This is a genomic window from Lysinibacillus sp. UGB7 (assembly GCF_049058285.1).
Taxonomy (GTDB): domain Bacteria; phylum Bacillota; class Bacilli; order Bacillales_A; family Planococcaceae; genus Lysinibacillus; species Lysinibacillus sphaericus_B.
In genome coordinates this window covers 1-57,671 of sequence record NZ_JBMGUV010000029.1, presented here as the reverse complement: position 1 = coordinate 57,671, position 57,671 = coordinate 1, and the positions used below count along the sequence as shown (strand labels likewise).

Sequence of the window (57,671 nt, the reverse complement as noted above, 5' to 3'; positions counted from 1 at the left end):
TAAATCATTTTCTGATTTTATTTCGATGGCATTTTGTAATAGCTTTTGAAGAACAGCAGCAAAGACTGTAATCACAATTGAAGCAAAAATCATGACCATTCCAATTAGTATGATACCTGGCGCATCGTCCATCTCCGCCATGAGATAGAAGAGTGGCATACCTAATACATACAAGATACTGATTGTGATTGCACAGTATTTTATATTTTTTAAAGCTCTTACAGATAAATCCGAGAAAGCGATATTCTTGTCAATGTAGCTTAAAAGTCTAAATGCTTGATACAGAGCAAGGTAAAAAGGAATCGCTGTTGCATACAAATTGATGAAAATGAGATATTTTATATAAGCCATATCCGGATACAATTGTGCTGCAAAACTCGCTATCTCAGGCACCAAAAATATGCACAAAGCAAGGACGGGGATTCCCATAAGTATAACAGCTAACTTTAAAAAGAGTGTTGATACTCGTTTCATAAAAAGCACCTCACTTATTTATTGTCAATTTGAATTTAACATGTAGTTTATTGTTTTACAATAAATTTTTATTAATTTTAACAACATTTTTATTGTTACAATCATTACCATTTCAAAGAACACGTAAAACTATTCAATTTAGGAAAACAGCCATTAGCCACAATCCAAATTATCCAATGCTCAAAATTTTGCCCTCAATTCATGTATGCTGCAAACTTTTGAGCAGCTTTCTCTTTTGATTTTTCAGTGACATTTTTGTGTAGGTATTCAATGTTGTTTGCTTGATTTCCGTGCCCTAAATTTCTTATGTAATCTGCAAACATTAAGAGAAGTCGAGGAGACTCGACTTTTTAAGTACATTTAATTATTTTCTTCGACAGAATTCGAGCTTTTGAAAGACGTTCATAATACCCGTCTAAGATAGTCTATGCGTAATGCGAATTCTTTATATAACCAAAGGTGTCGAAAAATGGCGAAAGATAATGGTGGAAATGTAACCCTTAATTTGGCAAAATTGTAATCGCAGTAAGCGAAATGTTAATTTATAAACTATTTGTATTATAATTGTATTTTGCTAGATCAAATAACGTATATTTTTAATGGTATGCATTCGGAGGGAATAATGTAATGAAGAAAGTTTTATTAGTATTACTAGCCATAATGCTAGTTGGGTGTTCTGGTGAGGGAACAGAAAAGAACAAAGAGGAAAATGTAAAAAAAGAAGAGATCGTAAAGGAAGAGAAAGTTGTTCCTGTAAAATATGAAGAGGTTGATCCTGAATCAAAAGCTACAGTAGAAAAGTTTGTTAAAAAATACAATGTCAGAGTTGATGTATATAAACAGGATACAGAAGAACCAATAGAATTAGAGAAGATTCCAGAACCAATAACTAGTGAACTAAATAAAGAGGAAAATATTTTGTCGCAAATCCTATTGGAAACAGATTTTAAAAAATATAAGGGTCATTATAAAATAGTCGCTAAATATAATGAGGATAAAAAATTAGTTGGCTATAATATCTCTGTAGAAGGAAGCCCAATAAACGAAGTAAGTGAAGAGGGAGATGAGTGGGAAGAAGGATTATTAGCTGCTATGTCAATTATTGATGCAATAGGATTGAATTTAGATAAAAATGAAGTGGAATTTGATAAAGCTATAGATGAAGAGAAAGACACTCATACATATACTGATTCTAATTATAATGTAACTTTTCTTCTTGCTGATTTAGATTTAGGAACATATGAAATTAATTATGATTTAACGAACTAGAACAAAAAAGCATCTCTAAACGGATGCTTTTTTTGTATTTCAACGAATAATTACAGTTTTAAAAACTCGCAGTGTGAAGAAAAGAGGGAATAATACTTCTGGAGATCTACAAATGAAAAAGATTGGAGCAAATAGCTTCAATCTTTAAGGATAAAACTTGCCCCAAACTATAGCATTCATTTAACTTCCGTAACTGTATCTCCATCTCACCGACTGGAGCTTAGAAATAACGAGAATCGTCAAAGTTCAGTGCTACGCTATAATTTTTGGCATTAATTAAATTGGAAAGTTTATGTGCTTCTTTATCGAGTTTAAGAGCACGTTCACGGTATTCATCGGGTTCGTACATAGCAATTTCATAAAGCATCGTGCTTTCACCATAGCCCATGCGTACACTTTCTTTTTCATGCATACTAAAGTGCTTGCAAAGCTCTGCTTCAGCTCGAAGCTGTGTCGCAAGTTCAATTGCCTCGACCAGCGCTAATTGTTGATCTTTAAAGTCTACTGTGTTTTTAATATTGGCTTCATATACAAGCCGATCTAATGTACGCACATCGAGACGTACCTGCGCTAGCTCAGATTCAATAACAGTCATGGCTCGATTGCTCGTTTTTGGAGCTTGTCCCTTTTCGACTGTTACAAAGGCACTACGGTGCAATTCGCCCATAAGTTCCTGGGTTTTTTTTGTTAAAATGCTTTTCAATTTAACAGCTTCTGCAAGATTTATCATGTGAACACGTCCTCTTTATAGTGTAGTAGATGGTGCTGCATTTGTTAATAGCGTTGTTTTATAGTCGCCACCATGAATTTGATTGAACATTTTTCCAGCAGAGGCAAGAAGCTCTTCGGATTGACTTTCACAAAGTGATGGACGGAGGTAGAAGATTTGTAAAGCATCTATCGTTGTCTCTGAGACAGCCGTTCGTCTTGAATCGACGAATGGCGAACCGAATGCACCTTCCTCGTCACAACTATAGAGGATATTATTTAGCGAATTAAAGCGGCCGTTCAAGCCTTCGTATCCTGTTTCTTCGTTGCCAAGTGCGATTTCAACATTTCCTTTAAGAAAAGCTATATCATATAGGCCGATTGGAATTTCATATTGCAAGGAGAAGAAATTATTTAAATCAATACCAGATTGGAATGGTGTTAAATAATTTTGTTTACTGATACGACGCATTAAGCTTTCTGCCGAGTGACGATAGCGGTTTGGATCAGCACCAAGCTTTTTCCATAGTTGTCGCCATTCTGCGATACCAGCTCGTTCTGTAACAGAAGTCTCCTGCATTTCTAAAAATAGATTTTCCTGATACAATTGCATTCGTCCCTTAATCATTTGGGGCGATTGTGTTACGACAATTTTGGTATAATGAATAATGCCGATTTTCAGTTCAGGATGTTGTGTATTGAGGGTTGGATTGAGTGACACTTTCATAATTCATCACCTACTTTAACTATTTCTATTATTGTAACATGTAAGGAGTTGGAAATAAAATGAACATACATGACCTACAACGTGAATTTGTGGCGTATGCAATGTCCATTGGCGTTGATAAAATTGGCTTTACAACGGCAGCTCCATTTACAGAATTAAAAAATCGACTGCGTCGTCAGCAAGAGCTTGGCTATCAGTCAGGCTTTGAAGAAAGCGATATTGAAAAACGTACTGAGCCATTTCAACTATTAGCAGGAGCAGAAAGCATAGTTGCCATAGCGGTAGCGTATCCATCACGTATGCAGGATGCACCTGTTGGAAAAAAAGGCTCAAGACGTGGTATTTTTTGTAGAGCTTCTTGGGGTGTCGATTATCATACAGCGTTAAGAGAGCGTTTGAAACTATTATCAGCATGGCTCGAAGAACGAGTAGAGGGTGTGCGTATAGAGTCAATGGTTGATACAGGCGCACTTGTAGACAGGGCGGTTGCAGAGCGTGCGGGTATTGGTTGGAGCGGGAAAAATTGCTCTATTATTACGCCGGAGTTTGGTTCATATGTGTATTTAGGAGAGATCATTACAAATCTTCCATTTGCCCCGGATACAGCGATGGAAGATGAATGTGGGGATTGCCGCTTATGCTTAGATGTTTGCCCAACAGGCGCGTTAATAGCGGGGGGACAACTTGATTCACAGCGTTGTATTGCTTTTTTAACGCAGACGAAGGGAACTTTGCCCGATGAATTTCGTAGCCATATTGGTAATCGTTTGTACGGCTGTGATACATGCCAAACAGTGTGCCCAAAAAACAAAGGGAAGATTAACTGGATTCACGAAGAGTTTAAGCCAAATCCAGAAATCGCAAAGCCGTTACTTGTACCACTTTTGACCATTTCTAACCGTGATTTTAAAGACAAATTTGGACATGTTTCAGGCTCTTGGCGTGGTAAGAAGCCTATTCAACGCAATGCCATTTTGGCTCTAGCGCATTTTAAAGAAGAAATCGCTGTGCCTGATTTAGTGTCGCTTCTTGAAAAAGATGAACGTCCTGTTATCCGAGGAACAGCGGCATGGGCATTAGGGAAAATTGGCGGGGAACAGGCAGAAAGAGCATTACTCGCTGCGAAGGGCACGGAACAAGACGATGAAGTACTCGTTGAAATTAATAAAGGTTTACAATTTTTTAGCTAAGGAAGTGTACCGTTATGCCACTGCATATCGTTTTATATCAACCAGAGATTCCAGCAAATACAGGCAATATTGCACGTACCTGTGCTGGGACGAATACCTCTCTGCATTTAATTCGTCCCCTGGGCTTTTCAACAGACGATAAAATGCTTAAACGTGCCGGATTAGATTACTGGCATAGTGTCAATGTTGTGTATCATGATTCACTTGAGGATTTTATTGAAGTATCGAAAAATGGTGATCTATATTTAATTGAAACGTATAGTGAAGAGCCGTTTACAACACATGATTTTAGTGATCAGGAACGTGACATATACTTTATGTTTGGCAAAGAAACGACAGGCTTGCCAAAGGATTTTGCATATGAACGTCGCGATATGTGTCTGCGTATTCCTCAAAGTGAACATATTCGCTCCTTGAATTTATCGAATACAGCCGCGATTGTTATTTATGAAGCTTTGAGACAGCAAGGTTACCCAGGGTTACATTAAAAAAGCAGTTCTCATGAGGAGAACTGCTTTTTTTCTTGGGGAATATGGAAGTGACGGATAGAATCCCGAAAGTGACGGATAGAACTCTAAAAGTGACGGATAGATTAAAATTTCAGTAGCACAACATTGCCAGCAGGATCTTCTGTTTGGAAGCCACCTTCAATATCAACAATAGTTGCCCCCATAGCATGTAAGTTTTCTTTCATTTTAGCTAGTTGTTTGTCGTTATCTAATCGAAGGGTGTATGTTTTTAAGCCGACCTGATTTTCACCAAGTTTTGGGGCGTCCTCAGAATACCAAGTATTTAGACCAATATGATGATGATAGCGACCTGTTGAGATAAATAATGCCTGACCACCATAGCGTGTTACGATATCAAATCCTAAGCCTTTTGTGTAAAATTCCTCTGCTGCACTTAAACTGGAAACCGATAAATGTATATGTCCCATAACTGTGCCAGCAGGAAGTCCTTGCCATTCGCCGGTACCTTCCGCCAATATGGCTGAAATATTAAGTGGTTCTGTCACCATATGAACTTGATCGAATTGCCAAGTCCAATCACTTTCAGGACGGTCTGTATATACTTCAATACCGTTTTCATCTGGATCTCGTAAATAAAGGGCTTCACTCACATCGTGGTCAGATGCACCAAAATAAACACCCGAATTACGGAAATGACTAATAATATTTGCTAAATCACGGCGTGTTGGTAACAGTAAGGCAAAATGATACAGCCCTGTTGTTAAACTCGTTTTTTCTTCAACTGTTTCTGGCTGTACAATTGTCAGCAGTGCAGTTTTGCCATCAGCAGATAAAGTCGCCTCATGTGACCCTACTTCTAGAACTTTAAAACCAATAATATCTTGATAATATTTTAATGAACGATGTAAATCACTTACTTTGATTTCGACATTTGTAACATATGTGTTTGGTTTTTCATGAAAATGCATAAGAATGTGCCTCCAACTATAAGTTATTTTTGATAATAAACTTACTTTATGTAACTAAGTTTATTTTATATAGTACTTAAAGTCAAGCATTTATGTTTTCACCTAATACCAAGTCGTTAAGGAATTATGTCACAATCTAGGCCATCCTAAGCTTTCCCCATAAAAAAAGAAGTAACCATAATGGCCACTTCTAATAAAATAAGAAATCACTAAGCAGTAGAACACACTTAGTGATTGTCTTGAGGTATTATTTGTCCGCTTTGTAGTCGCCTTCGTAACCAGCCGTGAAAATAGCAACTAAGAAAGCAGCTGTAACACCAAGAATTAATAATAAACTCATGGAAGAACCCTCCTCATGTTTATAAAGAAATCTCCCCTAAGTATAGCTTATCTACTATGAAAAGAAAACGTCAATGCACAATAAAATATGTCAGAAATGGTTCAGTCGTTAGTATTTCGGGAAAACTAAAAAATGAGGTGATGAAAATGGATAAAAAAGTTCCAAATATTGAGAATGGTACAATGGCAGGTAATTTTGATGAGGTGAAGGAGCTAGGCAAGCAAATGGAGCGTATGCGTGATGGTTTAGAGCTTGCGGAGGATGATCGGATTACAGACCCAATTCAGGTAGATGCACCTGAAGAAAAATTCAAGAAACAGTAAGGTGCCGTAATATCGGAATTTACTGTACAAGGTGAACTATCCGCGGAGCAAGGAAGAATACCCACGAAGCGAAGGTTCTCATATATCCTATATTCGAAGAAGGGAACTTCTCCATTTTCTTAAATCCAATTTTTTGTATAATGGAACTAGGAAAAGAAAGGGGCTGAAGTTCTTGAATTTACAATCAACAAAAGTATTAACAAACGGTGTAGAAATGCCGCGTCTTGGTTTAGGTGTATATAAAATGACAGAACGCGAAGAAACATTGCAAGCAATCGATCATGCGCTTAAAGTTGGTTATCGTGCGGTTGATACAGCATCATTATATGGCAATGAGGTCGAGGTAGGCGAAGCGATTCGTCACTCAGGTGTCAAGCGGGAGGATATTTTTGTCACGACGAAGGTTTGGAATAATGACCAAGGCTACGATGCGACGTTACGTGCGTTTGAAGTGTCATTGAAAAAGTTAAATATGGAGTATTTGGATTTATATTTAACACATTGGGCAGTGCCACAAACATTTGAAGAAACGTACAGAGCTATTGAACGACTTTATGATGAAAAATTAATTCGTGCAACAGGTGTCTCAAATCACCATGAGCATCATTTACAAAAACTATTAGCAAAAGCAAATATTGCGCCAATGGTCAATCAAGTAGAGGTGCACCCTTATCTTCAACAAAATACTTTGAAGACATATTGTACAAAGCATGATATTGCACTCACAGCATGGTCACCGCTTGGTCGTGGGGGTGTGCTTGATGATCCAACAATTCTTGAAATTGGTCAAGATTTAGGGAAGACTGCTGCACAGGTAGTCCTTCGTTGGCATCTACAAAATGGCACGATTATTATTCCAAAATCGGTTTCACCGAGTCGTATCGAAGAAAATGCACAGATTTTTGATTTTGAATTAACGCAAGCTCAAATGACTCAACTGGCTTCATTGAATCTCAACAAACGTTTTGGACAAGACCCAGATAACTTTAAATTTGATTTTTAAATTATCAAAATCCGTGTCAACTGATGGACGTTTTGGTTCAGCAGGATAAGGTTTTCACAGGCATATGTTACGAATGCCACTCCGCACATATTATGGTCACATAACTATTGAATAAAGATAAAAACCCGCTCTCTAGTAGGAGAAGCGGGTTTTTCGTATAGAATTATTTTGCTTCTTTTACATAAGGAATGTAGTTAGAGAGCATTTTAGCCATATGTGCACGCGTAGCATTGTTTCCAGGCATAAATTTGCCATTTGAACCGCTAGCAATTTGTAATTCTTGCATAAGTGCAATAGCGTTTTGCGTTTCTGTATTGTATTTAGAAATATCGCTGAAATCAGCTGTTAAACCAGTTTTCGCATCATGCTGCAAGTTATAAGCACGTGCAAACATTAATGCTAGTTGAGAACGAGTTACTTTGGCAGTAGGATTGAATTTGCCATTTTGACCTTGTACGATGCCAGCTTCTGCGAGTGCTGTAATCTCTTTTTGTGTAGCTACTTCTAAACTCGTAATATCAGAGAATGTAGCTTCACCTTTTGCTTCAAGTTTTAACACACGTGCGATGAATGAAGCGGCCTGTGCACGTGTTAAATTAGCGTTTGGCGAATATGTTGTGGCTGATGTACCTTGTGTTAAATCACGGTAATAAAGATCACGAACGTAGCCCTCTGTTTCAGACCCTTTTGCAATATCTGTAAATGGAATAGTTGCTACAATACGACCTTCAACTTTAGCATCAACTTTTTTAAGCGTATTTAAATGATCGATAAACATTTCATAGTCAATTGTACCTGGCTCACTTACACGGCCGTCAGCATATACTTTTGCAAGTGTTTCGAAGCCATCGCCACCTTTAGCAGTGAAAGTATTTGTAGCACCTTTGTAAGTAGTGGCATTATCAAGTTCTTTACCGTTTAATTTAATAGAAGTGACACGTTTACCAGCTGCTGCCTTACCGTCAAATTCTACTTGTAAGCCAGAGAAGTGTAAGAAACCTCCAAATTCTTTCGGGAAGTCTTTCACACTATGTTCAGCAATTTCATAGATTTCAGCACCAGTCATTTTTACAATACCTAGTGCATTACCGAATGGCATGACAGTCATGACTTCACCTACAGTAATGTCCCCAGCGTCAATGCTAGCACGGATACCGCCACCATTTTGGAAGGCAAATTGTACTTCTGGGTCAATTTTTTGTGCACCAGCAAGCATACCGTCCGTAATGATGTTACCTAGGTTTGTTTCACCAGCACGAACGCCCCATAGACCACGCTTTCCGTCAAGTACTGAAACCGCTGTATTACCTGTAGACTGTTGTTTAACTGCAGCAATCTTTTCACTATATGGTGCTAATAATGCTGCTGCGTCAGCGTCAGCTTTTACAGGATTTTCTTTATCATTTAATGCATGTAATTGGCCAAAGTATTCAACAACTGCGCCGTTATCGTTGAAAGTTAGATCAAGCTCTCCTAAATTCTCGCTATATTGACCTGTTTGTACGATAATCGTTGGGTTTTTAAATGACGTATCAGCTTTTACAGCTTTATCTAATTTTGTATGTGTATGTCCACCTACGATAACGTCGATACCTTCTACCGCAGAGGCTAGCAATTGGTCATTATCAAATTCTTTTGAATCATCGAAACCTAAGTGTGTCAGTGCAATAATTTTATTGACACCTTGCTTTTCAAACTCTGCTACTGCTTTTTTCGCAGAATCGATATAGTTAGCAAATTGAACATTGGCAACACTTGAAATGGATGGTGTTTCTTCTGTTGTTAAACCGAAAATACCTACTTTTTCACCATCTACTTCTTTAATAATACCATTATAGATTTTACCGTTTTGGAAGTCTTTTGTAATTGTTTGAGATTGTAAGCCATCAAATAAGGAATCCTTTGAGAAATCCAAGTTACTTCCTAACAATGGGAAATCAGCACCTTTTACAAACTTCGCAAGTGCAGCATGTCCTTCAGGGCTTGACCCTAAATCGAACTCATGGTTACCAAATACCATTGCATCATAGCCCATTAAGTTCATTAACTTCATATCAACTTCTCCAGTGAATTGATTGAAGTATAGAGTACCAGAGAATACGTCACCCGCATCTAATAAAAGAGAGTTTGCATTTGCAGCACGTAGCTCTTTTACCTTTGTTGCGCGTTGTGGTGCAGCTTCAACGTGTGCGTGTGTATCATTCGAGTGTAGAATTGTTAAATTGAAACCGTCTTTCGTAGCTGTTGGTGTTGCTTCTTCAGCTTTTGCAGCAAAACCTGGTGTAGCTAGTAAACTCGCAGCGAGTGTTGTTGCTGCAATACTTTTAACCCATTTCATCAATGAATTCCTCCCTCATTATATGTCAGATGACTGACAATTTACTTTATTCTATCATGAAAAAAATCCATCGTCATTACCAATAATGGAAAATCAATATTAAATTTACTGTAAAATTTAGGGAGTTAATTATTAAATCATATATTTATACTTTTTTAGAATTATAAGTGAATTGATTTGGGGGATATGTTGTTATTTAATAGTCACCAAACAAACGCTATCAGCGCTAACCAAAATTCTTCGCACAGAAATATTTGATTGTCAACTTTAAGACCACGAGTTGATTGGAGCGAAGGCGGCGACTTCTGCGGGAACAGCATGAGCGAAAAGGCCCCTCAGGAGCGGAAAGCAACGGGTTCAAATAAATAAATACTTAAGAAAATTCCAATTTGCTTACTATATGGTCTTCAGGCACCATTTGTTCAAACTGTCAGCATGTCAATGGATGTCGTTCATTATTACTATTGTTCGTCATCCTATCCTCACCGCGATCATTTATAGACGACCCGAGTTGATTGGAGCGAAGGCGGCGACTTCTGCGGGAAAAGCATGAGCGAAAAGGCCCCGCAGGAGCGTAGCGACGAGGAGACTGAAGCCGTGCCCGCGAAAAGCGTCCGCCGTAGCGGAAAGCAACGAGTTCATATAGTTACTTCTATTTGAAAAGAAAAAAGCCATCCCAATTTCATTTGAGATAGCTTCTTCATCATAAAAGTGTAACGTAGACAGATATTTTGTTGTGTAGAAGCGATCGTGACTCCCAGAAAAGCTTGAAAATATTACTGGCTCTTGTTTGAGAAAAGTGTTACTGTTTTTCATCCTTTACTACGATGCGCTTATTTAAAAATGGATGTTCGAATTCTAATTGTATGGCGTGTAGTTCATAGTCACCACTCGCTGTTTCGCGTGCATCGTACATCGTATCTCCGATAATAGGATGACCGATATGTGCCATATGCACACGAATTTGATGCGTTCGTCCTGTTTCGAGAATCAGGTGAACAACACAAGAATGTTTATAGCGTGCTACAACCTCATAGTGAGTAACCGCATGTTGTCCTGTTTTTGACACGACTCGTCTCGTTGCATGGTGTCGGTCCTTACCGATAGATTCTGCAATAGTGCCAGAAGTAGAGCGCAGATTTCCTTGGACCTCCGCAGCATACGTACGAATGATTGTTTTTTCTTCGATCATTCGGTCAAATATCGATTTTGCAAGTGGATGCTTGGCAACAAGTAATAAGCCCTGTGTACCTTGGTCAAGACGATGAACATGCTCCGCATAAACACCATCTTGCTCCTTTATGTGCGCCATAACATGGTTCATGCACGTATGTGTATCACGCGCATCATTTGGGTGTGTCGCCATGCCTTTTGGTTTAGAGACAATCAAACAGTGGTCGTCTTCGTAGACAATATCAATCGCACACACGGGTGTTGGTTTATAGCTAGAAGAAGGGATAGGAAATGTGAATTTTATCATTGTTCCTGCTTGTAATGGTTCCTTCCACTGCAGGGGCTCGCCATCCGTTGTTGTGACCGCCTTTGCCATCCGTAATTCATGGACTAGTTTTTTTCCTAGTTTCCAATGATTTCGTAGTAGTTCCTCAACCGTCAAATTATTGTCATTTATTTTGTAATGAAACATCTATCTTCCTCCGTCGAAAAGAAGGCTGTGTAAAGGCCCCTTTATCTATTTTCTACCTAAATCGTACTCATGAAATTTTGATGCAAAAAAATTCGCTCTCTTTTGGTGGGCAATCAGCAAACCACACAGGTACTAAAGCATCTGCAGGTCTCGCTTGGTTCGCTGTCACACAAGAGTATCGCGAATTTTTTTTGTAGACAACTTATCATTTACAAAAGCATAGTTCAATTTGGAGCATCTATACCCAAATGGGATAGTCTCAATTTAATTATTTTCCTTCTTTTACAGTTTTCATTAAATAAAAGCTTGCCCCTGCAATTAAAATAAATGCTGTTAGCGCTAAAAATGGAATTGTGATGAAACCAAGCCAGTTAATGTATTGGCCTGTACAAGATACTGCACCGCAAGAGGGGGCTGAATCCGCTAAAAAGCTTAGTTTTTGAATACCATAATGATATAGTGATACGCAACCGCCGATAATGGCAAATACGGCTGTTGTTACAGCAATACGAGCATTTTTTTGAATAAAAGCAATGGTTGTCATAATGACAATTGGATACATAAAAATACGTTGAATCCAACACATTTTACAAGGCTCATAGTGACGGATTTCTGAAAAGTACAATGACCCGAATGTTGCAACTACAGAAACAATCCAAATGAATAATAAGCCATTTTCTTGTTTTTTAGACATATTAAAACTCTCCTTATTAGTAACCTTATACTTGTACGATTATAGATGTTCTGAATATAGAAGTAAATTATCTAGTAAGGATAGTGCAATCTATTTCCAACAAATGAAATTCAGTCTAAAGTATGAATGGCTGAAACGGACGCCTTTGACTTGGAAATGTTATCATTAAAATTAGTAACGCCAAAAAAAAGAGGTGTTTTTGTGAGAGAGAACGAGCACTCGAATATCAGTATTTTAAAAGAAATCGCTGAACTATTAAACGAGGAAACAGAAATTGTTACGATGCTAAAAGGCGCCCTTGTAAAATTTTTAAATGGAACCAATTTTGAAACAGGTTGGATTTTTTTTATAGATGCTAAGGGGCGGTCAGAGCTTGTTGTCCATGAGAATTTACCAGAGGCATTGGAATTTAAAAATTGTCATTATTTGAAAAAAGGTGGCTGTTGGTGTGTATCTCGATACCGCAATGAAGAACTAAAAAAGGCTTCTAATATTATCGAGTGTCAACGTATAGAAAGTGCTATAGCGGCAGATGTGGGTGATCACGCAGGTATCACCCATCACGCAACGGTACCACTTCAATCGGGGCAGGAGCGCTTTGGGGTTCTTAATGTAGCATCAAAAGATACGGTACGTTTTTCAGAGGAGGAGCTAGCCTTACTTGAATCGGTTGCCTTTCAAATGGGTTCCGCTATTAAACGAATTTTACTAACCAAGCAGGAGCAGGAAATGGCACTTGTGAAGGAGCGAAATCGTTTAGCACGTGACTTACATGATTCTGTCAATCAGTTGCTGTTTTCAGTTACATTGACGGCGAGAGCTGGGATTGAAATGAGCAACGATAGTGATGTAAAGGAAACATTTAAGGAGATTCAACATTTAACGCAGGATGCTTTAACAGAAATGCGTGCACTTATTTGGCAGCTTCGCCCCAAAGGCTTAGAAAATGGTTTATTAGAGGCGATTAAAGTCTATGCGGAAATGCTAGGCTTAAAGCTGCAAATAACGGTTTCTGGTGTGTTGCAATTTCCTTCACGTATTGAAGAAACGTTATTTCGTGTAGCGCAGGAGGCCCTCAATAATGTGCGTCGACATGCTGGCGTGTTAGAGGCGGCACTTTACATTACTGTAACTGCAACAGATATTTTGCTTGTCATTCGTGACGAAGGACGAGGCTTTGTGATTGATAAAAATGCTAGGTTGCTATCAATGGGCTTGCAGTCGATTAAAGACCGAGCAAAATCAGTTGGTGGCACAGCTGACTGGGTTAGTGAACTTGGCAAAGGAACGGAGCTGTTAATCAGATTGCCATATTAAGGGAGGGAATGAAAATGATTCGTGTATTAATAGCAGACGATCACCATGTAGTCCGTCGCGGATTATTATTTTTTTTAAAAACGCAAAAAGATATTGAAGTTGTTGGAGAAGCTAAAAATGGTATTGAAGCAATCGCATTAGCTGAAAGTATACAGCCAGATATAATTTTAATGGATTTGGTTATGCCGGAAATGGATGGTATTCAGGCAACAAAGCGTATTAAAGCTAAGTTACCACAAATACAAATTTTAATGTTAACTAGTTTTTCTGACCGAGACCATGTTGTGCCAGCCATGGAGGCAGGAGCAGCAGGCTATCAGCTAAAGGATATCGAACCAGATGAATTGGTTTTATCGATTCGTAGAATTATGCAAGGCGAGAATACATTACATCCTGAAGCAACATCAACACTTGAAATGGATAGACAACAATCAGAAAATGCACTACATGTGCTAAATCCATTAACGCCTCGAGAGCAGGATGTACTTGCAGAGCTCACAAAGGGGAAAAGTAATCGAGAAATAGCTTCTTCTTTATTCGTTACTGAAAAAACAGTTAAAACACATATTTCTAATATTTTCACGAAGTTACAGGTGCAAGACCGTACACAGGCTGCTCTATATGCCGTAAAGCATGGATTGACTGAAGGCAGTGGCATTTAGGCTGTTAGGTAGAAATGAATGAATAAAACATACCTATAAAAAATAGTAAACGGCGAGTTCCTACAAATTTGTAGTTGCCCGTCGTTTTTTGTTGAAATAAGAGTTATCTATTTTGAAATAATTTGTTGGAAAGTTCCATTAAAGTTGGGCTTGGTGTAAGTGCCAAGTCCTCCTTTAATTTTTGCTCATAGGCTAAAAAAATTTTATGTGCTTGTTTATGATGACCTGCATTCATTAGAACTTGCAAGTAGTATTCAAGCTTTTGTTCGTTGTACGGATCGTACTCTAACAGGGTGTTTAAATATTCAATGGCTGTTGCAGTTTCAGTTAATACAGTAGCCTGAAAACCTTTTTCTAATAAATCTATGTATGATTTATAAAGCTTATCTTTATATGTAGTTGCCCATCCATAATCATCAAATATTAATAAACCATTTTTATAGATAGTAAGGCATTGATTGATTAAAAAGATTGGTGGAAACTCTAATTTAGTAAAATCATTATAGTATTGTTGGAATTCATATAAATCACATGAGATATTAGGTTTTTCAAAAACATAATATTTATTGGAAAAGATGATACAGTTTGAATACCCTACGTTATTTAAAGTCTTTCTTAAGTAAGATAGCGCAGTGTGTAGGTTTGATTTAGCTCGTACATAATCTAAATCAGGCCAAAGAATTTCAATTAAATAATCACGATGAATAGGCATGTTTGGGTGCAAGATGAAATAAGAAAATAATTCTTTCGTCTTTTCAGTTTTGAAAGATACTAAGCTATTCTTGCTATACACAGCAAATTGATCGAAACATTGAACGTTTAACAATGTATTGCAAGCTTGTTGTGTTAATTGCTGCATAGAAAATTCATGCTCTATACGTAAAACTGTTTTTTCTAATCGCGCATGGCTAATTGGTTTTAGTAAGTAATCAAGACCACCAACTTCATATGCCTGTATAGCAAAATCTCGGTAAGAAGTGATAAATATAACACTTACATGTGGGCGATTAGCTTTTATAATATCTGCTACTTCAAGCCCATTCAGTTCATCCAGTTTAATCTCTAAAAATATAACCTCGAATTCCATGGAAGGAAGGTTATTTAGGAATAGTTTTACACTCGTAAAGGTTTGTATTACCTCGATTTGTTGAAAGTTTTGTAGTTTGTTTTGAAAATAGTGTAAAGCTAAAGGTTCATTGTCAATTAAAACGGCTCTAATCACATCAAAATCTCCTTTATACAATTAAATTGAAGACCATTAAACTCTAGTTCATTGCTTTTGAAAAGGCTCCTCATATATAGAGAATAGAATTTTTTTATGTTGTGTTAAGAGAATTGAAATAATTGTATAAGCGTTCTTATACTATTTTAATGAAACCGAAAAACAGCGTGATTAAAATAGAAAAATAGCTCATTCAATACTTATTCGAGATTCTTGAGTTATTTTTTTCTTTTATTGGCAAAAAACCATATTGTTTGTAATAATTTATCAGGCGTAATTATAGTACATTTGACTTAAACAAAACTCAAAAAGTACTTAAATAATACTTAATAACAAAAGGAAATAAAATTAAGATGTTATAGTAAAAAAATTTTAACATGAACCTCTCATTGTACTAAAAGGAGTGAGCAAAATGAAACTAGACCGTTTATTAACGATGACCATGATTTTAATTAACCGTAAAAAAGTGAAGGCACAAGAATTGGCTGAGTTGTTTGATGTGTCAGTTCGTACGATTTATCGAGATGTAGAAACGCTTAGTCTTGCTGGAGTTCCTGTTATGAGTCAGCAAGGAGTGAATGGAGGGTTTAGTGTAATAGAGGGTTACAGAGTGGATAAGCAAGTGTTTACAAAGGATGAGCTTGCCTCTCTTTCTATTGCTATCAAGAGCGCTCTGACCTCCTATGAGGATGTCCACGCGGAGGCCGTGCTTGAAAAGTTAACCGGTGTTGCAGATACCAAAGTGAAACAATCCATTGATCAAATATTCATTGATCTAAGTCCATGGGGGCACAACGTCATATTAAAAGAACAGATTACGCAAATTAAAAAAGCAATTGAAAACGAGTATTGTGTGAGTTTTATCTATTCTACAGGCTATGGACAGACAACAAACCGAGTCATTGAGCCACATACTTTAGTACAAAAAGGGAAAGTTTGGTATGTGTATGGCTATTGTCTATTAAGGAGAAGTTTTCGTGTATTTAAGATTTCAAGAATGAAGGATTTAAAAAAAGAGATGACGTCTTTTACACGCAAGGAAGTTAATTTAGAGGCATTGCCATGGAATGAAGATTGGTATCAGCCCCAAAACTTAGTTGACCTTACGTTGTCATTTGATGTGAAAATTGTGACATTAGTGGAAGAGACGTTTGGTACAGAAAACGTAAATATCGAAAATTTGATCGTTCAAGTATCATTACCAGAAGACGAATGGCTATACGGTTTCTTACTCAGCTTTGGTAATCGAATAAAGATTCTTAATCCTCCTCATATCAGTGAGATTGTGCAAGAACGTGCGCAGGAAATTGTGAAATTATATAAAGACAATAGAAGTTAATCTAATAGATGACATACAGATGTCAGGTTTGGTTGGTTATAGTAATGACAAATAGACGAAGGGTGGATTTAAACATGCAAAGTCAATGTCAAAGTTGTGGAATGCCGTTAGTGGATGAGAAATTATTAGGTACGGAAAAAGAAGGTCAAGTGAGTCAAGAGTATTGTACATATTGTTATGGAGAAGGTGAATTTAAGCAGCCTAATCTAACAATTAAAGAAATGATTGAAATATGTGTGCTCCATTTAAAGGAAGATGGTATGGGAGAAGATGAAGCACGACAAATGTTAGCTTCCTTTTTACCTAGTTTAAAAAGATGGAGAAAGAGTGAAAGTATCAAACCTGTTGTCATTGAGAAAGATGCTTTTAATGTGGTAGGGGTGGCAGCACGAACAAGCAATGCTAATGAGATAACAGCACAAGCAAAGATCTCTCATCTATGGTCGGCATTTTATGAACAAAATGTCGCGCAGCAAATTTCAAATCAAGTGAACCGAGCAGTAACATACGGTTTGTATTCTGATTATGAGAGTGATGTGAATGGCCATTATACTCTGACGCTTGGAATGGAAGTATCAGCAATTGATGAAATTCCTGAAGGCATGGAAGCAAAGTCAATCCCAGCTGCAAAGTATCTGGTCTTTACATCGGAAAAAGGGCCAATTACGGAGGTTGTCATTAAAGCGTGGCAGGATATTTGGGCTTGGTTTGGCAATTCACAGGAAGAAAGAACTTATACTGGCGATTTTGAAAAGTATGATGAACGATGTGCCAACCCAAATGAAGCGCAGGTCGATATCTATATAGCGATTAAGTAAAAGACCATTCTAATTTACATTGTTTCAAAAAAGAACAACATAAAACAAGGGGCTGTCCCAAAAGAAAAAACAACATGCTTAGAGATGGCCAAGTATGCTATTTTTTTGATGCAAAGGTAAAAATCCGCGTAGACTCCTGCGAATCGTATTTGCGACGAAAGCATGAGTGAAACGGTAGCGACAGGAGCAGGAAAAGCAAGAGCATGAGACCCAACAGGGAATGTTTAGTGGAACGAAGACTAAAGTCGTCACGTCCTGTGACAACGCCTTCGTGACCAACATCCTGTTGCTCTGATGGGCTCATGCCTTGCTCGCGGAAAGCAAAGCAGATTTTTACCATATAGGAAGGCGGACGTTATTGTTTGAAGGACTTTTTAGACAGTTCCTTGTTGTCATCTGCTGGAGCAATTACCTCCATATGTGGTTCAATGTGCACGAGCACCTGACAAAATGGGTTTTCGCGCATTACGGTGTGTTCGATTTCCTCAGTAATGCGATGACTTTCGAAAACATTTAAATAAGGATTCACAGTGACCGTCACATCGATAAAGTACATATTGCCATGTGCCCGTCCTTTGAAATCCAACAGCTCAATCACACCATCTACATTGCGTATTAATACGGACAATGTTTCAACTTCGTCAATATTAAAGGCATCTGTTAGACTTTGAACCGCTTCCCAAAAGATTTCTACGGCAGTCTTAATAATAAGAAAGGCAACCACTAATGCAGTCAGCGTATCGATGATCGGAAAGCCGAAAATCGCACCAAAAATCCCGATGGCTGTTCCAATACTAACGAGGGCATCTGAGCGGTTATCGTAAGCGGCAGCTTTTACAGCGGCACTACGAATTTTTTTAGCTAAGGCTAAGTTATAGCGATAGACAAGATACATAACAATGGCACTGCCAATAGCTACATAGGCAGTTAATAAAGATGGTGTCGAACCAGTAGGTTCCCAAAGGCTTTTTAAAGAATTGAAAAGAACCTGTAAGCCGACAATTAGCATAATAAATGAAGCAACAAGTGATGCAACGGTTTCAGCGCGTAAATGGCCATATTGGTGATTAGAATCAGGTGGTCTTTGCGCGATACGTAAGCCGATTAAAACAGCAATGGATGCGATGATATCCGTTGTATTGTTCAGTCCATCTGCTTTTAATGCTTCTGATGTGCCTAAATAACCAATTGTCAGTTTTGTTGAGCTCAGTATTAAGTAAGTACCGATGGATAACCAAGCACCTTTTTCCCCTTGCCGTAAATTTGTATAGAGCTCCATTTTGTTTCCTCCTCGCAAAACTTTAGGGCATTATAAAACGACTCCCTTATATGAAAGGGAGTCGTTTTAGCATGTTTATTTATAGTCTTTCAATTCTTCGGTTTCATTTGCTAAATCAAGTTCAGGTAATTTTAGAACTTCTAAGTATAGTATATGGTGACCATCTAATTCTTTAGCTGTGAATTCATAGCCCTGCATCTCAATGCTATCACCTTCAACCGCATCAAAACGTTTCGTCATGAACCAACCACCGATTGTATCGATATCATCATCTTCTATGTCAGTACCTAGCATATCATTGACGTTTTCTAGTAGCATTTTTGCATCTAAAATAAAATGATCTTCGGCAATTTCTTGTACTTCGGGGATTTCATCTTCATCGAATTCATCTTGGATATCTCCGACAATTTCCTCGATAATATCTTCAATCGTTACTAAACCTGATGTTCCGCCATATTCATCCATTAAAATAGCCATATGAATACGTTCTCGCTGTATTTTTAGTAATAGCTCATTGATTTGCGTAGTTTCCATAACACGTATAATCGGCTGCATATAGTCAAGCACAGGTTTGTCACCATTTACAGGATCTTTAATGTATGCCGTTAATAAGTGTTTCATGTTTACTAAGCCGATAATATGGTCCTTATCGCCATCAATAATTGGATAACGGGTATATTGCTCGACGCCCATTAAATCAAATACTTCCTTAATCGTCAGCTCTTTTTCAATTCCGACGATTTCAGTACGTGGTACCATAATTTCTTTTGCAAGACGATCTGAGAACTCGAAAATACTGTTAACATATTCATATTCTGAGTTATTAATTTCTCCACCCTTTAAACTATCAGACAAAATCATTCGTAGCTCTTCTTCAGTGTGTGCTACTTCTGATTCTGACATCATCTTAAGCCCGAACATGCCTGTTAACGCTCGTGCTGAGCCGTTTAACAATTTAATGATGGGATACGTAATGTTGTGGAATAAAATTAATGTGCCAGAAAGATTTAATGTGACAAATTCAGCTTTTTGGATGGCTAAAGTTTTTGGCGCCAATTCCCCAATAACTACATGCATAAAAGTGACAATTGAGAATGCAAGTATGAATGAAAGGATAGATGTTATACTACCGTTCAAATTTAAAAATTCAAACACTGGATGTAAAATGATTTCAAATGTAGGTTCACCAAGCCAACCAAGACCAAGTGCCGTGATGGTGATACCTAACTGACATGCAGATAAGTATTCATCTAAATCTGAAATAACCCGTTTTGCATTTTTCGCTTTTTTATGTCCTTCTGCAAGCAATTGATCAATCCGGGTAGCTCTTACTTTAACGATAGCAAACTCTGTTGCAACAAAAAATCCTGTCATTATAATTAGTAGAGCGAATGCCGCCAACCTTATGGTTATTTCCAATATGTCTCCGTCCAAATAATTCCTTTGCTCCCGCCCAAATGAGGGAAGTAAACAAAGTGTACACCTCCTATGATTTAAAAAATTGTTGGATGTTTCAATCATAAATTATTTAGTAGCAAAACACAAATATTGACAACCACTTTTTCGATGGAATTAAAGAGGACAATTCATTTTGAAAAAACGAGCATTTTGAACGACAAATGATTGAAAATCAAAATACAATATGCTAACTTTATATGGAGCAAGGATAGTTTGTTTAGAGAAAGAAGCATTTGCATCTCATATAAAACGACACGTCAAAAATCTCAAGAGAGCTTTACTTGCGGATTTTTTTAAATGAATTATTTTCAATATGCAACAAAAAAGAGGTTGTCTCATCTGAGATAACCTCTTTTTCTGTCCGCAAGTAGAGCATAAACGCTCAAAGTAATAAACCTGCTTTACTTTCATGCGGTTTTATTGTTGTTGGAAACGTAATTTAAGGCAAGCTTTTTCCACGTCATGTGTTGTCTCTTTGAAAGGAACAACCCCTGAAAACGTGGAGATTGTGATAGGTGCCTTTTCTGTAAGCCCTTGTTGCGTTAATACATAGTTATTTCCGTTATATGAAAAATACATATTTTTTATCGAACGTTTTCCCATTAACGTGCTAGGAGAATCAAAGAAAGCTTTTAATTGGCTACAATATTCATTATAGAAATTACTACTAAAGCCTGTAAGCGTCTCGAATTTTTTACTATCAATAGTACCGGCCTCATTGGCTAATTCGAAAATTTTAGCGGAAAATTCAGAAAAAAGTTCCTTTACCTTTGCACGTATTAATGCTTTTGAATTATAGCTGTTTAAGTCATCTGAAAGTGTGACTTTACTCATTGAAATAGCCCCCTGCATAAAAAACATTTAAGAATATCCTTATTTATTAAATGTATAAGAATAATACAGGAATATCAATATGAATAAGCAATATTTGCAAAATTAGCGTCCAAATAGTAGTGAAATTTCTGCATATTTATGAGATGTAAGAGTAAAAAACTGTTGTTTTGTTAATCGTAAACATGGTAAAGCATTAGCTCGTGAATCATTTTTTTAACATCGTCTTCGTTTGGTGGTATAGGTCCAATCCATCGTATTTCACCATCTTTTAAATATTCTGCAACGTAGCGTTCTCGTTGATAGAAGAACGAAATAGTCCAACCTGGGAGCTGTGTGTTTTCAAAAAGAGGCTTAAAGCTAAAATGCTGTATCATAAACATCCTCATTTCCATCTGTAGTTACTTATCATTATTCAAGGATAGTGGTTATTTTGCAACTATTCAATTTTATGGGGGTATTTCTTTCGTGGAATTTCATTGCTCTGCTATAATAAGTGCAGAAGGCGACAAAATACGCCACAGTGAATACGATTGAAATGAGGATACTAATGGACAATTTTCTAGTGACATTATTATTTATGGCAGTCATTGGTGCAGCGATCGGCGGCGTCACGAATCATCTAGCAATAAAAATGCTTTTTCGGCCACATGAGGCTATCTATATTAAAAATTGGCGCGTGCCGTTTACACCTGGTCTTATTCCTAAGAGACGTGATGAATTAGCAAAGCAGCTTGGGTTAACGGTTGTAAATTATTTATTGACGCCCGAAACCTTTAGAAAGAAATTTTTCTCGAAGGACATTCAAGACAAAGTGGAGCAGTTCGTCCAATCAAAAGTACAAGAAACTATTTTTACTGATGATAAAACGATTCAAGATTGGTTGAATTTAGCTGGCTTTGCTAACATGCCAGCTACAATTGAACAAAAAGTAGAGGCAATTGTTGCAGGACAATTTGAATCAGTAAAAAATACATTATCAACGAGCTCTATTCGTACACTGTTATCAGCGGACATTCAAAATGTAATCGATGCCAAAATTCCAGTAGCAGTTGGACATATCTTGGAAAAGGGTGAGGATTATTTTTTATCACCAGAAGGCGAATTGATAATAAAGGCAATGATTGATGATTTCTTATCATCTAAAGGTTCTTTTGGTGGCATGATTAATATGTTTTTGGGTGATTCCTCGTCACTAGTAGGCAAAGTCCAACGTGAACTTGTAAAGTTTATACAGGCACCAGGAACGACATCTCTATTAACGAAAATTTTTATGCAGGAATGGGAAAAACTTAAGGACCGTCCAGCAATGGACTTTCTTGAGGATATTAACTTTGAGCCGATTTTAGCGAATTTACAAAGTTATGTAAAAGAGCAATTAGCAGTAGCGGAGCGATTAAATCATCCAATATCGTATTATTGGCCTGAAGGTAGTACGTGGATGACAGAAAGTGTTGTTCCACGATTAATCGAAAAAGCGTTTATCCAGGCTGAAGACAAGTTAGAAGACGTGCTAAAGCGTTTAAACTTACAGGAAGTTGTTCGTGAGCAAGTAGATTCATTTCCAGTATCTAAACTGGAAGAGCTTGTATTAGGTATTTCAAAGCGAGAATTTAAAATGATTACCGTTCTTGGCGCAGTACTTGGTGGTTTAATTGGGATTGTGCAAGGTTTAATTGTCTATTTTATTTAAAAAGGGGATTATGTTGATGATTAATATTTACAATGAAATTAATGCATTAGAAGGAACTTTCCGTAAGACAGCCGAATTTGAGACTTTAAAAGAAGCTGTAGAAGTCGTGAAGGCAGATGAAGAAGCATTAAATGTATTCAAAAACTTCCGTAAGATTCAAATTGAATTACAGAAGAAGCAGTTAGCTGGTGAGGATTTACTGGAAGATGAGCTTGTCTATGCACAAAAAGCGGCACAGCTTGCCCAGCAAAATGAAAAAATCTCCGCTATGCTTGAGGCAGAGATGCAGCTAAGCAAAGTGATCGAAGAAGTAAACCGCATTTTAGTAAAACCAATACAGACATTGTATGAAGGAATTCAATAAAGGTAACTAAGTTGTCTCACCGTCCGGCGGAAGCGATGGATCAACCGGCGATAAAGAGTGTCAAACCGGCGATATTGCGATTCCTATCAGCGAAGCCATTGTCTACTCCTCATTTGGCTAAATAGCTTTTTTAGGAATAATTAAACGGATATTTGCACATATAACAGGTAAGTAGAAAAACGTGTCTCAGTAAATCGAGGCACGTTTTAACTTTATTTAGCAGTTGTTGTCTCGACTTCAAAAATAGAACAACTCAAAAAAAAAATGTAATTATCGTTCATTGCCATTAATGCACATGATTGGGAACGAATAATTAGCTAAAATAATGGAGGGAATGTTATGCATATATCAATTGAATGGACCTATAAAACGCCAAAAGGTGCGGGGACAATTTTGCACTCTGATGAAATGCCAGCAGCACAAGCCTTATTATTAGCAGAGGATATGGAGCGGACAGGTCGCGTTAAGTCACTACAATTCATAGATCGCCAAGATGTAATATGGTCGATTAAAGAGCTGAAGGCATACTTAAAAGAAGTAGATACTGAGCCACATAACATTACGGTCTATTTTGATGGGGGATTTGACCGTACTACTAAACAGTCAGGATTAGGGTGTGTCATTTATTATGAACAGAATGGTAAGCCATACAGGTTAAGAAGAAATGCCTCTTCTGCTGAACTCAGATCAAATAACGAAGCAGAATATGCAGCTCTTTATTTAAGCTTAGTGGAGCTAGAGTTATTAAATGTCCATCATCTACCTATTAGCTTTGTAGGCGATTCGCAAGTTGTTCTCAATCAGTTAAGTGGAGAATGGCCAGCATTAGAAAAAGACCTAGCAAAGTGGGCAGATAAAATTGATGCAAAGTTAAACGAGCTAGGGATCCAGCCTGAATACAAGCCAGTATCGCGGAAAGATAATTCAGAAGCGGATCGACTGGCAACGCAAGCTTTAAAAGGCATTGATATTACAGGGTTGAGGGAGCTAGTTAAATAATAAGTTGCCACGAGTATTTTACTTTGAAAGTAATGGGAGACTTCTCAAAATTTGAGTCGTCTCCTTTTACGTGAATATACCTACAAATGCAAATGTGTTAGGCAATTGGTATTTTTCCTTTTTATCATAAATTTTCCTGTGCAAGCTGTAACTTTTTCCATTTTAAAGCTACTACTTCCATGAACCTAAAAATGAGGAGAGATTATTATGAAAATGAAAAAAATTGTACCCGTAGCTATGACAGCGTTGTTATTTGGGAGCGTAGCAGTAGCACCAGTTGCTTCAGCAAATGAAGGAAATTCGGCACAAGCACAAGAGCAAGTTCCGCAGATTCAAATTGATCCAGTCCATATTTTCAACAACACGTATGGAACAATTGATCATGTAAATGTTGGTGAAAATATTACATACTACACGTTAAAAGACGGTGAACAATCGAATATTCTTGAGGTAACAAATGAAACACTTATTTTTGATAATACAGGGAAAAAAGTGGAACTTCAAAAAGGTGATAAAGTAGTGGCTTACACATTTGCAAACAAGCCTCAAAAAGCAATTTACCCACCACAATTCACTCCTGATGTTATCATAGTTGAAACAGAGGAAGCAGGATTTGTAGAAGTCGATTATTTCTTTGAAGACTTAACAAATACTTACGATATTTTAAAATTAAATATCGCTGAAAATACTGAGCTTTTAAATATTAAAGGGGAGAAAGTAACAGCGGAAGACTTGTCAGAGAAACATTTAGTTGTGTTCTATACAGCTTCAACAAAAAGTATCCCAGCTCAAACAACGCCTTCGAAAGTAATAGTTCTTGATGATGAGAAACAAAATACTACGGAAATTCCAAATGTACAAGCAGAAATCGCAGAAATACTAGCGACTGATTATTATGAAGTAGATGGAACGAAGATGGTGCCATTACGCGTGATTGCAGAAAAGCTTGGCTACACTGTAGAGTCAACAGGGAAAGGCGCAATTATTTCAAAAGGTAATTTATCGTACACAATTACTCGTGGAGAAAAAATGTTTGGTTATAATAAAGCATTGTTTCCTTTAGAGGTAGAGCCAGCATTGTTAGAGGCTCAAAAAACATATGTACCTGTTGAATTTGTAGAGACTTATTTAAAATAATTTAAATCATTGCCCATGGTGTTTTTACGAGAAGTAATTAATAAGCATTATATCTGAAAGTAAGCTAGATTGTTTAAAGTCCGTTTATAGTGCTCAATATTTTATGTGGCAAAGCACATTACTAATTAATTTTAGTAGTGTGCTTTTTATTTTTTTGGCAAAAACAAATGACAATTGTCGGAATTTTTTTTGAAGGAATGTGTATCCATAAAGTTTTGAGCTAATAGTAATTCATCAGAATACAGTAGCGTGTGATGGACATGCTGTTCAAAAAACTTTTTTGCATTTGCATAATGCTCGTTGATAGAGATGGCACCGTAAACATCTGGATGATCTAAAATATATATAAAATCACAAAGAACCTGATGAGTTTGATATTTTAGTATAACTGTTATAAAAAATGTTCTTTCATCACAATGTTGTAAATCAAAATAATGGAAAGTTACTTCTATTTTGTGGGTGATGCTTGAAACGGAAGAAAAATAATGTTTTTTCATAAGGACCATTATCAACACTACCTTTATTAGAAATTATAGTATTACTTAATAAATATGTCTATTTTTATTCAGAATATTCAGTCTTTATAGGTGGTTAACATAGTAGCTTTGCGTAAGCTTATCAAAATTTGTTAAACTATTGATGCAATCAATTATCGGTCATTTCGGTAAAAATGGAATATTGAAAGAAGAGAGCGAAAAAGATGAAAATTATTCACATAGATCAAAAATATCCTGAGGATTGGATTCGAGTTTTAAATCATATTGCGAATTTATTTTTTGAGGATTCCAAGCTAAAAGTTGAAGCACATGGAGCTGATATGGCGGTTACTTTTACATACCACGTTGAAGCAGATTTTTCTGTATATACGAATGCTGTCCTAGAGGTAGATGGCAAACGATATACGAATGATTATCATATTAAATACGATACTGAAGCTGTTGGACGTGAGCTAAATATACGGATGAAGCGTGCATTATCACATGTATTTTTAGATGTGTTAGAACAGTATTCGGGTATGCATCAACAATGGGGAATATTAACAGGCGTGCGACCAACAAAACTGTATCATAAATTCCGAAAGGCTGGCATGAACGATGCAGAAATTGCTGAGGTACTTATACGAGATTTCCGTCTGTCACAGGAAAAGGTTGAGCTACTAAAGGAAATTGTGGCTCGTCAGTTAGTGACAATTCCAGATTTAGATAACATAGGTAAGGAAATTAGCGTTTATATCGGTATTCCATTTTGCCCGACAAAATGCGCTTATTGTACATTCCCAGCCTATGCAATTGGCAGTAATCGCAAGCAAGGTCGTGTAGCTACATTTTTAGACGGACTACATATTGAGTTGCGTGAGATGGGGAAATGGTTGACGGAAAATAATATGAAAATTACTTCGATTTATTGGGGTGGTGGGACACCAACTTCTATTGAAGCACATGAAATGGATGCACTATATCAATCGATGTATGAATCTTTCCCTCATCCTGAAACCATTCGTGAGGTGACGGTTGAAGCAGGGCGTCCTGATACGATCACACCAGAAAAATTAGCTGTGCTGAAAAAATGGGGCATTGATCGGATCAGTGTCAATCCTCAGTCGTATACGGATGAAACGTTAAAGGCAATTGGTCGTCATCATACGGTACAAGAAACCGTTGATAAGTTTTGGCTAGCACGTGAATCGGGTATGAATAACATTAATATGGATTTAATTATTGGCTTGCCAAATGAGGGGACTTACGAATTCCAGCATTCATTGAATGAATCAGAAAAAATGCAACCAGAGTCGCTAACTGTTCATACGCTATCATTTAAGCGTGCATCAGAAATGACGCGTAATAAAGCTAAATATAAGGTAGCAGATCGAGATACAGTTGCAGAAATGATGCATATGGCGCAAGTGTGGACGAAAGATAATGATTATGTACCGTACTATTTATATCGACAAAAAAATATTTTAGGAAATTTAGAAAATGTTGGCTACAGTAAAGCGGGAGAGGAAAGTATCTATAATATCGTTATTATGGAAGAAGTACAGACGATTTTAGGGGTTGGATGTGGGGCATCCTCGAAATTTGTTCATCCCGAAACAGGGAAGATTACGCAGTTCCATAATCCTAAGGACCCTGCAGCCTATATCATGACTTTTGAAGAAGCAACAGCAAAAAAAATCGAACTGTTAAATGATTTATTTAAATCTTAACAATAAAGGGCTATAAGAAAGTAGACTATTACTTTTTTGATAGCTCTTTATTGTAATCGTAAGGAACAGGCCATTTTTAACATGACAACATCATCAAAATATTGCGGATCGTAGCCTGTAAACTCTCTAATTTTATTTAGTCGATAGCTGAGAGTAAGGCGATGAATGTGACTGTTGAGCACAAAGCTTGAGTTGTATATGTAAAAATTGCAATCAAAAAAAGCTTGTAATGTTTTAATTTGCTTCATACTTAATTTGTTGAAAAAGCGCTATAAATTGTAAGCGTTTATATCAAGAGCTTATTAAAAAATACCAAAGATTTGAATATTTGTGACTGTAACATTTGGATAAATGTGGATAGTCGTAAACAGTGGAGGTATGAAATGAAGGTAATTATTAGTCCAGATTCCTATAAAGGCACTTTGTCAGCAATTGACGTTGCAAATGCGATGCAAGAAGGTATCAAGGACGTTAATCAATCGATTGAAACAGTCATTCTACCGGTAGCCGATGGAGGAGAAGGTACGCTAGCATCTCTTATTGCTTCAACGGGAGGGCGGTATATTACAGAAAATGTGTTAGATCCATTGGGCAGGATGATTGAAGCCCAGTATGGTGTGCTTGGTGATAAAGAAACATGCGTAATTGAGATGGCACAGGCCTCCGGTATCATGCTGTTACAGGACAGTGAGAAAAATCCAGAAATAGCCACGACATATGGAACAGGTCAGTTAATAAAGGCTGCTCTTGATGAAGGATTTAGAAAGTATATTATCGGTATTGGCGGTAGTGCCACAAATGATGCCGGTATCGGGATGTTAAAGGTGCTTGGTCTGCAATTGAAGAAGGAAGATGGTACACCAATCGCTGAGGGAGTATCTGCATTGTTAGATTTAAAGTCTATTGATGCAAGTCGTTTAGATTCACGTTTGGCTGATGCAAATTTTATTATTGCATGCGATGTAGATAATCCATTGATCGGTGAGTATGGGGCAACAGCAATTTTTGGCCCACAAAAAGGGGTGAATAAACAACAAATAGCCTTTTACGATAGTTGTTTAAAGCATTTTGCAGATATCGTTGAAAAACAGTATCAGATTCGCTTACATGATTATAAGGGAGCAGGTGCAGCTGGGGGTTTAGGAGGTGCGTTAATAGCTTTTTTACATGGTACTTTTCATGCAGGTATTGATATTGTGATAGATGCCGTACAGTTAAAAAGGCATTTAGTAGACGCACAATTTGTGATAACAGGTGAAGGCAAATCCGATCGGCAAACATTACATGGGAAGGCGCCATTAGGGGTGGCGAATGTGGTAAAAGCAACAGATGTGCAGTCGGTCTTATTGTCGGGCGCTATTGATGAAAACGATAAATTAGCATTGCTTGAGCACTTCGCAATAGTCGAATCTTTAGTTGATGAAAATATTACTTTGCAACAGGCAATGCAAAAACCGTATCACTTCATCCGCTTGAAAACAAAAAAGATATTTGGGTTACTACACAGTACAGTGGGATGAAAGTCACTAGGCACAAACTGTCGCAACATTACTACGAGGGCTTGTAACAATTATTGTAACGATGATTTTATGGTTGATATGAGTTTAATAAGAAAAGTGAGCTGCCTTCGGGTGAGCTCTCTTTTTTGTATAATAGAATAATAGAAAGGAAGTAATTTGATGAAAAAAATGATTTTAGGACTATTTTGCCTTGTTTTACTAGCTGGTTGTACGATGTCGGTGGAAACGGAAAAACAACCAGTAACAGCAGGACAAAACATGCGTGTGCATTTTATTGATGTAGGTCAAGGGGATTCGATTTTTATAGAATCACCAAATGGCAAAACAATGCTTGTTGATGGGGGTGTCAAAGGTGCTGGTCAACAGATTGTCTCTTATTTACATGAACTAGGTGTGAAAAAGCTTGATATTGTGGTAGCAACACATCCGGATGCTGACCATATTGGTGGATTAATCCCTGTGTTGAATTCCATCGACGTTAAGCAATTTTACGATTCAGGGAAAGTACATACATCACAAACCTTTGAAGAAATGCTGACGCTTATTGATACAAAAAATATTCCATATGATGTGCCAAAAACAGGTGACGAGATTGTATTTGATGAGCAAATAAATGTAAAAGTGCTAAACGCAGATGAAACCGCATCAGATAATAATGACGCGTCCATTGTACTAAAACTTACTTATGGTGCTGTGTCATTTTTATTAACGGGCGATGCCGGAGTGGCTTTAGAAAAGGAAATGCTAGCGCAAGATGTTAAAGCGACAGTGTTAAAGGCTGGTCATCATGGCTCTAATACAAGTAGCTCGCAAAATTTTATTCAAGCAGTGCATCCAGCAGTAACTGTCTTGAGCTATGGGAAAGACAATAAATACGGGCACCCACACGATGAGGTTGTAGAGCGGTTACAACAGATTGGTAGTAAAATTTATGCAACGGCCGAAGCAGGGACTGTTACCGTGTCAACAGACGGGGTAAACTATGATGTAAGTGCGAAGGAATGGTCGGGAACAGTTGCCACTACATCAACAGCTCCACAGGGTGTAGTAGAAATGATAAGCAAAGATTTAGTAAATGAAATTGTTGCTATTCAAAATAACAGTAAAGAACCAGTTGTACTGAAAGATTGGCAGCTTGTATCAATAGAGGGTAATCAGATTTTTAACTTTCCAAATGTGACATTGCAGCCTGGTAAAACGATATATGTCACAAGTGGGTCAGACGCACGTGAGGGACAAAATTATTTGAAATGGACGACAAGACAAATTTGGCTAAACGATGGAGATGCTGCACAATTACGTAATGCGAAAGGGGAAATTGTCAGTGAGCTCGACTAAATACACATTGGACCGTATTGAAGATGGTTACGCTATTTTTTTAAAATATCCAGATGAAGTAGAACAGGCTATTATATCGATTGCTGCAATTGATCAACCAATCCAAGCGGGTGACCGTGTACTTATAAAGGAAATCGATGACACCTATCATATCGAAATTTTACAAGAAGAAACAGAGCAAAAAAAAGAAGAAGTTCAAAGTTTAATGGAAAGATTACGCAGAAAAAATAACCATGCTGATAGTTGAATAAACTTTTCCCGCAAAGTACGAGGTCCTATCAACTTGTAATGTTATTATCAATGTTGTTAAAGCATTTTACGAGTAAAACACTACGCTGTGTTACTCGTATTTTTTCATTGAAAGATACAGTTCGTAAAGACCCTTGAGGAGCAGGAATATGCATAAAATGCTATGCTAACAATTTTGAAAATATGCTAAAATAAGCGATAGGAATGCTTTCTTCAAGTAGAAAAGAAGCTAGGAGCTGACACAATGTCAATTAATACAATTATTTTTGATTTAGATGATACGTTATTATGGGACAAAAAATCTGTTAAAACAGCATTTGAAAAAACGTGCGAATATGCAGCAACAGTACATACGGTAGATCCAAATGACTTAGAAGAAGCAGTGCGCAAAGAAGCACGTGCACTTTATGAAGGCTATGAAACATATGATTATACGGTGTTAATTGGCATTAACCCATTCGAAGGCCTTTGGGGTACATTTGATGATACAACTGAGTCTTTCCAAAAAATGAAAGGTATCGTGCCGGGTTATCGTACAGATGCATGGACAAAGGGGCTAGCGGCTCTTGGTATTGAAGATGCAAAGCTAGGGGCAGAACTGGGGGAACGTTTTGTAGCAGAACGTAAAGTATCGCCGTTTTTATATGAAGATACTTTTGCAGTTCTAGATGAACTAAAAGGTAAGTACCAACTCATATTACTAACAAATGGAGCGCCAAGCTTACAAAACTTAAAGCTAGAAATTACACCGGAAATCGCACCATACTTCGACCATATCATTATTTCAGGGGACTTCGGTAAAGGTAAACCAGATGCATCCATCTTCGAACATGTCTTAGAAAAGGCTGGTATCTCAGCGGACGAGGCGATTATGGTAGGTGATAACTTAAATACTGATATTTTAGGTTCATCTCGTGTTGGTATGCGTAATATTTGGATTAACCGTGAAAATAATGTGTTAAACGGGGCTGTAACACCAACTTATGAAGTTGATTCTTTAACAGCTTTATTAAAACTAGTGAATAAGTTGTAATTTAAAAATGTACTGATTCCTCGATGAATCAGTACATTTTTGTTTTTTTAATTTTGTCGAAACAGTTTACAGCAGGTATGTTCTTTATAGTAAAAAATGGCCTGAGTACTTAAACTCGGGCCATTTTATTGATTATATAAAATTATAGGTCAATTGCTTTTACTTCGTCGATGTTTTCAAGTTGTGAAACAAATGCTAAGTCTTCATCTGTGACAACATTATCGACAGTTAGCATCATCACCGCAGTCCCGCCTACTTGTGCACGTCCAACTTGCATTGTTGCAATATTGATGTCTTTTTCAGCAAGCTTTGTTGCTACGCGACCGATTGCACCTGGTTTGTCTGTGTTTTTAATATATAGAAGGTGACCTTGTGGGATAACGTCAACAACATACTCTTCTACTTTGACAATACGTGCGCCAAGACCATTTAATAATGTACCTGCAACTGTATGTGTTTCATTAGCAGTTTTTACTTCAATTGTAATTAAGCTCGTGAAGCCTTTAGCTGTTGTTGTTTTGTGTTCGTTAATTTTCATGCCGATACGTTCAGATAGGTAACGAGCATTTACGTCATTTACATGATTACCATGATTTTTAGAAAGTAACCCTTTTAGTGCGTTTGAAGTTAATGGGCGCACATCATAGTTTGCTACTTCACCAGCATATGATAAGTTAATTTCTTTAACTGGTTCAGCAGTTATTTGAGATAAGAATGAACCAAGTTTTTCTGCTAATTCGAAGAAAGGCTCAACCTGTGCAAGTAGTTCTTTCGGAATTGAAGGCATGTTTACTGGGTTTGTAACAGTACCTGTTTTATAGAATTTAATGATGTCATTTGATACGTCAACTGCTACAGACTCCTGTGCTTCAATTGTTGATGCACCTAAGTGAGGTGTTGCAATGACCTGTGGTAAAGTAAGTAATTTATGATCTGTTGCTGGCTCAGAAACGAATACGTCAAGCGCTGCACCTGCTACCTTACCTTCTGCAATTGCATCGTATAAATCATCCTCATTGATGATACCGCCGCGTGCACAGTTAATGATGCGAACGCCGTCTTTCATCATAGCGAATTTCTCTTTATTAATGAGATTACGTGTTTCAGGAAGTAATGGTGTGTGCACTGTAATGAAATCAGCGGCTGCACAAATTTCTTCAACTGTAGATTTTATAACACCGAGCTCTTTTGCCCGTTCATCTGTTAAGAACGGATCATATGCCATGATATTCATACGTTGACCTTTAGCACGGTAAGCTACTTCTACGCCGATACGACCGAAGCCGACAACACCTAGTGTTTTATTTTTAAGCTCAACCCCAACATAAGATTTGCGGTCCCATTTACCGTTTTTAAGTGTGTTGAATGCTTGCGGAATGTGACGAGCAAGAGAAGTCATCATCGCAATTGTATGCTCAGCAGCAGAGTTCGTGTTACCATCTGGAGCATTGACAACAATGATCCCATGTTCAGTTGCAGCAGCAAGATCGATGTTATCTACACCTACTCCAGCACGACCGATTAATTTTAAATTTTTAGCCGCTTCGATTATTTCACGTGTCACAGTTGTTTGAGAACGAACTAGTAATACGTCAACATCCCCAATTTTTGCGATTAACTCCTCTGGTGCAAGGCCAGTATCGATAATAACATTTAAATCTAAATCTTTTTCTTGGCGAAGAGGGAAAATACCATCTTCACTTAGTGGATCAGCGATAAATACATTAATTGTTTTTGTTGCAGTAGTCATTTGTAATTAGCTCCTTTTAATAAAATTGATAGTGATGGTTTTTATATAGGACAATCTAAAATTTGTGAAATTGATACATCTTACAGCATGCAAACAATCTCATTTCTTTGTTCGAAAACAATATAAAAGCCTTCCGCGCCTTACAAACACACTCATTGTGTCGTAAGGGGCGAAAGGCTGAAAAAACATTGGTTCGCGGTACCACCCTTAATCACTGCTTCGAAAAGTTATGCATTTTCTTGCAGTCTTAGCTATATGCGTAACGTGCATGTGACGGATAAGCTTACTTTGGATGTTCGGCTTATCTATTCAGGAGTGGAACTATATCGTAGAAATCACTGATTTACACCAACCATCAGCTCTCTTTGGATTCTCTTGCGACTAGCGTGTCTCCGTCGTTATATTTTTGTGTGATTAAATTTGATAACATCATAATCCCTATTGTTCACCTTTGTCAACAATATTTCTAAAAAAGATAAAAAAACTTTACTTCAAAAGTCTGAAAACTAACAAATTACGAACTATTTTATGCATTAATATAATTAATGTTCGTCTTTTTAGGGAGGACAATGAAAGCGCTATCGAAATATACTAATACAGTTAGCATGGGCGTTTATCGAATCTTAAATGTCAGAAATAATGTGGGAATAATTTGGAATAAAATAGATTAACTGAATAAAACTCACTTTCTTTTGATATGGAATACGAACGTTTTTACCTTGTCACACTTTTGTCATTTTTTTAAAGTAAATAGGTGGGAAAGTAACGCAGAGAGAAGAATGTATGTAAATAAAGTAAGATTTTCGGGGGTGTACCATGAAATATGATGTAGCAATTGTTGGTGCAGGACTAGCGGGACTAGTGGCCGCTTGTGAATCAGTTGATGCGAACAAAAAGGTACTGTTAGTAGATCAGGAACCTGAAAACTCTATGGGGGGGCAGGCATTTTGGTCATTTGGTGGCGTATTTTTAGTGAATACACCCGAGCAAAGAAGACTTGGCATTAAGGATAGCAAGGAGCTTGCATGGCAGGATTGGCTTGGGACGGCTGGCTTCGATCGCCTGGAAGACGAAGATTCCTGGGCCAATAAATGGGCGAGAGCATATGTCGATTTTGCTGCTGGTGAAAAATATGAATGGCTCAAATCGTTGGGCATTAAATTTTTCCCTGTTGTTGGTTGGGCCGAACGAGGTGGGTCATTAGCGGGAGGGCATGGCAATTCGGTTCCTCGATTTCATATTGTTTGGGGTACTGGCCCCGGCATTGTGAAGCCATTTGTTGACAAGGTGAAAAAGGCGATGAAAGCAGGTTATCTAGACTTTAAGCCAAGGCATCGTGTAGATGAGTTTATACAACAAGATGACGGCATTGTGGGCATTAGCGGAACAATTCTTGCAGAAAGTTTTGCACAGCGAGGAGAGAAGAGTTCCAGGCTTGGTATTGGAGAATTTTCATATGAAGCAACTGCAGTTATTGTAGCGAGTGGTGGCATTGGAGCAAATATGGATTTAGTACGGAAAAATTGGCCAGAGCGTCTCGGCACACCTCCGAAAAATATGGTTTGCGGTGTACCTGCTTATGTAGATGGACGCATGCTAGAAATTACGGAGCATGCGGGTGGACGTATCGTCAATCGTGACCGCATGTGGCATTATACAGAGGGCTTAAAAAATTGGGATCCTATTTGGCCGAATCATGGTATTCGTATATTACCAGGACCTTCTTCATTATGGTTTGATGCAGCAGGTAATCGCTTCGGGGCACCAAATTTCCCAGGGTTTGATACGTTAAGTACGTTGGAAGCCATCCAGAAAACAGGGTATGATTATTCGTGGTTTATTTTGACAGAAAAAATTATTGAAAAAGAGTTTGCTCTATCAGGCTCCGAGCAAAATCCTGATTTAACAAATAAAAGTATTCGTGAAGTACTGAAACGTGTATTGCCTGGTCCTCCTGCATCTATTCAAGCATTTAAAAATCATGGCGAGGATTTTGTCATTGCCTACGATTTAAAAGAGCTAGTCGATGGGATGAATAAGCTAGCAGGCAATGACCTTCTTGATTTTATGAAAATTAAGGAGCAGATTTTAGCCAGAGACCGTGAAATTGACAATAAGTTCACGAAGGATTTACAGCTAACTGCTATTCAAGGTGCAAGAAATTATGTTGGTGATAAAATTGTGCGTGTTGCGAAACCACATAAATTTTTAGATACGAAAAATTGGCCTCTGATTGCAGTAAGGTTAAATATTCTGACGCGCAAGACATTAGGCGGTTTACAGACAAATCTAGATGGTGCTGTACTCGGAATGGATGGTAAGCCTGTACCTGGGTTATACGCAGCCGGAGAAGTTAGCGGCTTTGGTGGTGGCGGTGTGCATGGCTATCGCGCGTTAGAAGGCACTTTTGTTGGAGGTTGTTTATTTAGCGGACGACAAGTCGGACGATATTTAACATCTGATAAATAAGAACTGAAATAGCAGGCAGTATCTTATCGCTCAGGTGGAGAGGTTTACCGCTCGGGTAAGCCGAGTTATCGCTCAGGTAGTGTACCATACTGCTCTGCTAAAGTATTGTCCCTCTCAGGTAAGCCAAGCTCAACCCCACTCAGTTCTGAAGAAGTAATTGAAAGTTCAACTGGATGCATAAGTCGTTCTAATTCTAATATAGAATACTTGTCACTAATGTTGTCATGTACAGTGCAAAAAAGCATCTTCCTAGCGGGAGATGCTTTTTCTTATTAATCATCAGACTGTACTCATTTTAAAAGTTATTTTGGAGATACTTGAGCCTGTGCAATTTTTGCGATTTGTTCCTCGACTTGCGTTGTTGTCCATTCATTTTCTACAACGAAGAAGTTATGTTCAGCACGACGGCAATCGTCTGAACAGCTGCGCATATAAAATGCCTCATGTTTTTCTTCGCATAGCATTAACTTATGGCAATTAGGGTTAGCGCAGTTTGTATAGCGCTCTGTCGGTTCACCCGTGAAGTAATCTTTTCCCACAACAACATGCTCAACCTGATTGATTGGAACACTGCGACGGCGGTCGAAGACAAACATTTGACCATCCCATAGCTGTCCTTTTACCTCAGGATCCTTCGCATAGGTTGCAATACCTCCATGTAATTGGCCGACACTTTCTCCATATCCTTCGCGTTTTAACCAGCCTGAAAACTTTTCGCAGCGAATACCGCCTGTACAATAAGTTAATATTTTCTTGCCAGCGAAATCTTCCTTGTGTTGTTCCATCCAAGCAGGTAAATCACGGAAGTTCTCGATATCAGGGCGCACAGCTCCACGGAAATGTCCTAGGTCAAATTCATAATCATTACGTGCATCAATGACAATCGTATTGTCCTCTTGCATACGTGTCATGAATTCCTTTGGCGTTAAGTAATCCCCTGTTATTTCTAACGGATTAATGTCATTTTCTAAACCGAGGTGGACAATTTCATGGCGAGGGCGGACATGCATTTTTTTAAAGGTATGTCCTTGTACTTCATCGATTTTCCACATAATATCGCTAAAACGAGTATCTGCTTTCATATGATTCATGTAGGTCTCTGTTTGCTCGACAGTGCCAGAAACAGTGCCGTTGATACCTTCTACACCAACTAAAATTCGACCAAGCAGTCCGATTTCCGTGCACAATGCTAAATGCTCTGCTGCAAATGCTTCAGGGTCTTCAATAGCAATATATTTATAAAAAAGTAATACACGATAGTCCATTTGAGTCACAACGATTTACCACCTTTAATTCAATATTCGTCATTAAATATAGCATAACAAGTGCTGTTTTGCTTAGGAGAGAAGGATTTTTCAGAAAAAACACGAATAGTATATAGTGAATGAATATTCATATTTGGGGGTGTAGAGCATGGAATTTACAACAATTACATTAGAAAAATTAGAGCGTCGTGCTACATTAACGTTAAATCGACCGCAGGCCATGAATGCGATGGATGATGTAATGATGCGGGAATTAGCAGAGTGTTTTGAAGCACTACAACAAGAGCAAGAAATACAAATTTTAGTTATTAGAGGGGAAGGTAAAGTCTTTTCTGCTGGTGGCGATATAAAAGCCATGGTAGATCCAACTAAGCCACTTGATATTGATGAAGCGATGGCGTATTTAACACGAATTGTAAAGGCTTATTATCAGCTACCAATGCTTGTCATTGCAGCAGTTCATGGTGCATCAGCCGGCTTAGGCTTTAGCTTGACGTTAGGAGCAGATATCGTTGTTGCATGCGAAAATAGCAAACTAGCTATGAATTTTATTGGAATTGGCTTAATTCCTGATGGTGGCGGTCACTTCTTTATGAAGGAACGTGTCGGCAATGTGAAGGCAAAACAAATGATTTGGGAAGGCAAAGTGTTATCAGCAAATGAAGCGCAAGATGCTGGCTTAATTGATTATGTAGCGCCAGAAGGTACTGTTTTTGCAATGGCTGATCAACTTGTTGGTAAAATGCTTGCGTCTCCGATTGTTTCCATGATTACCACAAAAAAAATACTACATGCGCAAAATCTACCACAATTAGAACGTATTTTAGAAATGGAAGCAGAGGGGCAATCAGCAATGCGCAAAACAGTTGATCACCTTGAAGGCATCCATGCGTTTGTAGAAAAAAGAATGCCGGTTTTTGCAGGTAAATAAAGAGCAATTAACCCTTGGCGTACTTGTATCATTGAACTGACGCTATTACATGTAGATCAAATGAAAAAATGAAAAGGCACTAGCATTAGTTTGCTACGTGCCTTTGTTTATTCCAACTTTTAAACATGGAATAAGATTAATTTACCAGATGCATTTACGAGTCGATGTGTTTTTTCTGAAACGCCCTTTTCATCAATTTGTTGTTGACCGCTTATTTTTGCGGCTTCATCGTTTTCAAATGTCCATGTTTCATCAAATAATGTTTCCCCTGTTCTTTCAAAAGCTGTAAAACGGTAATTCTCCATAGTCAAACCCCACCCTTTACTTGAAGATACTACTATTATACATAGAAGAATTATAAACTTCACGGTATAACTAGCGAATATTTTGATAATTTACAAAAAATGTGTAAATATTTTTACGATAGTAAGAAGAAATATCATTGAATTCATTTTTCATCTAGCATGAGTTATGATAAAATAGAACAAATATTCGCTTTTGGCAATAATCAGGACAAGTTCTACTCCATAAGAGTTAATTATAAAAAAGCGATCAAATGGCACAATGAAACATGAGAACTTACATAATTGCGCAAAGGCGTAATTTATCTATTACTTGAGGTGATTGGATGACAACAATTCGTTTTTTCCACATGGCAGATTTACATTTAGATAGCCCGTTTAAGGGTTTATTTGGTTTACCAGAGCAAAATCTAAAAAAAATACGGACAAGTACTTTCGAAGCTTTCGAAAAAATTATTCACAAGGCAATCGATGAGAAGCCTGATTTTTTGCTAATTGTTGGTGATCTTTATGATGGAGAACACCGCAGCCTACAAGCACAAAGACGTTTCCAAGAGGCAATGGAAGTACTATTTCAGCACAACATACCAGTTATTTTAAGCTATGGTAATCACGATCATCTAAATGGCTCATGGACACGCTTTGCTTTACCTAGCAATGTTTATGAATTACCAGCTGAGACGAGTGTTGTACAATTGAAAATACGTGGTCAACAGGTTAATATTTATGGTTTTAGCTATGGTGAACGACATATAAAGGAATCAATCATTGAAAGTTACCCCATTGCAAATGATCAGCATGCTATTCATATCGGTATGTTGCATGGCAGTGAATCGAGTGATACAACACACGCTGTTTATGCTCCATTTAAAAAAGAACAACTTCTAGAAAAAAATTATCATTACTGGGCGCTTGGTCATATTCATAAGAGACAGCTTTTACACAAGGAGCCGCCAATCGTATATCCAGGAAATATTCAAAGTCGTCATCGTAACGAGCAAGGATTAAAAGGCTTTTATGATGTGACATTATCACAAAGTTCAGCTGATATGACGTTTGTGCCAACATCTGCAGTTGTCTATAACACAGTAGAAGTTGACTGTACAGGGATGTTTCATGCAAATGAATTACTTGAGAAGTGTGAAGCGGCACTAGCCGCTAATCGTCAAGAATACGGTGCATCTGTAGTAGAATTGCATTTAAAAAATATAGATGAGCAGGCAGAAGCCTTATTTGAACATGCCACGGTAGATGCTTGGCTTGAAACTATTCGAGAGGTAGAGGACGGTAATGAGCCGATGTGTTGGGTGCAAAAACTTATGTATCATCGAACGGCAACACCCTATGAACCAACTGCAGCTACTGAATCTGTGATAAATTTAATGGAGCAATGGGACATTTCAGCGTGGAAAGATATTTTAAAAGATCTGTATCAACATGCAGGGGGGGCACGATTTATCGAGCCACTAACGGAGCAAGACGTAGAACATTTAAAGTCTAACGCACAATCGTTATTAGCAGATGAAATTCAAAGGGCGTGAAGGACATGCTAACAATACAAAAAATCCAAATATACGGCTTTGGCAGACACGAAAATGTCACTATCACCTTACAAGATGGTGTGACAATTTTTTATGGTATGAATGAAGCTGGGAAAACGACGATTCAGCAGTTTATATTACAAATCTTTTTTGGCTTTCCAACAAAGCAACAAGCTCAGCGAAAATATGAACCGAAAACATCAACGAAATATGGTGGTCAGCTAACGATACTTCATCCGATGTATGGCCAGTGCACAATCGAGCGAGTCAAAGGCAAAGCGACTGGTGATGTGACCGTTTATATGGAGGACGGTGCTAAGGGCCATGAGGAACTTTTAGCGAAACTATTGCATGGCTATACAAGAGCATCATTTGAGGCAATCTTTTCTTTTTCTATTCATGAACTTCAAGGCATTGAAAAAATGTCTGAAGAAGAGCTAACACATTTATTACTTGCATCTGGCACGACTGGCATGCATCAGTTATCCGCACTTGAAAAGAAATTAGACAAGGATGCTGGAGAACTATTTAAAAAGGCAGGAAAGCTACCGCTCATTAACCAAAAAATTGAGTATATGAAGCAACTTGAAAAGACTGTTAAGCAAGAGCAAACAGCGATTCATACATTTGAGGACAAATCACTCACATTACAACAACTTGATCACAAGCTAGCGCATTTGAATAAACAACAAAAAGAGCTACAACAAAGCTGGCAGCAACTTACGATATTGAAGCAGGCAATACCACTTATTCATCAACAACAGTCGCTACAGCAGACCTTAAAAAACTATGTACAAGTCCAGTTCCCACCTGAAGGGATAAGACGTTATGAGCAGTTAAAGGACCGTCTAACCCATGAAACATTACAAATGGCGCAGCTAAAGGAGCAATATCAGGTTTTACAAAACAAGCTACAATTAACGGTAGATGAGACAATGGTTGATGAAATGGCACGACTGATGCATCAAGAAGCAACATGGAATCAGTTACTCGTTAAGGAGCAGAACTTAATCGATGAGCTTTTCTTAATCGAACAAGATATTGATGCGCAGTTTCGTTTATTAGGTGTCCAAGAAAAAGTAGCACAAAAAATCCTTCTTGAGGAAACCGTATCACTACAGCAAGAAGAAAAGTTTCAGCAGCAGTTAAGTGTTTTGCAAGAAACTGAAGAAGAGCTGAAATTTCATCTACATGCGATCGAGCAAACACATGTGGAGCTTGATGGTATAGCGCGACAGAAAAAGCAACTTGAACAGGAGTCATTAACGACTGAGGAACAACATATTTTAGCACAGTGGCCTCAACAAAAGAGAAGACTTGAACAATTGCGACAAGCGAGGTCGCAGCGCACGAAACAAAAGCAGCCTACATTATTTATATTCTTTACTCTAGTTATAAGTTTGTTGGCTGTGCTATATGGCGCTTGGCAAAAAAATATGGCAGTTATCATTGGCGGGGTAGTGATGTCACTATTATCTATAGTGATTTTAAAACGTGCATGGCCCGTTGGTGAGACTACAAGCGAGCAAAATAAGCAGTTACTACGGGAATTAGAGCAAGAGGAAAATATTGTTCAAGTTTTACGCATGAAAAAGCAACGACTCGAGGATCGTCGGATGCTGATAACTGAGCAACAGCAGGAAAAAGAACGTCAATATGCACAGCTAGAACATAAAATTCAGCAGGCAGAGCAGGTAAATGCTGAAAGTACTCAAAAGCTGCAAAGTTTTTTAGGACGTTATCGTTTAGAAGGGAATGTGCCTAGAACTTTATTGCCAGAGCTGTTTATGCGTATTCGTGGTGTACAAGAACTGGAAACTAAGAAAAAAAGTATATCGAAACTATTTCAGTCTATACAAACTGAAAAAGTAACGCTATTTGAGCAGATACAGAAGGTACTACAGGAAAGTTATAGTGAGCAGGAAATTTTTATGCATCTGCGTGCATTCTATCTTACTGTACAAAGAGAACAACAAGACATGGTGCACACCAAAGAGCAGCTCACTAACCTGACAGACAACATGCAAGAAGTAGAGCCTCTTATGGAAAACTATGAATCTGAAATCGCTCAGTTATTTAGTACTGCAAATGTACAATCGGAGGACGCTTATTACGAGACTTTTGCACAGTACGAGCAACAGCAAAAACTAAATACGGAGCTACAAACAATTCAGAATCAGTTAGCCTCACTTGAAGTAATCAAACAAGAGACAATTATGACCGAAGAGCAACTCAGCGAGAAAATGCAAGCGCTAGAAGAACGTCGAAATGCAATCCAGTTAGAAATCGATCGTTGCTTAGAAGAGCGAGCCACACTCCAAATGCAAAAAGAGTTTCTACTCAATGATGAAAAATATGGACAATTGTTGCAACAATTTGAGCAAGAAAAAACAGCACTACAACAGTTAATTGAGCAGTGGACTACTAAAAAGGCGTTAGCAACAGCGATTCATGAGACATTATTTCAACTTCGTGAGGAAAAATTACCCCAAGTACTTTCGCAGGTCAATGAAATTTTTAATACATTAACTGGTAGTCGTTATGACAAGCTCTTAATCAGTGAGGAAGGTCATTTTGAGGCACAAGCAGTTTCGGGATTGCGTTATCATGTCGCAGAATTATCGCAAGCCACGAAGGAACAAGCCTATATTTCTTTACGACTAGCACTTGCAAAAACCCTTGTAACAACTGCGCCTTTCCCATTTATTATGGATGATCCTTTTGTCCATTTTGATCGAAACCGCACAAACAAAATGGTACAATTGATGAAAGAAGTAGGATATGAACGTCAAATTTTATATTTTACTTGCCATGAAGCGATGCTCGGGTTTTGGCAAAAAGAGCAAATTGTCGATCTAGGAGCACTAGCAAATGAAAGGGGAGTGACGTCAACATGAAAGGTATTACGACGCTCCAAGTAGGAGAATCAGTTGATCAATTTTTATTAATTAAACAGGCGACAAAAGGTGTTACAACTGTAGGAAAGCCATTTATGTCACTGTTACTACAAGATAAGAGTGGAGACATTGAGGCAAAGCTATGGGATACAAATGAAGATCATGAAAAAATGTACCATGCAGAGGCTATTGTTCGCGTAGGAGGAGAAATCCATGACTATCGCGGCAAAAATCAATTACGCATTAAGACAATCCGTGTTGCAAAAGCAGAGGAGGGAATTGCTATTAACGATTTAGTGCCTTCTTCCGCTACTCCAAAAGAACAACTTTATGAGGAATTGACGCAATTCTTCTTTGATATTAAGAATCCAAATATCTCACGTATCACACGTGCAGCTATTAAAAAGCATCAGGATGCTATTTTAGTATTCCCTGCTGCAACGAAGAATCACCATGACTATGCATCCGGTTTACTGGATCATATGGTATCTATGTTAAAACTAGGAAAGGCAATCGCTGATTTATATCCAACATTAAATCGTGACTTGTTATATGCGGGTATTATTTTACATGATATCGGGAAGGTCGTTGAATTATCTGGTCCTGTTGCGACAATGTACACTGTTGAGGGCAATTTACTTGGTCATATTACAATTATGGTGAATGAAATTGCCAAAATTGCAGATGAGCTTGAGATTGACGGCGAAGAAGTAATGCTCTTGCAACATCTAGTGTTATCACATCATGGTAAAGAAGAGTGGGGTAGCCCTAAAAAACCAATGATTCAAGAAGCAGAAATCTTGCATTATATCGATAATATTGATGCCAAGATGAACATGCTCACGCGTGCACTCGGCAAAACAGCGCCTGGAGAATTTACCGAGAGACTTTTCCCACTTGATAATCGCTCATTTTATAAACCGAATATTGAGTAAACAAAAAGGGTTACGCCTGTATGAGCGTAACCCTTTTTCATATAGTAAATTAATCACTATTTAGATTCTTTTTCAGTATCTTCAGCTTTACCTTCTGCTTTGTCTTCTTCAGCAGCTTTTTTAGCTTCTTCTTCAGCAGCTTTTGCTTGATCTTCACTTGTCGTTGTGAAGAATTCTAGTGATTGTTTTAAATCTTTATCAGATGTTTTGACGTCAGCATCTTTCGCCATTTTTGCGATGATATCTTTTAGAATTACTTGTGCTTCGCCTGTTTGGTTCAACTTACCAAGCATTGTTGTACGAATGTTTTCTTCTTCGTCTTCGAATTTGCCAATATCCTTCGTATCACGCTTGTCCGTAATTTCGATAACGTGGTAACCAAAGCTTGATTGAACTGGCTCACTTAATGTATTTAATTCAAGTGCATAAGCAGCATCGTTGAACTCATCTACCATCGTACCAACTGAGAACCAACCTAATTCGCCACCTTTTGCTGCTGAACCAGTATCTGTTGAGTATTCTTTTGCCACATCAGCAAACGAAGCGCCGCCTTTAATTTTTTCAATAGCTTCTTTCGCTGTTTTCTCATCAGCTACTAGAATATGACGACCATTTAATTCTGTTTTCATTTGTTCATAATATTTTTTTACGTCTTCTTCTTTAATTGCTTGATCTTTCAATGCTTTTTCTTGAAGAAGTTGAACACGTAATGAATCTTTAAAGCCACTTTCTGTTAAGCCACTTTCAGCAAGTGCTTGTGCAAAGCCATCACCAAATTGAGATGAAGTTGCGTCATAAGCTTCTTTAATTTCTTTGTCTGTTACTTCGTATTTGTCAGCTAATACTTTTTCAGTCAACATTTGTTGAAGAACATATGAGCCCGTTAAGCTTTTCGCTTTTTCGTTAAAGTCAGCTACTGAAATATCGCCTACTTTAGAAGTAACTAATGCTTTGTCATCGGCTCCGCTACAAGCACCAAGGGCTAAAATAGAAGCAGCTAATGTTAAAGATAAAACAGTCTTTTTCATAATGGATATTCTCTCCTAACTTTCATTTCGTCCATTTTTTACTATAACATAAACGATTTAAAAACAAAATGGTTCCCCCCTTGAGTATAGCCTATATTTCAAAATTCGAAGCGCATAGGATATAGAAAAGAAAGGGGGTGAAGTTATGAGCAACGGAGGATACGGTGGTGGCGGTGGCTACGGCTCAGGCTTTGCTTTATTAGTTGTGCTCTTTATTTTATTAATTATTGTTGGTGCAGCGTTCCTATATTAATTAATAAAATGGCGAAAAGCTAAGGGTTTCAAGTCCTTAGCTTTTCTTATCAATGTCTAGGCATTCGCGTCGCACGCATGAGGATGTGGCCAATAGAGTATTGGTCTAATTAGATATCACCTCCGCGCGTGCGGACGGGCGCGGATGCACTTTTCTTTTTCATTATACTGCAAATAAAATTTCAACATAAAATGAGACAAGTAAAATTGTGATGAGTATATTGATAGTTCGGAATATTTTTGGTTGGTTTTCTTCGGGAATTTCACGTCGCATGCAAAGTGCATAGGTCATGCGGTTGATTTGAAATAAATAGAATACCGAGAATAGAACTACAATCATTAATAGCAAGTCTATTCCTCCCCTCTTTCTGTATTACTAGCATAACAAAAAACGCCGATAGAACACAAGTACAAGCAATTTAGTTAATTGTTGGTGGAACTAAAATTTCATAGCCTTTAGGCGTTTCTTCAACTTGGGCATCTTTAGGTGAATTTAATAAATATTTCACGTAAAGTATATCAATTAAACATAAACTACAATGATACGCTAAAAGTAAGGTTCCGTAATGCGTATAGGTAGGTAATAGCAATGTACCTAGCAGAATAATTGAATTTAGTACGATAAACGGCGTTAGTAATGCTAAAATATAACGGTTTTTTGATAAAGGTTCGCGAATACGCATGTGCAATACAGGAATAAAATAAAATTGGACACGCACGCGCAATTTGAGATGCTGGCGTAAGTCAAATAAAGCATAAAAGTGAAGACATTTATGAATCGGATAAAGTGCTAGTACGGCAATAATGAATAGCCAGAACAAATGATCAGTAAATTGTTCATCATGAAATAAATTAAGTGTCACATAGGATACTGAAAAAGTTGATAAAAAAACAATCACAGCCAACATACTAATTCGTGTAGTCCCATAATGATGTTCTAGATTTAAAATTTTCCAACAATGCATTGAATATCAACTCCGGTATTAGGAAGGGTCCTATTTAATGTAAATTGATTTTTGCGAGAATGCAAGAAAAAGGAGGTATCTCAGAATTGTTTCTGAAATGCCTCCTTTTAGCATGATTTTGTGCGTAACACTAAAAGCACGATCAGTTCAATCAACGAATAAACAGCGAAGGCATAACTTTGCTAATGGAAGGTGCACCTTATCCTTTTACTGTTGGCCGTTGTTCTATCGTATCAAAGGTATCACGGAAGTGTTGGAATGAACGCTCGAAAATATCGATGAAGTCCTCACCGTAAATATTACGAATGACAGCCATAACATCTAAAAATTCTGGGAAACGACCATATAAGTCTTTTAGTGCTAACGAACCCTCGAGAACAGAGTGATACGTATTATGATAATTGCTATTCATCTCGATTATCAGCTCTGTACCAGTTTCTGTTAGTTCAACGTAAGTATTACGTTTATCGTCATCGCGTTTCGAAAACTTTAGGAATCCGCGCTCTTCCAATTTTTTTGAGAAGTTAAATGCTGTTGAAACGTGCATCACTCCAAATTTGGCTACGTCAGATATGGACGCTCCTTTTAAATGATACGAGATCCATAAAATATGATGCTCGTTAATGTTTAAATCGTAGGGTTTAATCCACTGCTGCCAATCTTTTTCAACCGCTTTCCATAAGGCTTTTGATAATTGCGCAATTCTTTGACTATAAAGCATCGCTTCTTTTTGAGTGTATAATTCCTCTGACAAAGCCATCACCTACTGCTTTCTTTAGCATTTTAAAAATATTATAGCAATAAAGGAAAAAAGTTTAAAGTTAGAAAAATTAAAAAATTGAAATGTGGTTGAAAAGTAATAATATAATCATAGTTTTTATTAATAAAAAATAATTTTTATCATCATTTGTAGACTTTGGACCTACTTTATTTCTTGCGGTTTTTTCTTTTTATCAGTGAATTGTGCAATATTTTTCTCGATTTCGCTAATTGAATTCTGTAACGATTCTATTTCTTGTTGTAGATTATTCTTAGTAGGTTCGATTTCTTCAGTAAATTTAGTGATGGACTGTTTTAATTCATTTATTATTTTAGGTATATTATTTTTGGCTTCGTTTGTTAGTGAGTTTACAGATTGTTTAACATTGCCGGCTTGGTATTTTATATCTTGAAGCTTGTCCTTTGTATTATCAGCGTTTGACAGTAATGTAGTCCGTAATTGTTGTCCAGATTGAGGTGTTGAAAAAAGTACAGCGATGGTGCCACCTACGATTCCAGTTGTTAGTCCGATTAAAAATGGTTTTGCTTTCATGTTAAATCCCTCATTTCTATATTTGTTATCTTACCCTCTATTAAACCATGAAATGCGTATAGACAAAAAGAAAAAAGAAGCTAACCGAGTGATTTTACATCACGGCTTAGCTTCTTTAAATAGTGACTACGCTAAAATGCTCTTTTCACAGTTACATTGACAGTGAGAGCGGAGCATTTAACCCTTTTGCTATTTAAGCTTGAGAAATGGCTGTGTTAAATTTAGAACGTTTCACTAACTTCGCAACGATTGGATAAATAATCACAAAAGCAACAACGTTAAATGCGACGGCTGGTACCACAACACCTACAAAAAGCATTGCGAATGTAGCACCGACGTTAGCATTGAACACGAAAAGGGCAACCGATAAAAATACAGTACCCGATAAAATTGTTCCTAAACCAACTAAAACAGCTGAACCTACAAAATGGCTTACCACTTTTTTCAGCACGATTAGGACTGCCAAAAAGACAAAGCCAGTTACTGCTTTATCAATAATGTTAGGGACTAAACCTGCAGGAAATGTTGTAAATAAACCAGAGAGCACCCCTGTAGCTAAAGAAAGTAAAAACGTTTCTTTCACTGTAGGGAACAATAAAATTCCGATAAACATCATGGTTAACATGAAGTCAGGCTTCATGCCGTTTACCATACCTGGTGTGACCACATAAAGTGCAGCACCGACACCAACTAAAAGTGCCATTAAAACTAAATTCTTTGTATTCATTTCTAATCTCTCCTCGACTATGCTAATCTATTTGTTTCCTAAAGTGTCCTCTTGACCGTTAGCGAAACTTATTTGTGATTGTACGATAAAAATTATTAATTTGCAATATACTATTCTGATAATTAAATCACATATTTATGGGCTAATTACTTATAAAATCCTGCATAAAAAAAAGACCATCAAAATGATCGTCCTAGACTGTAGAAAAACTCAAAAAATTGAGTTCGTTAAACAGACTTTTCTTTTAAAATAGAGGTATCTATATGAACCCGTTGATTTCCGCTATGGCAGGGTATGGCTTCAGTCTCCTCGTCGCTATGCTCCGCGGGGCCTTTTCGCTCATGCAATTCCCGCAGAGGTCACCGCCTGTGCTCCCATCAACTAGTGTATGACGACGAAATAAGGATTATCGCAAAAAACAAGTTCCTAACCATCAAAGTTTCTTCCAGTAGTTTCTCTCTTGGAAGTTCATTTTGGGAATAGACTTTAGTTGTTATTATCCATTAGTTGAACAAGCCATTTTTTTAAACCCTTAGTTAAATATAAAAAAGCCCTCAGAGCGTTTCTAAGGGCTTTCTAAGTGTCAAAAAAATTGCGAGTGGCATTAATAATAGTCCATCTGTAATCATATACGGATAAAGAAAACTAAAGATGGGCTTTAATGCTTTCTGCCACATCAGCTAATTGTTCAAGTGTATATTTTTGTGTTTGCCAATTTAAGCCTAAGCCTTCTTTTTCGTCGTAACGCGGAATAAAATGTAAGTGGTAGTGAAAAACAGTTTGTCCAGCAGCAGTTCCGTTGTTGTTTATGGTATTCATACCAATTGGATTAAATGCTGCTTTAATGGCATTAGCCACTTTTGGTGCAGCTGCATATAGATTACGTGCTACATCTTCTGGCATTTCGAAAAGATCTTGGCAGTGCTGCTTTGGAATTAATAGTGTGTGACCTTTTGCTACAGGTGCAATGTCTGCGAAGGCATATACATGGTCGTCTTCATAAACTTTAGTACTCGGAATTGATCCGTCAATAATTTTGCAAAATAGGCAATCGCTCATTCGTAAATCCCCCTTATTTATATATGTAATTTTATTCTATCATACTCATAACTGAATCATTTGCTAATTTTTGATAAAATAAAAACAAGAAGAGGAGTGAGGGCATGTCGGTATTAAACGTACAGCAAGTGACAGGTGGTTATACAAGAAAGCCTGTTATTAAAGAGTTATCATTTACGATTGAAAAAGGGGAACTTGTTGGGTTAATTGGTTTAAATGGAGCAGGTAAAAGTACAACCATTAAGCATATTATCGGAACAATGTTGCCAAAAGAAGGTGACATTCGTTTAAATGGTGTGACGTTAAAGGAAGACACGGACAAGTATCGTACGGCGTTTTCTTATATTCCAGAAACGCCTGTTTTATATGATGAGTTAACGCTACGTGAGCATTTACAGTTAACAGCGATGGCTTATGGTTTAGATGAGGCTTCACTTGCAGCACGTTCTGAAGTTTTGTTAAAGGAATTTCGTATGGAAAAACGACTCAATTGGTTTCCATCCCATTTCTCAAAAGGTATGCGTCAAAAGGTTATGATTATGTGTGCTTTTTTAGTCAATCCGAGTCTGTATATAATTGACGAGCCGTTTGTTGGTTTAGATCCACTGGGTATTCAATCATTGCTTGATCAGATGGACGAAAAGAAAAAAGAGGGCGCTTCGATTTTAATGTCAACGCATATTTTATCGACTGCCGAAAAGCATTGTGACCGAATTATTTTATTGCATGAAGGACGTGTGCGGGCACAAGGAACGATGGCGGACTTACGTAAGGCTTTTGGGATGCCACATGCTACATTGGATGATCTATATATTGCGATGACAAAGGAGCGGGACCATGAAGAACTTGCGTGATGTCTGGTCCTCTCGCTTCATGCATTATATAGGTGAAGTGCAAAAATATATGCAATTTATTTTTACAGGTCATATAGCAATTGTACTTGTATTTCTTATTGGGGCAGGGGGCTATCAATATAGTGAATGGCTGAAAATTATAGCAACCGATTTTCCAGCAGAGCCGTTAATTGCGTTAATAATTGGTGTTTTACTAGCATTTAGTCGACCGACGACATTATTACGTGAGCCAGACCAAGTATACTTATTACCATTAGAATCAAAAATGTCGCAGTATTTTACCAAGGCACTTGCATGGACATTTTGGTCACAGGTATGGATAGTTGCGATTGTTTATATTGTGACTATACCTTTGTTGAAAGCAGTTACAGAGTTAACGACATTCGAAATTTGGACGGTATTTTTCCTTATTATCGTACTGAAGTATTTCAGTGTACAAGGAGAGTTCCGTTATCGATATAGTGAACGTGGACAATTTATATGGGTGGATAGACTCGTACGTGCTGTAATATTTGGTGTAACCGTGTATATGGGACTTCAGACAAAGCCTATCCTTGCCTTTATTGCCGCTGTAATTGGTTGTGCATATATCGTGGTGTTCCGAAAAAAATCAGCAGGAGAGCCTGTGCCATACGAACATTTTGTAAAGTTAGAACAAAATCGTATGATGAGCTTCTACCGCTTTGCTAACTACTTTACGGACGTACCGCATTTACGTGGTAGTATTCGACGTCGAGGTTGGTTGGATTGGCTTTATAAGTTTGTGCCTTATGCAAAGGGAAATACCCAAAAGTATTTGGTGTTCCGTACATTTATACGCACAGACGATCATTTTTATTTATGGCTCCGATTAACGGTGATTTCTGCCGTTATTGCTGCTTTTGTAGATATTCCAATAGTTACGTGGATAGTTGCTGGTGCATTAAGCTTTGCAACAACGATTCAGTTAAAACAGGCTTTATTATCAAGCGGAGAATTCCGTATGGACATGCTATACCCATTGCCAGAGAACGCACGTAATGTAGCAGTCAAACAGGTAGTACGCCTTGCGATGATTGCTCAGACCATTATTGTAGGCCTAAGTGGTGTGGCACAGCCAATGTTCTATGTGACATTCATCATCGTATTTGTTGTAAGTGAATTGACTACGAAGATGTCAAAATCTTAACTAGCGTTGATAGTTTCACTCAGTTGAGACAGGGGAACGCTCTGGAGGCTTGAGTTACCGCTCGGGTAGGACGGAGTACCGCATGTGTAACCCAAGTTATCACTCAGGTCCTAGCTCTAAAAAAATAAAGCTCATTTTTTCCAAGATGATTGGAGAAAATGAGCTTTACCTGTTTTATTTCACAGATTGATATTCTAGAGCGGCGGTTAATAATACCTTCGCTGCAACGAGCATTCCTTTTTCATCGACATCGAACTTTGGATGATGATGTGGCGCGTACTCAACAGGTTCGGCTCCAGTGAAGAAGAATGTACCTGGTTTTTCTTCTAAGTAATAAGAAAAATCCTCACCACCCATTGTTGCTTCAATTTCAACAACTGTACAAATATCCTGGGCGACATCCCTTACAAATAATGTTTCCTTTTCATGGTTAACGATTGCCGGATAACCACGGCGGTAATCTAGTGCAATAGTACAGTCATGAGCAATTTCTGTGCCTTGTACAATACGTTTAAACTCACGTTCCATTGTTTCACGTATACCCTTATCAAATGTACGGATAGTCCCATTTAAATAGGCTGTATCAGCGATGATATTGTCGGCGTTAGATGCAACAAATGAGCCAACCGTGAGAACCGCAGATTCAGTTGGGGCAACACGGCGTGCAACAAGCTGTTGTAGATTCATAACCAGCTGAGAACCGATGACAATGGCATCCTTCGTTTGGTGAGGGTGAGCACCATGCCCGCCTTTTCCTTGAATTTTCATTTCAAAACTATCGACAGCTGCCATCATAGGTCCTACACGATAGCCAATCATGCCAGTCGGATGATTAGATGATAAATGTGTACCAAAAATGGCATCAACACCGTTTAATGCACCTGCTTGTACCATGCCGATTGCGCCTCCTGGATCAGCTTCTTCAGCATGCTGATGAATGAGCACGTACTCACCAGCTAATTCATCACGCATTTCCCAAAGTAGCTTACCTAAGATTAATAATGTGGCAGTATGGCCATCATGACCACAAGCATGCATCACACCAGGAACTTTTGACTTGTATGGCACATCCTTTTCATCTTGAATAGGGAGTGCATCAAAATCTGCGCGTAAAGCAATTGTTTTGCCTGGTTTGTTCCCTTTAATGCGTGCAATGAGTCCGAAGCCACTGACATTTGGTTCAACCGGGACACCGAGCTTTTCATAAAATTGAATAATGTAATTTGCCGTTTCTTGCTCGTGAAAACTAAGTTCTGGATGCATATGTAGATGGCGGCGAATAGCCACCATTTCATCAAAATGATTATCGATTTTTTCAAGTAAATTCTGTTTCATATGTGAATGCTCCTTTTTAAAATTAAGCTTCGTCTTCTTCTGTTGGAGCAACGCTATAAGTTGCAACATAGGCAGCGGCAGAGAAAATATTTTGCTGGCCTACGCCCGTTGGTTTTTCCCGCTCAGCGTGCGCTGTTTTATAGGCTTTGGAATTTTTCCATGCTTCAAATGAGTGCGGGCCATTCCATTGTGTCATGACGATATAGGTATCGCCATTTAATGGACGCAATAAACGAAAGGCTACGAAACCAGGCTCATCCTCGATAGCTCGCGCACGATTTAAAAAACGATGTTCAAATACAGGACGACCTTCATCAGTAACAGGGATATTATTGAAGACAAAAAAACCACGTTCTTCTAATTTATTGACAGTATCTAAAACTTCAAATTTACGTGGTGTGGCAAAGACAGATTTACCTTCAGTTTCATGTATGAGCACCGAGTTCCCATCTCCGTGTATTAGAATCATAGGCTCATTCTGATATTTATTTTTCACCTGCTCCATAAATTCAGACGTACCAGAAGTTAAATAAATATACATAAATTTGTCCTCCTTATGAATGTTCATAATAGCGTGATTATCTCCATTTAAGTGCAACTCTAACGCTTTGTCAAAAAAGAAGACACCAGAAAGAACAATTTTATGACATTTCTCTAGGAAAACTATACAATATCAGAGGAAGCGTTTACTATTGAAAACGGATATCAATAATAATGGAATAAACAAGAGAATTTTACGGATTAAATTATATCGAGGGGAAGGAAATATTCATGACAACATTTAACGATACACTTCTTCGTGCTGCACGAGGAGAAAGAACACAACATACACCGGTCTGGTATATGCGCCAAGCAGGACGCTCTCAACCAGAATATCGTGCGATTAAAGAAAAGTATTCTTTAGAAGAAATTACACATCAACCAGAGCTGTGTGCTTACGTTACAAAATTGCCGGTGGATAATTACAATGTAGACGCAGCTATTTTATATAAAGATATCGTTACACCACTACCTGGTATCGGCATTGATGTGAAAATCAAAGCAGGCGTAGGTCCCGTTATTTCTAATCCTATACGTACAGTTGCTGATGTAGAAAAACTTGGTGAATTCAATGCGAAGGAACATACTCCATTTGTGTTAGAAACGATAAAATTACTAACAGAAGAACAACTGAATGTACCACTCATTTGCTTTGCAGGAGCGCCTTTCACGCTAGCAAGCTATATGATTGAAGGTGGGCCTTCTAAAAACTATAATAAAACAAAATCATTTATGGTATCAGAACCACAAGCATGGTTTGCTTTAATGGACAAACTAGCAGATATGATTATCGCTGATGTTTCAGCTCAAGTTGAAGCGGGTGCCAAAGCGATTCAAGTGTTTGACTCATGGGTTGGGGCTTTAAGTGTCGAAGATTATCGCGTGTTTATTAAACCTGTCATGACACGCATTTTTGGCGAGTTAAAAAAAGAAAATGTGCCACTTATTCAATTCGGTGTCGGTGCAAGTCATTTAGTAAAAGAGTGGCATGATCTTCCGATTGATGTTGTTGGTTTAGATTGGCGTTTACCAATTAAAGAAGCGCGTGCAAAAGGCATTACAAAACCAGTACAAGGAAACTTAGACCCATCATTATTACTTGCTGACTGGTCTGTAATTGAAAAACGGACGAAAGATATTATCGATCAAGGTCTAGAGGTTCCAGGTCATATTTTCAACTTAGGTCACGGTGTGTTTCCAGAGGTTGATCCAGATGTGCTAAAACGCTTAACAACACTTATTCATGAATACAGTGCACAACAAATTCAAGCACGTTATTAAGTAAAGAATGCTGCCCAATAAGTACGAACAAATCTTATTAGGCAGTCTTCTAGTTTTTAGACGTTCGTGAGAAACACTTGTTTGCTTTCGTCACAATATGTTCAATAACATACAAAAAAGATAGTTTAACTATTATTTAGAGGTGAAAAGGTTAATGAAAGAAGTTAGAGGCTTATTAGTAATGGCATATGGTACACCCTACAAAGAAGAAGATATTGAACCCTATTATACGCATATTCGACATGGCCGCAAACCATCAGATGAGCACTTAGAAGATTTACGTAGTCGCTATGTGGCGATCGGTGGTTTATCACCTTTAGCTGCAGCTACGAAAGCTCAGGCGGAAGCTTTATGTGCACGTTTAAACGAGGTACAAGACGATGTAGAATACAAACTATTTATTGGTTTAAAACATATCCATCCATTCATTGAAGATGCGATAGAGGAAATGGTGGCAGCTGGTATTAAAGAAGCGGTTTCTATTGTGTTAGCACCTCATTTCTCAACATTCTCTATCAAATCATATAATGGTCGTGCAACTGATGCGGCAGATAATCGATTAACAATTACATCTGTGGAATCATGGTATGACGAGCCTAAATTTATTGAATATTGGAAGGACAAAGTAAATGAAACGTTTGATGCTATGTCGAATGAAGAACGTGAAAAAGCATGCTTAATCGTATCAGCCCACTCACTTCCTACGAAAATTAAAGAAATGGGTGACCCATACGAAGACCAATTAATCGAAACAGCTCGCCTGATTCAAGAAGCTACTGGTGTGGAGAATGTTGAGGTTGGTTGGCAATCAGCTGGACAAACGCCCGAGCCTTGGTTTGGTCCAGACGTGCAAGATTTAACACGTGATCTTTTTGAGCAAAAAGGTTTTCGTTCATTTGTTTATACCCCTGTTGGCTTCGTTACCGAACATTTAGAAGTTCTATACGATAATGATTATGAATGTAAAGTTGTATGTAATGAGCTTGGAGCAAACTACTACCGTCCAGCTATGCCTAACACTCATCCATTATTTATAGATGCGATGGTAGACGCCATTCATAAAAAACTAAGCTAAGCGAAAAGAAAGTGATGATGTTGGTGACTCAAAAAAGACGAAAGGTAGTTGTAGTAGGTGGTGGCATTACAGGCCTAACAGCTGCGTTCTATATGCAAAAGGAAGCGCGCGCAAAAGAATTGCCCTTAGATATCGTACTTGTCGAGTCGTCATTGCGCCTTGGCGGGAAAATACAAACACTAAAAAAAGATGGCTTCATCATTGAACGTGGACCAGAATCCTTTTTTGACCGTGAAAATCATATTCATGTACTTGCACAGGATTTAGGCATTGAACAACAGATAATCACAAGTAATTCAGGGCCAACTTACGTAGCTGTTGGTAGTCAATTATATCCTATTCCAAGCAGCCTAATGTCTGGAGCAACGCCACATATCTCGTCATTCATTACATCAGGGTTGTTTTCACTCAGCGGGAAAATTCGTGCAGCGGGAGACTTTGTTCTCCCAAAATCTGCACAGGATGACGACCAACCTTTAGGAGAATTTTTTAGAAGAAGATTTGGAGCAGAGATTGTAGAAAATCTAGTAGAGCCTTTACTAGCAGGAACATTTGCTGGTGATATTGAGCAACTAAGCATGCATTCTACATTTCCACAGCTGTATGAATTAGAGCAAAAGTATCGCAGTTTACTTATCGGAATGAAAAAGGCAGGTACGAATTTTTTAAGTAATAATCGCATTGCAAAAGATAAGGGGATTTTCCAAACATTTGAGAATGGACTGGAAACACTTATTGAAAAAATAGAAGAATCTCTCTTGCCAGGGACAGTTCTAAAAGGTGTCAAAGTAGAGGGAATTGAACATGGTAAAGATGGGACTGTGCAAGTTGTTTTAAATAATTTCTCTCAAATTAAAGCAGATGCAGTGATCCTTGCTACACCATTTAATGTGACAGAGAAAATGTTTAATAAGCACCAGCTATTAACTGAACTGAACTCTATGAAGGCTGCAACAATTGCTACGGTGACTATGGCTTTTAAAAAAGAGCAGATTGGAGATTTGGATGCTCTTTCATTTTTTGTCTCTCGAAATAGTGATTTTTCAATAACTTCCTGTACATTTAGCAATCGAAAATGGCCAAGTACTACTCCAACTGATTATGTGTTGTTACGTAGTTATATTGGACGTGTTGGCGATGAAGCCATTGTTGCACTTTCCGATTCAGAGATTGAAAAGACTGTCTTACATGATTTAAGAAAAACAATCGGTATCGATGGAACACCCGTAACAACAGTAGTTTCCCGATGGAAAAATGCAATGCCGCAATATACTGTAGGACATGAAGCAAAGATTGAACGTGTGAAACGAGAATTGAGCGAACATTTCCCAACAGTCAAATTGTCAGGAAGTTCGTTTGAAGGGATATCAATTCCTGAATGCGTTGAACAAGGAAAAAAAGTTGCTTCTGAATTATTAATTGAAATGTTTACACAAGAATGTATGTAAAACAATAATAGGATGTAGTGCAAACTGATGCTAATGAGACACTCAGAAGCAGAAGTTTGTACTTTTTTATTGCATTAAGAGAGTTGGGGAACATGACCAAATCATCTTCTTTATTAAAGCCATCTAACACTAGGTTGTTAATTTTGAACAAGAAAAGAAGGAGGTTAAAGCCTCCTTCTTCTCCTTTGTTGAATGATTGTAAATTTACTAGGAAATACGATGACAAGACCACACTATCCCACCAGAGTTAGCACCTCCAAGTGTAAGTGCAATAGTTAAACCATTAGCTTCATAAAATAGGTCGATGGCATCACCAGCAGTTAAATTGACTTCACCTGCCAGTGTTACAGTACCGTTACCTAGAACTGCTCGTAAAGTTAACACGAGCGCGACATTTACATTTAATAATGGGAATAATCCACTTATTAAGTTTGTAGTAGCATTTCTGCGAATAGCAAATGATGGGTTTATCCCTCCACCTAAACTTATGCTTAATGCAGCAACTGTTGAATAGTTGATAGTAGCTTCAAATGCGTATCTTCCTGTTGTTGGAACAGTAAATACACCAGTAGTTGGATTAAAGGCAGGTGTTGTGAAATAAGGAGATGCTACGCTCCAGTTGCCAATAGTTGTAGAGCCGCTAACATTCAAACTGTTATTAAAGGCTGAGAAGCCTTCAGTCAATGCAGGACCAGTGGCCCCGGTAGTACCAGTTGATCCAGTTACGCCAGTAGCGCCAGTAGCCCCGGTAGCCCCGGTAATACCAGTAGGACCTGTAGCGCCAGTAGCGCCAGTAGCGCCAGTAGCCCCAGTAGCGCCAGTAGAACCAGTAGAACCAGTGGCCCCAGTAGAACCAGTGGCCCCAGTAGCCCCAGTAGCCCCAGTAGCCCCAGTAGCCCCAGTAGCCCCAGTAGCCCCAGTAG

Annotated in this window: 56 protein-coding genes and 1 pseudogene (1 of these 57 running past the window's edge); 29 read left to right on the top strand and 28 right to left on the bottom strand. The window is 37.9% G+C overall.

Going from position 1 to position 57,671, the window contains the following annotated elements; all coding sequences use genetic code 11:
• Positions 1-474 carry the 5' portion of a DUF2975 domain-containing protein gene (locus ACOMCU_RS21290; RefSeq protein WP_010857297.1) on the bottom strand. Its footprint begins 9 nt before the window's first position, so 474 of the gene's 483 nt are visible here — the first part of the coding sequence; its start codon is at positions 472-474; its stop codon lies beyond the left edge, outside the window.
• Positions 475-1,101: 627 nt separating this feature from the next.
• Between ACOMCU_RS21290 and ACOMCU_RS21285 the strand changes: the two genes are divergently transcribed.
• On the top strand, positions 1,102-1,743 hold the full coding sequence (locus ACOMCU_RS21285; RefSeq protein WP_421051316.1) for a hypothetical protein: 642 nt from the start codon (positions 1,102-1,104) through the stop codon (positions 1,741-1,743).
• 220 nt (positions 1,744-1,963) lie between these two features.
• On the opposite strand, the gene ACOMCU_RS21280 is transcribed toward ACOMCU_RS21285, so the two are convergent.
• Together ACOMCU_RS21280 and ACOMCU_RS21275 are read right to left on the bottom strand one after the other, a co-directional pair.
• The gene (locus ACOMCU_RS21280) at positions 1,964-2,473 is read right to left on the bottom strand and encodes a hypothetical protein (protein ID WP_421051315.1); all 510 of its coding nucleotides are present in this window, start codon (positions 2,471-2,473) and stop codon (positions 1,964-1,966) included.
• A gap of 15 nt (positions 2,474-2,488) precedes the next feature.
• Complete coding sequence (locus ACOMCU_RS21275) at positions 2,489-3,178, bottom strand: B3/4 domain-containing protein (RefSeq protein WP_010857300.1); 690 nt, start codon at positions 3,176-3,178, stop codon at positions 2,489-2,491.
• A gap of 59 nt (positions 3,179-3,237) precedes the next feature.
• Between ACOMCU_RS21275 and queG the strand changes: the two genes are divergently transcribed.
• Together queG and trmL are read left to right on the top strand one after the other, a co-directional pair.
• Positions 3,238-4,368, top strand: a complete 1,131-nt coding sequence (gene queG / locus ACOMCU_RS21270; RefSeq protein WP_010857301.1) for a tRNA epoxyqueuosine(34) reductase QueG — start codon at positions 3,238-3,240, stop codon at positions 4,366-4,368.
• Between the two features lie 14 nt (positions 4,369-4,382).
• Positions 4,383-4,856 carry a tRNA (uridine(34)/cytosine(34)/5-carboxymethylaminomethyluridine(34)-2'-O)-methyltransferase TrmL gene (trmL, locus tag ACOMCU_RS21265; protein ID WP_010857302.1) on the top strand — a complete coding sequence of 158 codons (474 nt, stop codon included), beginning with the start codon at positions 4,383-4,385 and terminating at the stop codon, positions 4,854-4,856.
• Between the two features lie 104 nt (positions 4,857-4,960).
• On the opposite strand, the gene ACOMCU_RS21260 is transcribed toward trmL, so the two are convergent.
• Positions 4,961-5,806, bottom strand: a complete 846-nt coding sequence (locus ACOMCU_RS21260) for a VOC family protein (RefSeq protein ID WP_421051314.1) — start codon at positions 5,804-5,806, stop codon at positions 4,961-4,963.
• A gap of 486 nt (positions 5,807-6,292) precedes the next feature.
• On the opposite strand from ACOMCU_RS21260, the gene ACOMCU_RS21255 reads away from it, so the two are divergent.
• Entirely contained in the window at positions 6,293-6,469 is a 177-nt protein-coding gene (locus tag ACOMCU_RS21255) for a hypothetical protein (protein ID WP_010857304.1), read from the top strand.
• A gap of 172 nt (positions 6,470-6,641) precedes the next feature.
• Positions 6,642-7,472 carry an aldo/keto reductase gene (locus ACOMCU_RS21250; protein WP_421051313.1) on the top strand — a complete coding sequence of 277 codons (831 nt, stop codon included), beginning with the start codon at positions 6,642-6,644 and terminating at the stop codon, positions 7,470-7,472.
• A gap of 163 nt (positions 7,473-7,635) precedes the next feature.
• On the opposite strand, the gene ACOMCU_RS21245 is transcribed toward ACOMCU_RS21250, so the two are convergent.
• The 3 genes from ACOMCU_RS21245 to ACOMCU_RS21235 form a co-directional block, all read right to left on the bottom strand.
• Positions 7,636-9,810, bottom strand: a complete 2,175-nt coding sequence (locus tag ACOMCU_RS21245; protein WP_421051312.1) for a 5'-nucleotidase C-terminal domain-containing protein — start codon at positions 9,808-9,810, stop codon at positions 7,636-7,638.
• A gap of 802 nt (positions 9,811-10,612) precedes the next feature.
• Complete coding sequence (locus ACOMCU_RS21240) at positions 10,613-11,455, bottom strand: RluA family pseudouridine synthase (protein WP_010857308.1); 843 nt, start codon at positions 11,453-11,455, stop codon at positions 10,613-10,615.
• Positions 11,456-11,723: 268 nt separating this feature from the next.
• Positions 11,724-12,149, bottom strand: a complete 426-nt coding sequence (locus ACOMCU_RS21235; RefSeq protein ID WP_010857309.1) for a disulfide oxidoreductase — start codon at positions 12,147-12,149, stop codon at positions 11,724-11,726.
• Positions 12,150-12,350: 201 nt separating this feature from the next.
• Between ACOMCU_RS21235 and ACOMCU_RS21230 the strand changes: the two genes are divergently transcribed.
• Both ACOMCU_RS21230 and ACOMCU_RS21225 read left to right on the top strand, forming a co-directional pair.
• Entirely contained in the window at positions 12,351-13,466 is a 1,116-nt protein-coding gene (locus tag ACOMCU_RS21230) for a GAF domain-containing sensor histidine kinase (RefSeq protein WP_036130920.1), read from the top strand.
• 14 nt (positions 13,467-13,480) lie between these two features.
• Positions 13,481-14,128 carry a response regulator gene (locus ACOMCU_RS21225; protein ID WP_010857311.1) on the top strand — a complete coding sequence of 216 codons (648 nt, stop codon included), beginning with the start codon at positions 13,481-13,483 and terminating at the stop codon, positions 14,126-14,128.
• A 103-nt stretch (positions 14,129-14,231) separates the two neighbouring features.
• Here the strand turns inward: ACOMCU_RS21225 and ACOMCU_RS21220 are convergent, their stop codons facing one another.
• Positions 14,232-15,350 (bottom strand): response regulator, encoded by a 1,119-nt coding sequence (locus tag ACOMCU_RS21220; protein ID WP_421051311.1) that lies wholly within the window; start codon positions 15,348-15,350, stop codon positions 14,232-14,234.
• Between the two features lie 412 nt (positions 15,351-15,762).
• Here ACOMCU_RS21220 and ACOMCU_RS21215 point away from each other — a divergent pair, with 412 nt between their 5' ends.
• Both ACOMCU_RS21215 and ACOMCU_RS21210 read left to right on the top strand, forming a co-directional pair.
• Complete coding sequence (locus ACOMCU_RS21215; RefSeq protein WP_421051310.1) at positions 15,763-16,689, top strand: helix-turn-helix transcriptional regulator; 927 nt, start codon at positions 15,763-15,765, stop codon at positions 16,687-16,689.
• A gap of 74 nt (positions 16,690-16,763) precedes the next feature.
• Complete coding sequence (locus ACOMCU_RS21210) at positions 16,764-17,507, top strand: effector binding domain-containing protein (RefSeq protein ID WP_010857314.1); 744 nt, start codon at positions 16,764-16,766, stop codon at positions 17,505-17,507.
• Positions 17,508-17,862: 355 nt separating this feature from the next.
• On the opposite strand, the gene ACOMCU_RS21205 is transcribed toward ACOMCU_RS21210, so the two are convergent.
• The 4 genes from ACOMCU_RS21205 to ACOMCU_RS21190 all read right to left on the bottom strand — a co-directional run bounded on the left by ACOMCU_RS21205 (position 17,863) and on the right by ACOMCU_RS21190 (position 21,452).
• Positions 17,863-18,786, bottom strand: coding sequence for a cation diffusion facilitator family transporter (locus ACOMCU_RS21205; RefSeq protein WP_010857315.1), 924 nt, complete (start codon positions 18,784-18,786; stop codon positions 17,863-17,865).
• Positions 18,787-18,861: 75 nt separating this feature from the next.
• Positions 18,862-20,205: a hemolysin family protein gene (locus tag ACOMCU_RS21200; protein ID WP_268890947.1), complete on the bottom strand. Its 1,344-nt coding sequence runs from the start codon at positions 20,203-20,205 to the stop codon at positions 18,862-18,864.
• A 456-nt stretch (positions 20,206-20,661) separates the two neighbouring features.
• Positions 20,662-21,078, bottom strand: a complete 417-nt coding sequence (locus ACOMCU_RS21195) for a hypothetical protein (RefSeq protein WP_421051309.1) — start codon at positions 21,076-21,078, stop codon at positions 20,662-20,664.
• Positions 21,079-21,248: 170 nt separating this feature from the next.
• Entirely contained in the window at positions 21,249-21,452 is a 204-nt protein-coding gene (locus ACOMCU_RS21190; RefSeq protein WP_036129709.1) for a YheE family protein, read from the bottom strand.
• A gap of 173 nt (positions 21,453-21,625) precedes the next feature.
• On the opposite strand from ACOMCU_RS21190, the gene ACOMCU_RS21185 reads away from it, so the two are divergent.
• From ACOMCU_RS21185 to ACOMCU_RS21170, 4 genes are all read left to right on the top strand, one after another.
• Positions 21,626-22,768 (top strand): DUF445 domain-containing protein, encoded by a 1,143-nt coding sequence (locus ACOMCU_RS21185; RefSeq protein ID WP_421051308.1) that lies wholly within the window; start codon positions 21,626-21,628, stop codon positions 22,766-22,768.
• Between the two features lie 16 nt (positions 22,769-22,784).
• Positions 22,785-23,132 carry a YlbF family regulator gene (locus tag ACOMCU_RS21180; RefSeq protein WP_010857320.1) on the top strand — a complete coding sequence of 116 codons (348 nt, stop codon included), beginning with the start codon at positions 22,785-22,787 and terminating at the stop codon, positions 23,130-23,132.
• Between the two features lie 339 nt (positions 23,133-23,471).
• A complete protein-coding gene (locus ACOMCU_RS21175) occupies positions 23,472-24,131 on the top strand; it encodes a ribonuclease H family protein (RefSeq protein WP_421051307.1) in 660 nt (219 codons plus the stop codon).
• A gap of 207 nt (positions 24,132-24,338) precedes the next feature.
• Positions 24,339-25,268 (top strand): stalk domain-containing protein, encoded by a 930-nt coding sequence (locus ACOMCU_RS21170; RefSeq protein WP_421051306.1) that lies wholly within the window; start codon positions 24,339-24,341, stop codon positions 25,266-25,268.
• Between the two features lie 146 nt (positions 25,269-25,414).
• Here the strand turns inward: ACOMCU_RS21170 and ACOMCU_RS21165 are convergent, their stop codons facing one another.
• Positions 25,415-25,774, bottom strand: coding sequence for a hypothetical protein (locus ACOMCU_RS21165; RefSeq protein WP_010857323.1), 360 nt, complete (start codon positions 25,772-25,774; stop codon positions 25,415-25,417).
• Between the two features lie 194 nt (positions 25,775-25,968).
• Between ACOMCU_RS21165 and ACOMCU_RS21160 the strand changes: the two genes are divergently transcribed.
• Entirely contained in the window at positions 25,969-27,474 is a 1,506-nt protein-coding gene (locus ACOMCU_RS21160; RefSeq protein ID WP_421051305.1) for a coproporphyrinogen III oxidase, read from the top strand.
• 47 nt (positions 27,475-27,521) lie between these two features.
• Here the strand turns inward: ACOMCU_RS21160 and ACOMCU_RS21155 are convergent, their stop codons facing one another.
• Complete coding sequence (locus tag ACOMCU_RS21155) at positions 27,522-27,722, bottom strand: helix-turn-helix domain-containing protein (RefSeq protein WP_421051303.1); 201 nt, start codon at positions 27,720-27,722, stop codon at positions 27,522-27,524.
• Positions 27,723-27,857: 135 nt separating this feature from the next.
• Between ACOMCU_RS21155 and ACOMCU_RS21150 the strand changes: the two genes are divergently transcribed.
• The 4 genes from ACOMCU_RS21150 to ACOMCU_RS21135 all read left to right on the top strand — a co-directional run bounded on the left by ACOMCU_RS21150 (position 27,858) and on the right by ACOMCU_RS21135 (position 31,614).
• A complete protein-coding gene (locus ACOMCU_RS21150) occupies positions 27,858-28,994 on the top strand; it encodes a glycerate kinase (RefSeq protein ID WP_421051301.1) in 1,137 nt (378 codons plus the stop codon).
• A gap of 159 nt (positions 28,995-29,153) precedes the next feature.
• Positions 29,154-30,332: an MBL fold metallo-hydrolase gene (locus ACOMCU_RS21145; RefSeq protein WP_010857326.1), complete on the top strand. Its 1,179-nt coding sequence runs from the start codon at positions 29,154-29,156 to the stop codon at positions 30,330-30,332.
• Positions 30,319-30,579 carry a DUF3006 family protein gene (locus ACOMCU_RS21140; RefSeq protein WP_010857327.1) on the top strand — a complete coding sequence of 87 codons (261 nt, stop codon included), beginning with the start codon at positions 30,319-30,321 and terminating at the stop codon, positions 30,577-30,579. Before ACOMCU_RS21145 ends, ACOMCU_RS21140 begins: the two co-directional genes overlap by 14 nt.
• 246 nt (positions 30,580-30,825) lie before the next feature.
• Positions 30,826-31,614: an HAD family hydrolase gene (locus ACOMCU_RS21135; RefSeq protein WP_421051299.1), complete on the top strand. Its 789-nt coding sequence runs from the start codon at positions 30,826-30,828 to the stop codon at positions 31,612-31,614.
• A 142-nt stretch (positions 31,615-31,756) separates the two neighbouring features.
• Here the strand turns inward: ACOMCU_RS21135 and serA are convergent, their stop codons facing one another.
• The gene (serA, locus tag ACOMCU_RS21130; protein WP_010857329.1) at positions 31,757-33,364 is read right to left on the bottom strand and encodes a phosphoglycerate dehydrogenase; all 1,608 of its coding nucleotides are present in this window, start codon (positions 33,362-33,364) and stop codon (positions 31,757-31,759) included.
• Between the two features lie 816 nt (positions 33,365-34,180).
• On the opposite strand from serA, the gene ACOMCU_RS21125 reads away from it, so the two are divergent.
• Positions 34,181-35,833, top strand: coding sequence for an FAD-binding dehydrogenase (locus ACOMCU_RS21125; protein ID WP_421051297.1), 1,653 nt, complete (start codon positions 34,181-34,183; stop codon positions 35,831-35,833).
• 65 nt (positions 35,834-35,898) lie between these two features.
• On the opposite strand, the gene ACOMCU_RS21120 is transcribed toward ACOMCU_RS21125, so the two are convergent.
• On the bottom strand, positions 35,899-36,078 hold the full coding sequence (locus ACOMCU_RS21120; protein WP_036129712.1) for a hypothetical protein: 180 nt from the start codon (positions 36,076-36,078) through the stop codon (positions 35,899-35,901).
• Between the two features lie 57 nt (positions 36,079-36,135).
• Positions 36,136-37,107, bottom strand: a complete 972-nt coding sequence (locus ACOMCU_RS21115) for a rhodanese-related sulfurtransferase (RefSeq protein ID WP_010857331.1) — start codon at positions 37,105-37,107, stop codon at positions 36,136-36,138.
• A gap of 139 nt (positions 37,108-37,246) precedes the next feature.
• On the opposite strand from ACOMCU_RS21115, the gene ACOMCU_RS21110 reads away from it, so the two are divergent.
• On the top strand, positions 37,247-38,029 hold the full coding sequence (locus ACOMCU_RS21110) for an enoyl-CoA hydratase (RefSeq protein ID WP_010857332.1): 783 nt from the start codon (positions 37,247-37,249) through the stop codon (positions 38,027-38,029).
• A 119-nt stretch (positions 38,030-38,148) separates the two neighbouring features.
• Here the strand turns inward: ACOMCU_RS21110 and ACOMCU_RS21105 are convergent, their stop codons facing one another.
• Positions 38,149-38,334, bottom strand: coding sequence for a YhzD family protein (locus ACOMCU_RS21105; RefSeq protein WP_010857333.1), 186 nt, complete (start codon positions 38,332-38,334; stop codon positions 38,149-38,151).
• 323 nt (positions 38,335-38,657) lie between these two features.
• On the opposite strand from ACOMCU_RS21105, the gene ACOMCU_RS21100 reads away from it, so the two are divergent.
• From ACOMCU_RS21100 to yhaM, 3 genes are read left to right on the top strand one after another with little or no spacing between them, the layout of a single operon-like run.
• Positions 38,658-39,872 carry a metallophosphoesterase family protein gene (locus tag ACOMCU_RS21100; RefSeq protein WP_010857334.1) on the top strand — a complete coding sequence of 405 codons (1,215 nt, stop codon included), beginning with the start codon at positions 38,658-38,660 and terminating at the stop codon, positions 39,870-39,872.
• Between the two features lie 5 nt (positions 39,873-39,877).
• On the top strand, positions 39,878-42,769 hold the full coding sequence (locus tag ACOMCU_RS21095) for an AAA family ATPase (protein ID WP_421051296.1): 2,892 nt from the start codon (positions 39,878-39,880) through the stop codon (positions 42,767-42,769).
• Positions 42,766-43,704 (top strand): 3'-5' exoribonuclease YhaM, encoded by a 939-nt coding sequence (gene yhaM / locus ACOMCU_RS21090; RefSeq protein ID WP_010857336.1) that lies wholly within the window; start codon positions 42,766-42,768, stop codon positions 43,702-43,704. Before ACOMCU_RS21095 ends, yhaM begins: the two co-directional genes overlap by 4 nt.
• A gap of 56 nt (positions 43,705-43,760) precedes the next feature.
• Here the strand turns inward: yhaM and ACOMCU_RS21085 are convergent, their stop codons facing one another.
• Entirely contained in the window at positions 43,761-44,732 is a 972-nt protein-coding gene (locus tag ACOMCU_RS21085; protein WP_421051295.1) for a peptidylprolyl isomerase, read from the bottom strand.
• 145 nt (positions 44,733-44,877) lie between these two features.
• Between ACOMCU_RS21085 and ACOMCU_RS21080 the strand changes: the two genes are divergently transcribed.
• Positions 44,878-44,985, top strand: coding sequence for a YjcZ family sporulation protein (locus tag ACOMCU_RS21080; protein WP_080647610.1), 108 nt, complete (start codon positions 44,878-44,880; stop codon positions 44,983-44,985).
• A 162-nt stretch (positions 44,986-45,147) separates the two neighbouring features.
• Here ACOMCU_RS21080 and ACOMCU_RS21075 read toward each other — a convergent pair whose 3' ends face one another.
• The 6 genes from ACOMCU_RS21075 to ACOMCU_RS21050 form a co-directional block, all read right to left on the bottom strand.
• A complete protein-coding gene (locus tag ACOMCU_RS21075) occupies positions 45,148-45,333 on the bottom strand; it encodes a hypothetical protein (protein ID WP_010857338.1) in 186 nt (61 codons plus the stop codon).
• A gap of 70 nt (positions 45,334-45,403) precedes the next feature.
• Positions 45,404-45,949 carry a DUF3267 domain-containing protein gene (locus ACOMCU_RS21070; RefSeq protein ID WP_421051294.1) on the bottom strand — a complete coding sequence of 182 codons (546 nt, stop codon included), beginning with the start codon at positions 45,947-45,949 and terminating at the stop codon, positions 45,404-45,406.
• 199 nt (positions 45,950-46,148) lie between these two features.
• Positions 46,149-46,709: an HTH-type transcriptional regulator Hpr gene (locus tag ACOMCU_RS21065; protein WP_010857340.1), complete on the bottom strand. Its 561-nt coding sequence runs from the start codon at positions 46,707-46,709 to the stop codon at positions 46,149-46,151.
• A gap of 162 nt (positions 46,710-46,871) precedes the next feature.
• Positions 46,872-47,261, bottom strand: a complete 390-nt coding sequence (locus ACOMCU_RS21060; RefSeq protein WP_010857341.1) for a YtxH domain-containing protein — start codon at positions 47,259-47,261, stop codon at positions 46,872-46,874.
• 193 nt (positions 47,262-47,454) lie between these two features.
• Positions 47,455-47,988 (bottom strand): tryptophan transporter, encoded by a 534-nt coding sequence (locus ACOMCU_RS21055; RefSeq protein WP_010857342.1) that lies wholly within the window; start codon positions 47,986-47,988, stop codon positions 47,455-47,457.
• Between the two features lie 645 nt (positions 47,989-48,633).
• The gene (locus tag ACOMCU_RS21050; protein ID WP_010857343.1) at positions 48,634-49,047 is read right to left on the bottom strand and encodes an HIT family protein; all 414 of its coding nucleotides are present in this window, start codon (positions 49,045-49,047) and stop codon (positions 48,634-48,636) included.
• Between the two features lie 104 nt (positions 49,048-49,151).
• Between ACOMCU_RS21050 and ACOMCU_RS21045 the strand changes: the two genes are divergently transcribed.
• Complete coding sequence (locus ACOMCU_RS21045) at positions 49,152-49,901, top strand: ABC transporter ATP-binding protein (protein WP_010857344.1); 750 nt, start codon at positions 49,152-49,154, stop codon at positions 49,899-49,901.
• Positions 49,885-51,069, top strand: coding sequence for an ABC transporter permease (locus tag ACOMCU_RS21040; protein ID WP_421051292.1), 1,185 nt, complete (start codon positions 49,885-49,887; stop codon positions 51,067-51,069). The genes ACOMCU_RS21045 and ACOMCU_RS21040 overlap by 17 nt, the downstream gene beginning before the upstream one ends.
• A 174-nt stretch (positions 51,070-51,243) precedes the next feature.
• On the opposite strand, the gene ACOMCU_RS21035 is transcribed toward ACOMCU_RS21040, so the two are convergent.
• Both ACOMCU_RS21035 and ACOMCU_RS21030 read right to left on the bottom strand, forming a co-directional pair.
• Positions 51,244-52,404, bottom strand: a complete 1,161-nt coding sequence (locus ACOMCU_RS21035) for an amidohydrolase (RefSeq protein WP_421051291.1) — start codon at positions 52,402-52,404, stop codon at positions 51,244-51,246.
• 22 nt (positions 52,405-52,426) lie between these two features.
• Positions 52,427-52,945: an antibiotic biosynthesis monooxygenase family protein gene (locus tag ACOMCU_RS21030; RefSeq protein ID WP_421051290.1), complete on the bottom strand. Its 519-nt coding sequence runs from the start codon at positions 52,943-52,945 to the stop codon at positions 52,427-52,429.
• A gap of 230 nt (positions 52,946-53,175) precedes the next feature.
• Between ACOMCU_RS21030 and hemE the strand changes: the two genes are divergently transcribed.
• From hemE to hemY, 3 genes are all read left to right on the top strand, one after another.
• Positions 53,176-54,225: a uroporphyrinogen decarboxylase gene (gene hemE, locus ACOMCU_RS21025; RefSeq protein ID WP_010857348.1), complete on the top strand. Its 1,050-nt coding sequence runs from the start codon at positions 53,176-53,178 to the stop codon at positions 54,223-54,225.
• A gap of 154 nt (positions 54,226-54,379) precedes the next feature.
• Entirely contained in the window at positions 54,380-55,300 is a 921-nt protein-coding gene (hemH, locus tag ACOMCU_RS21020) for a ferrochelatase (protein WP_010857349.1), read from the top strand.
• Between the two features lie 14 nt (positions 55,301-55,314).
• Positions 55,315-56,748 (top strand): protoporphyrinogen oxidase, encoded by a 1,434-nt coding sequence (gene hemY / locus ACOMCU_RS21015; protein ID WP_421051332.1) that lies wholly within the window; start codon positions 55,315-55,317, stop codon positions 56,746-56,748.
• A gap of 207 nt (positions 56,749-56,955) precedes the next feature.
• Here the strand turns inward: hemY and ACOMCU_RS21010 are convergent.
• Positions 56,956-57,671: pseudogene (locus ACOMCU_RS21010) on the bottom strand (collagen-like protein); the annotation flags it as partial.

What these genes read in the sequence shown, in the direction of transcription:
- ACOMCU_RS21285 (WP_421051316.1), top strand. Translation starts at nt 1,102, where the DNA reads ATGAAGAAAGTTTTATTAGTATTACTAGCCATAATGCTAGTTGGGTGT.
- ACOMCU_RS21280 (WP_421051315.1), bottom strand. Translation starts at nt 2,473, where the DNA reads ATGATAAATCTTGCAGAAGCTGTTAAATTGAAAAGCATTTTAACAAAA.
- ACOMCU_RS21275 (WP_010857300.1), bottom strand. Translation starts at nt 3,178, where the DNA reads ATGAAAGTGTCACTCAATCCAACCCTCAATACACAACATCCTGAACTG.
- queG (WP_010857301.1), top strand. Translation starts at nt 3,238, where the DNA reads ATGAACATACATGACCTACAACGTGAATTTGTGGCGTATGCAATGTCC.
- trmL (WP_010857302.1), top strand. Translation starts at nt 4,383, where the DNA reads ATGCCACTGCATATCGTTTTATATCAACCAGAGATTCCAGCAAATACA.
- ACOMCU_RS21260 (WP_421051314.1), bottom strand. Translation starts at nt 5,806, where the DNA reads ATGCATTTTCATGAAAAACCAAACACATATGTTACAAATGTCGAAATC.
- ACOMCU_RS21255 (WP_010857304.1), top strand. Translation starts at nt 6,293, where the DNA reads ATGGATAAAAAAGTTCCAAATATTGAGAATGGTACAATGGCAGGTAAT.
- ACOMCU_RS21245 (WP_421051312.1), bottom strand. Translation starts at nt 9,810, where the DNA reads ATGAAATGGGTTAAAAGTATTGCAGCAACAACACTCGCTGCGAGTTTA.
- ACOMCU_RS21240 (WP_010857308.1), bottom strand. Translation starts at nt 11,455, where the DNA reads ATGTTTCATTACAAAATAAATGACAATAATTTGACGGTTGAGGAACTA.
- ACOMCU_RS21235 (WP_010857309.1), bottom strand. Translation starts at nt 12,149, where the DNA reads ATGTCTAAAAAACAAGAAAATGGCTTATTATTCATTTGGATTGTTTCT.
- ACOMCU_RS21225 (WP_010857311.1), top strand. Translation starts at nt 13,481, where the DNA reads ATGATTCGTGTATTAATAGCAGACGATCACCATGTAGTCCGTCGCGGA.
- ACOMCU_RS21215 (WP_421051310.1), top strand. Translation starts at nt 15,763, where the DNA reads ATGAAACTAGACCGTTTATTAACGATGACCATGATTTTAATTAACCGT.
- ACOMCU_RS21210 (WP_010857314.1), top strand. Translation starts at nt 16,764, where the DNA reads ATGCAAAGTCAATGTCAAAGTTGTGGAATGCCGTTAGTGGATGAGAAA.
- ACOMCU_RS21205 (WP_010857315.1), bottom strand. Translation starts at nt 18,786, where the DNA reads ATGGAGCTCTATACAAATTTACGGCAAGGGGAAAAAGGTGCTTGGTTA.
- ACOMCU_RS21195 (WP_421051309.1), bottom strand. Translation starts at nt 21,078, where the DNA reads ATGAGTAAAGTCACACTTTCAGATGACTTAAACAGCTATAATTCAAAA.
- ACOMCU_RS21190 (WP_036129709.1), bottom strand. Translation starts at nt 21,452, where the DNA reads ATGATACAGCATTTTAGCTTTAAGCCTCTTTTTGAAAACACACAGCTC.
- ACOMCU_RS21185 (WP_421051308.1), top strand. Translation starts at nt 21,626, where the DNA reads ATGGACAATTTTCTAGTGACATTATTATTTATGGCAGTCATTGGTGCA.
- ACOMCU_RS21180 (WP_010857320.1), top strand. Translation starts at nt 22,785, where the DNA reads ATGATTAATATTTACAATGAAATTAATGCATTAGAAGGAACTTTCCGT.
- ACOMCU_RS21175 (WP_421051307.1), top strand. Translation starts at nt 23,472, where the DNA reads ATGCATATATCAATTGAATGGACCTATAAAACGCCAAAAGGTGCGGGG.
- ACOMCU_RS21170 (WP_421051306.1), top strand. Translation starts at nt 24,339, where the DNA reads ATGAAAATGAAAAAAATTGTACCCGTAGCTATGACAGCGTTGTTATTT.
- ACOMCU_RS21165 (WP_010857323.1), bottom strand. Translation starts at nt 25,774, where the DNA reads ATGGTCCTTATGAAAAAACATTATTTTTCTTCCGTTTCAAGCATCACC.
- ACOMCU_RS21160 (WP_421051305.1), top strand. Translation starts at nt 25,969, where the DNA reads ATGAAAATTATTCACATAGATCAAAAATATCCTGAGGATTGGATTCGA.
- ACOMCU_RS21155 (WP_421051303.1), bottom strand. Translation starts at nt 27,722, where the DNA reads ATGAAGCAAATTAAAACATTACAAGCTTTTTTTGATTGCAATTTTTAC.
- ACOMCU_RS21150 (WP_421051301.1), top strand. Translation starts at nt 27,858, where the DNA reads ATGAAGGTAATTATTAGTCCAGATTCCTATAAAGGCACTTTGTCAGCA.
- ACOMCU_RS21145 (WP_010857326.1), top strand. Translation starts at nt 29,154, where the DNA reads ATGAAAAAAATGATTTTAGGACTATTTTGCCTTGTTTTACTAGCTGGT.
- ACOMCU_RS21135 (WP_421051299.1), top strand. Translation starts at nt 30,826, where the DNA reads ATGTCAATTAATACAATTATTTTTGATTTAGATGATACGTTATTATGG.
- serA (WP_010857329.1), bottom strand. Translation starts at nt 33,364, where the DNA reads ATGACTACTGCAACAAAAACAATTAATGTATTTATCGCTGATCCACTA.
- ACOMCU_RS21125 (WP_421051297.1), top strand. Translation starts at nt 34,181, where the DNA reads ATGAAATATGATGTAGCAATTGTTGGTGCAGGACTAGCGGGACTAGTG.
- ACOMCU_RS21120 (WP_036129712.1), bottom strand. Translation starts at nt 36,078, where the DNA reads ATGCTTTTTTGCACTGTACATGACAACATTAGTGACAAGTATTCTATA.
- ACOMCU_RS21110 (WP_010857332.1), top strand. Translation starts at nt 37,247, where the DNA reads ATGGAATTTACAACAATTACATTAGAAAAATTAGAGCGTCGTGCTACA.
- ACOMCU_RS21105 (WP_010857333.1), bottom strand. Translation starts at nt 38,334, where the DNA reads ATGGAGAATTACCGTTTTACAGCTTTTGAAAGAACAGGGGAAACATTA.
- ACOMCU_RS21100 (WP_010857334.1), top strand. Translation starts at nt 38,658, where the DNA reads ATGACAACAATTCGTTTTTTCCACATGGCAGATTTACATTTAGATAGC.
- ACOMCU_RS21095 (WP_421051296.1), top strand. Translation starts at nt 39,878, where the DNA reads ATGCTAACAATACAAAAAATCCAAATATACGGCTTTGGCAGACACGAA.
- yhaM (WP_010857336.1), top strand. Translation starts at nt 42,766, where the DNA reads ATGAAAGGTATTACGACGCTCCAAGTAGGAGAATCAGTTGATCAATTT.
- ACOMCU_RS21085 (WP_421051295.1), bottom strand. Translation starts at nt 44,732, where the DNA reads ATGAAAAAGACTGTTTTATCTTTAACATTAGCTGCTTCTATTTTAGCC.
- ACOMCU_RS21080 (WP_080647610.1), top strand. Translation starts at nt 44,878, where the DNA reads ATGAGCAACGGAGGATACGGTGGTGGCGGTGGCTACGGCTCAGGCTTT.
- ACOMCU_RS21070 (WP_421051294.1), bottom strand. Translation starts at nt 45,949, where the DNA reads ATGCATTGTTGGAAAATTTTAAATCTAGAACATCATTATGGGACTACA.
- ACOMCU_RS21065 (WP_010857340.1), bottom strand. Translation starts at nt 46,709, where the DNA reads ATGGCTTTGTCAGAGGAATTATACACTCAAAAAGAAGCGATGCTTTAT.
- ACOMCU_RS21060 (WP_010857341.1), bottom strand. Translation starts at nt 47,261, where the DNA reads ATGAAAGCAAAACCATTTTTAATCGGACTAACAACTGGAATCGTAGGT.
- ACOMCU_RS21055 (WP_010857342.1), bottom strand. Translation starts at nt 47,988, where the DNA reads ATGAATACAAAGAATTTAGTTTTAATGGCACTTTTAGTTGGTGTCGGT.
- ACOMCU_RS21050 (WP_010857343.1), bottom strand. Translation starts at nt 49,047, where the DNA reads ATGAGCGATTGCCTATTTTGCAAAATTATTGACGGATCAATTCCGAGT.
- ACOMCU_RS21045 (WP_010857344.1), top strand. Translation starts at nt 49,152, where the DNA reads ATGTCGGTATTAAACGTACAGCAAGTGACAGGTGGTTATACAAGAAAG.
- ACOMCU_RS21040 (WP_421051292.1), top strand. Translation starts at nt 49,885, where the DNA reads ATGAAGAACTTGCGTGATGTCTGGTCCTCTCGCTTCATGCATTATATA.
- ACOMCU_RS21035 (WP_421051291.1), bottom strand. Translation starts at nt 52,404, where the DNA reads ATGAAACAGAATTTACTTGAAAAAATCGATAATCATTTTGATGAAATG.
- ACOMCU_RS21030 (WP_421051290.1), bottom strand. Translation starts at nt 52,945, where the DNA reads ATGTATATTTATTTAACTTCTGGTACGTCTGAATTTATGGAGCAGGTG.
- hemE (WP_010857348.1), top strand. Translation starts at nt 53,176, where the DNA reads ATGACAACATTTAACGATACACTTCTTCGTGCTGCACGAGGAGAAAGA.
- hemH (WP_010857349.1), top strand. Translation starts at nt 54,380, where the DNA reads ATGAAAGAAGTTAGAGGCTTATTAGTAATGGCATATGGTACACCCTAC.
- hemY (WP_421051332.1), top strand. Translation starts at nt 55,315, where the DNA reads ATGATGTTGGTGACTCAAAAAAGACGAAAGGTAGTTGTAGTAGGTGGT.